Below are 57006 nucleotides of genomic sequence, written 5' to 3'. Positions count from 1 at the left end.
GTGAGCGGCAGCCTTTCGCTATCTATGCAACGACACAGGTTCTGGCGACGCTGAAGGCGAATTCGATTTTCAATGTCCTCGATCCGGCGCTCGTGCCGCGACGCATCTTGCCGCCGGCGCAAGAACTGTCGATCTGCGACGCAGACGGCCACGACACCGGGGTGGCTGTCGAGAGCTTTCCCGTGCCCGGGAAGATAGCCCTCTATCTCGAAGAAAGAGGCCAGCCGGATGCCAATTTCAGCTCCGATGCCGGCGACACGATCGGCGTCCGTATCGCCGGTGCCGGCAGTCGCGGCTCCGTCTTCTACATCCCCGGCTGCGCCCGCATCGATGCGACCCTGCGCACGCGTCTAGCCGATGCCGCATGCCTTCTGTTCGACGGCACGGTCTTCGCCGACGACGAGATGATTGCTGCCGGCGTCGGCCAAAAGACCGGTGCGCGCATGGGGCATCTGGCAATGTCGGGAGACGCAGGGTCGATCGCCGGCTTGGCCGATGTGAGGATCGGCCGCCGTGTCTTCGTCCACATCAACAACACCAATCCTGTTCTGGACGAGAATTCTGCCGAGCATGCAGCAGTCAAAGCGGCTGGCTGGGAAGTGGCCTGCGACGGGATGGAGATGGAACTTTGAGTGATTTCCACGACGCAGCCAGCAACGGCCTGTCCTCCAGAGAGCTCGAAGCCGTGCTGCGGCAGGTCGGTGCCGAGCGCTATCACAATCACCATCCTTTCCATCACAGGATGACCAGCGGTGCGCTGTCGAGGACCGAGATGCAGGCCTGGGCGCTGAATCGCTATTGCTATCAGGCGGTCATTCCGCGCAAGGATGCCATGATCCTCGCTCATGCCGAGGATCCGGCGTTTCGCGCCGCCTGGCGCAAACGCATCGAGGATCATGACGGCGAGGACGGCTGGAGCGGCGGTATTGCGCGCTGGTTGCACCTGGCGACCTCGCTCGGTCTCGATGCCGACGCGGTGAAGAGCGAGAGGCTGGCCCTGCCGGCGACACGTTTTGCGGTTGGCGCTTACCTCTCCTTTTGCACGAACCGGACCCTGCTGGAGGCGGTCGCGTCGTCGCTGACCGAGATGTTCTCGCCGCTCATCATCGGCGAGCGGGTACCCGCGATGCTGGCCAGATACGATTATATCACCGAGGACACGCTGGCCTATTTCACCCGACGGCCCGAACAGGCCTCGCGCGACGCCGACTTCGCCCTCGCCTATGTGCTCGAACGTGCCGACACGGCAGAACGCCAGCAGCAGGTGATCGATGCACTGGTGTTTAAATGCGATATACTCTGGGCCATGCTCGACGCGCTTCAACACGCCTATGGCGAGCCGGGCAATGTCCCGCCCGGCGCCTTCCGCCCGGAGGCAACCCAATGATGGCACTGCGCGAAAGAGCCATAGTGTCGCTGCAGTCGGTTCCATCGCTGCCGAAGCACGTGCGCATACAGTATGACCCCGTGCGCCAGGCGTTCGCCGTGCTGTCGCCCGAAAAGGTGTTCTGGCCAAACGACATCAGCCTCGACATATTGCGCCGCTGCGATGGGCGGTCCACGGTCGGCCACATCATTGCCGGCCTTGCCGCAGATTATGATGCCGAACAGGAGGCTGTGGCAGCCGATGTCATCGCCTTCCTGCAGGAATGGTCTGACAAGCTGCTGGTGAAGCTATGAGCGAGCCCCCTCTCCCCCCGATCGGCATGCTTGCGGAACTGACGCATCGCTGCCCGCTGCAATGCCCCTATTGCTCCAATCCGCTCGAATTGCTGAAGGCTAATTGCGAACTCGACACGCAGAGCTGGCTCGACTTGTTCTCGCAGGCGGCCGACCTTGGCGTTCTCCAGGTGCATCTGTCCGGCGGTGAACCGACGCTGCGTCGCGATCTCGAGCAATTGATCGCCGGGCTTTCGGCGCGCGGCGTCTACACCAACCTGATCACCGCCGGTGTCGGCATTGCGGATGGCCGCATCGAGGCATTTGCCGAAGCCGGGCTCGACCATCTGCAACTGAGCTTTCAAGGCGCACGGCCGGCGACCACCGAGCGCATCGGCAATCATAGGGGCAGCCACGAAAAGAAGCTGGAAACGGCACGCCGCACTCGCGCGGCCGGCTTGCCGCTTACCATCAACGCGCCGATCCATCGCCACAATATCGAGGAGGTACCGGAATTCATCGATCTGGCCCTTTCGCTGGGTGCGGAGCGTCTCGAGATCGCCAACGTACAGTACGCCGGCTGGGCGCTGACCAATCGCGATCAACTGATGCCCGAGCGTGCTGCCGTCGACCGCCAGGCGGAGATCGTCGCGGCGGCGCGCGAACGGCTCACCGGCATCATGAACATAGATTTCGTCACGCCGGATTATTTCGCCATCTATCCCAAGCCGTGCATGGGCGGCTGGGCGCGCGACGCCTTCATGGTGACGCCAGACGGCACCGTTCTGCCATGCCATGCCGCCCAGACCATACCGTCGCTCGGCTTCGAGCGTTTTGGATCACGCAGCCTGGCCGCGATCTGGACCGATTCCCCGGCATTTAATGCCTTTCGAGGCACGGACTGGATGCAGGAGCCCTGCCGCAACTGTGAGCGGCGCGAGATCGACTGGGGCGGCTGTCGCTGCCAGGCGATCGCAATCGCCGGCGATGCCGCCGCGACGGACCCGGCTTGCGCGAAATCGCCGATCCATGCGCGCATGGCAATGCTGATCGACGAGGCCCAGCGCGCTGCGACGGTTCCTTCGAACGACGAACCATTCGTCTACCGGCGCATCGGCGTCGTCACCGAGCCCGCCTGACTGCCGACTATTCCTACAGCCTACCCTCGTGAAAGCCGTTCGGCATGCCACGTCATATGGTCATGCATGAATGTCGAAATGAAAAGATAGGAGTGATCGTATTCGTCCTGCATGCGCAATTTCAACGGAATGCCTGCCTTGGAGCAGGCGTCTTCGAGCAGCCAAGGCCTGAGGCCCTCCTGGAGGAAACCGTCTGACGTTCCCTGATCGACCAGGAATTCCGGGAAACGGTGTCCATCCTCGATGAGCGAAGTGGCATCGTAGCGCCGCCACGACGCCTCATCCAGGCCGAGATATTTTTCGAAAGCCGGCTTCGACCAGCCGGCTGTGCTTGGCTGCACGATCGGCGCAAAGGCCGAGCAACTTCTGAAACGCGCGGGATTGTTCAGTGCGATCGTCAGCGCGCCATGCCCGCCCATCGAATGGCCGAAGATCGACTGGCGCGCCATATCGGCGGGAAATTCGCGCCCGATCACGGCTGGCAGCTCCTCGACGATATAGGAATACATGCGATAGTTCTTGGCATACGGCTCTTGCGTCGCGTCGAGGTAGAAACCGGCGCCGCTGCCGAACTGCCAATTGTCCTTTTCATCCGGAATGTCGGCACCACGCGGGCTGGTGTCGGGACAGACAACGATCAAGCCAAGTTCGGCGGCAATACGTCTGTATTCGCCTTTTTCCATTACATTCGCATGGGTGCAGCTGAGCCCGGAGAGGTACCACACCACGGGGCAACGGCTTTCCCGTGCCTGCGGAGGCACGAAAATGGCAAACGTCATTTCGCACGAGCAGCTCGTCGAAAGATGAGAGTAAACATGCTGGGCGCCGCCATGCGACTTGGCAGTCGAGACGAGTTTCGGGTGCTCTGGCATATATTCTTCTCCACCAATTTAACCGCCGACCGTAGGCTCTACGACATCAAGGGTGATCGCGGCAACCTTGGTGGGCCGGCTGGCGCGCGGGGCTCTTGATCGGAGCCGGGATGGCCTGCCTTCGCCGACCTTCTTGGCGCAGCAAGGCGCGAGAGGCCACTCGGTGGCGCAGCGTTGCCCAGCAAGCCATACGGGCCAGGCTGGGCGATTGTTGACGATGCTGGCTATAACAAGGACGCAGTCACTGCGCAGGCATCGGCGATGCTTCCGGGACGCCGAACTCTGCGCAAATGCACTTGCCCTGGCTTTCAATGGCGACAGCCGCTTCGACGCGGCTATGGCGGACGAGCACGCACGCGTCATCGCGTGGGCTCGCAGCAAGCGCGCCAGGGTACCGAGCAAGAACTTGTGAGCCGACGGCTATTCCCGACCGTCGAAAGCCACGGACAGGCCCAGGGCCTAGAAATAGCCGAGTATGGATTTTACCTCGAGATACTCCAACATGCCCTCGATCCCATATTCGCGTCCGTTTCCGGACTGCTTGAAACCGCCAAACGGGGCGTGCGGATCCCAGGCCGGGTAGTTGAGATGCACCTGACCGGAGCGGATCCGCGAGGCCACGTCCCTGACGGCGTCCACATCCTGGCCCTGCACATGGGCCCCCAGACCGTAGACCGTGTCGTTGGCGATGGTGACGGCCTCCTCGATTGTGTCGTAGGGGATGATGCAGAGAACTGGCCCGAAGACCTCTTCCTGGGCAATGCGCATGGTCGTGCGCACGTCGGAAAAGATGGTCGGCCTCACATAGAACCCGACGTTCAGATCGTGCGCACGGCCCGGTCCGCCGGTGAGGAGCCTGGCGCCCTCAGAAATGCCGACGCCGATCATGGTTTGGATGCGGTCGAATTGGGCACGGTTTGCGATTGCACCATGAGTTGTGGCTTCGCAAAGCGGATCGCCAATGACGATCTGGGCTGCGGCCCTTTTGGCGATTGCCTCGATCTCGGAGAGCAGCGCGCGTGGCACGATCATGCGCGTCGGGGCGCTGCATGATTGGCCGAGATTGCGGAAGGCGGCGGCTACGCCCAGAGAAACGGCGCGATCGAGATCTGCGTCCGGCAGGATCACGTTCGGCGACTTGCCGCCGAGCTCCTGCGCGACACGCTTGACCGTCGTCGCCGCTGCCTGGGCCACCGCAATGCCCGCGCGGGTGGACCCGGTAATGGAGATCATGTCGACATCCGGATGGGAAGCGAGACCCATACCCACGCCTGGACCATCACCTTGCAGGAGGTTGAAAACCCCGGCAGAGAAGCCGGCTTCCTCGATTGCCTCGGCGAACAGCAGGGCGTCCAAGGGAGAAAGCTCACTCGGCTTCAGCACGATCGTGCAGCCTGCAGCGAGCGCCGGCGAAACCTTGGCGGTGATCTGGTAAAGTGGCCAGTTCCACGGAGTGATCAAGGCGCAGACACCGATCGGTTCGTGGGTGACGGCGGTTTGCCCCCGTTGCTTGACGAAGCGAAAGTCTGTCAGCACATCGCGAGCGACCTTAACATGCGTGATCGCCAGCGGCACCTGGGCGCTGCGCGCATAGCCGATCGCCGCGCCCATTTCGAGGCTCAGGCATTGAGCCAGCAGTTCGCCGCGCGCCTCGAGCAGCGCTTGCAGGCGATCGAGCAGACCCGCGCGGTCTTCTGGCGTGGTCCGACTCCAGGAGGCGAATGCCCTGCGAGCCGCTGCAACGGCCGCGTCAACGTCCTCGCCATTTCCAAGCGGAAACCGGCTCACAACCTCTTCTGTGGCGGGATTGACGACGACGCCCGTCGCGGTGCCCCTCGGCTCAACCCATTGACCGTCGATGAAGAACTTGTCCAGGTGGCCGTTGCGGGCCAGGTGTTCGAGGGGCGTCATCACCCTACAAGGTCCTTCATGCGGTAATAGGCGCCAAGAATCGGCAGGAACCAGGGGCGCCCGAAATAACCGGGGATCGCTGGCCAGTCGAAATCCTTCCAGGGATTGAGCTCGGGGCGCCCGTCCATGACGTCGGCCATGATGGTGCCCATCAACGTCGACATCTGGGTCCCGTGTCCGCTATAGCCCATCGAGTAATAGATGCCATCGCGCTCTCCGGCGCGCGGCAGGCGATCGCGGGTCATATCGACCATGCCGCCCCAGCAGTAGTCGATGCTGGTGCCGGCCAGTTCCGGAAAGACCTCGACCATCGCCGCCTTGAGTATCCGGCCGCTTTTTTCGTCGGATTGAGGGTTGGACACGGCAAAGCGCGCCCTCCCGCCGAACAGAAGGCGATTGTCCGGCGTGAGCCGCCAGTAGACAACGAGATTGCGCGTGTCGACGACCATGCGCCCAGTCGGCATGAGACGCCTAAGGTGGTCGGGCGACAGCGGCTCGGTCACGATCAGAAATGCGCCGACCGGGATCATGCGCCGGCGGATCCAGCCGAGCGGGCCAACCTGGGAAATGCCGCTTGCCAACAGGACCTGCCGCGCGACGATCTTGCCCTTTGGCGTCGTTACCTCATGCACGCCTGAAACCTTGCGCATCGCCATGACGGGCGAGCGTTCATGGACCTCTGCGCCACGCCGGGCAGCGGCGGTCGCGAGGCCCCGGACGAACCGGCCGACATGCATGCCCGCGCTCTTGGGAAAGAGCAGCCCGCCATGGTAGCGGTTGGTGCCGACTTCGGTTCGCAGGTCCTCACGCGCAATCATCCTGGTGTCGGGATCGACATTGGCAGCCAGTAGTTCCTGGCTGCGCGCCAGCACGTCGTAGTGCTCGGGCTTGGCGGCAAGCTTGAGCTTGCCGACGCGGGAGAAGCTGCAGTCGATCTTCTCTTCCTGCACCAGCCGCTCGACCATATCGACGCCGGTGTCAAAAGCCTTGTAGAGCGCATTTGCGGCCGGCTTGCCGTGCTTGCCAGCCATGATTGCATAGTTCTGGGCAAAGCCGTTGTTGCACATGCCGCCATTGCGGCCGGACGCGGCATTGCCGATCGTTTCGGCCTCCAACATGGCAACCCGGGCGCCCTTTTTGGCAAGGGCCAGCGCGGCGGAGGAGCCGGTCAAGCCGCCGCCCACAATCGCCACGTCGTAGTGGCCTTCGAGCGGTCTGGACGACCCTTCATTGAACGGCTGAGACGTATCCAGCCAGTAAGAGGTAAACTTCATTTTCTTGACCACCAGTGTTGATTGAGTGGGGCGACATCCGAGCGTAGTCGCGCGCCTACCAGCCGCGCATCCGCTCCCAACGCGCTTCAATCTTGGGGCTGTCCCCGTTGACAACGCTGTAGAAATCATGCTGGGCGGCCATCGCACACGCATGGTTGGGCAGAATGCGGACCCGAGTCCCGAGCGGCAACTCGGGCATGGACTTTCCAGAGCCGGCACGAATGGCGAGAATACCGTGTTCCTGGCTGGCCTGGGCCACGATCACATCTTCAAGCACCCGCCCCTTTTCGTCGCAGACCACGCCGTAACCCTGGTCGATCTGCTGGTTTGCGGTTCCCCGGTCGCGCGAAAGCGCCATCCATCCAGCGTCAACCAGCACCCATCCCTTTTCCGGCTTGGACCCGATCACCGTGGCCAATACGGAAATCGCGATGTCGTCGAGTTCGCACACCCCAACGCCGTGCTGGACCAGGTCGAAGAACATGTAGACCCCGGCGCGCAGCTCCGTGACCCCCTCAAGATTGCTGGCGAAATGCGCTGTCGGCGTTGAGCCGACGCTGACGATCGGGCAGGCATGGCCATGGGCGCGCAGGATTTCAGCGGCGCGCACCGTGGCTGAACGCTCGTTCTCGCCTGCCTTGACCAGCGCATCGGGCGTGTTCAAGCCATAGGATTCGCCTGCATGGGCGAGAACGCCGACGAGTTTGGCACTGGCCGCGACGACACTGCCGGCCACGTCGAGCAACTTCGGGTCGTCTGGCCTCAAGCCACCGCGATGGTCATCGCAGTCCAGTTCGATGAAAACAGATGGGGTCATACCGGTGGCTTCGCGGACGCTGGCCAGGGCATCGGCCTGCCCGACCGAATCGAGCAACAGCTTCACATCAGCGCCGGTGCGGCGACAAAGCTCCATGGCCCGCTTGGCCGAGGCCGGCGAGATGCCGACCGCGTAGGTCATGTCTCGAAAGCCATGGCCCGCGAAATACTCCGCCTCGGCGATGGTCGAGACCGTGATCGGACCGCGTTCGCGATGGAACGCGTATCGGGCGACATCGATGCTCTTGGCCGTCTTCATATGCGGGCGCAGCACCACGCCAAGCTTCCTGGCGCGCTCAGCCAGAGCCTTGATGTTGTGCTCGAGCCGGCCACGGTCGAGAAGCAGCGTCGGGGTGACCAAGGCGTCGATCGTCCTAGCCGTCTCGCTCACCGCCATGCTTGCCGCCATCTATTCATAGCTGGTTTCCTAAGTGAACGACTGGTTTGCCAACGCATACATATGGGCTGGCCCCTCGGCGACGGGTCGTTGTCCTTTGACCATGGCGGTCGCAGTGCCGGACCGCTGCAGGCCAAGGCTCGCAAGCCAGTCGCCCAATCCATCCTCGGCATAGACGTCGATGCGAACGAATTGATTGTGAAGCTTCGAAAGCTGGGCCAGGATCAGAAGCCGCGCGTCGTGGTCGCTCTCGGCTGCACAAGGGCCGACGACATAGCCGCGGCCAAACCTCCTCGCGACAGCGTAGCCTGCAATCCGTCCCCTGCGCTCAATGACCAATGCGTTGCCCACATCGGCGAGCGCAGCCACCATCGGCAGCCGGGGCATGCCCGTGGCCCGTTCGTCGAAGGCCTGGATTGCCGCGAGGTCAGAGGCTGTCGCTTGACGGATGTCGTCGCGGGTACTCCGCGTCACGGCGACAGCCAGCGAGCCCTGGTGCTGAAGCACCGTGCCCCAGGCAGTGAAGCCGCGTCGCTTGTAGAGCGCCAGCCCCTCCTCGGTTGAGTTGAGCAGCAGGTTGCGACCGTGTGTCGCCTCAAGCAATCCATCAAAGAGCCGGGCGCCGTTGCCACCGCCTTGCGCGGACCCAGTAACTATGATCATCCCGGCCGAGGCATAGGACTGTCCGTAATACCAGGACATGGCCGTGCCAATCACCTGTCCTGCCCGCTCAAGGACCAGGCCATTGCCGACCATCAGGGCAAATTCCCAATCCTCCTGACGGTAGGGCCAGGCGATCTCCTGCGACAGCTTCAGTGCGCCCGGCAAATGGCGGGTTTCCAATTTCATCAGCTCGATCGGGGCGCTGACGACATCTCTGTCATGCTCAAAAGCCATAAGGTGCAACGCTGTCAGTTGATCCAGAATCGGATTGAAGTCGGATCTTAGAGTCGCGCCCGGCGGACAGATTTCGCTGCTGTTTTGCCCCTGCAAATCAGCGGTATTATTCGTTTTATGCAGTTCCTCGGCATGCCAAATCGTGCAAATCGGGCGAGGAATACCTGGCACCTTGAATCGCCGCTTCGTGGTTGCCCGCGATCGCCGATGCCCAGGAGGAATTTTGGATGATCTACATCAGCGAAGAGGAGACAGCCGACCTCGTCACGCATGAACTTGCTTTCGAGGCGGCGCGCGAGGCTCTCGTGGCGGCAGCATCGCGGCAGAGCTGGGTCTTTCCGGCCGTTCTCGGGCGCACACAGGAGGTGACCAATACCTTCTCAATCAAATCCGGTTCGTCGGGCGAGCTGACCGGCGTGAAAATTGGCTCCTTCTGGTCGGGCAACCCGACACGTGGCCTTCCCCGCCACAACTCGACCATCGTGCTGCTCGATCAGCATACAGGTCGGCTCGGCGCCGTAGTCGAGGCCGGGAAGGTCAACGCCTACAGGACGGCCGCCGCCGACGCGGTTGCGGCCGATCTTCTTGCGCGCAAGCAAGCCAAGGTTCTGGCGATCTTCGGGGCCGGCAACCAGGCGAGCTTCGAAGTGATGGCGCTGGCACGCATCCGCCCAATCGAAACCGTGCTGGTCGTGGCCCGGCCTTCGCCGCGGCGCGACGCTTTTGTCGATCAGATCGGCGAAAGGGGACTGAAGGCGCGCGCTGCCTTGCCGGAAGAAGCCGTGCGCACGGCCGACATCGTGGTGACGGCGACACCCGCACGCGAACCGCTGTTCGATGCCGCTTGGGTGGGACCCGGAACCCATATCGTCAGCATCGGGTCGGATGCTCCGGGTAAACGCGAATTGCCGAGCGAATTATTTCCGAAGGCACGTCTGTTTTGTGATCTGCTTTCCCAGTCCGTCCAGATCGGCGAGTTCCAATACGTGCGCGACGAAATCGACGCCGGCGTGCTCGCGGTAACACCAATCGGCGACGTTATTGAAAGGCGTGCGCTCGGCCGCCGCTTCGACAATGAGATCACGGTCTTCGACAGTTCCGGCATCTCCCTGCAGGACCTCTACATGGCCGACGCGCTGATCCGCGCAAAGGCGTCCCACCGCTGATCAGTTTCGCACCAGGCCCAGTCCCGACGGATTTTTCGACACTCTCCGGCAACAAGGTGACCTCGCGCGATCCTGCAGTCGTGTCAGCGGCGGGCGCGCCAAAGGGTTGCCCGCATGAACCACGGATCGCCCCGGATGTCGGCGACTAGCGTCTGGCGCGCCAGAAGGCGATACGGTCCTGCAACCGATAGCCCTGGATAATCGCCGGCATGAACCACGGATTGCCACGATAGAGCGGGACGGCCGAAGGCGGTCGAAAGTCGAACGCAGTGCGCGACTGCTCGCCATGCCCCATCAACTTGTGGGCCGCACGCATGCCAATCCAGGGCGCCCAGACCACGCCCGAACCGCAGAAGCCGGAGGCATAGACCACACCGCCCTTCTCGAAGATGCGGGGCAGCATGTCTCGGTTCATCGCCACGTTGCCGAACCAGCAATGCGAAAGGCGCACGTTCTCCAACTCCGGGAAAAGGTTCACCAGGCCCTTGCGAAGGAGAAGTTTCGGCGCCGCCGGATCGCCGACGCGGGAACTGTCACGGCCCCCCAGCAGGATACGTTTCCCGTCGGGCGAGGGACGATAATAGAAACCGAGTTGCCGGTTCTCGGTGATCGTCATCAGCTTCGGCATCAGCCGCGCCATGATATCGCGCGCAAGTTCTTCGGTCACGATGATCCGGCTGCGAACCGGAACCAGGCGGCGGCGCAGGAAGGGAGCGGCGCCGTCGGTATAGCCGTTGGTACAGACCAGAACCTGCCGTGCATCCACCGTCCCTGCCGAAGTCGCGACACGGAAGCCCGAACCGTTCCTCTCGATCGACTTGACCACTGTATGCGAATGAACCGTCAACCCGGATGCGAGCGCCACCCGCAGGAGCTCAGCATGGAATTTTGCGGGGTGCAGCCCGCCAATGTCCATCCGAACAGTCCCGCCGCGGTAGAAGTCGGTGCCGATATAATTTCGCTGCTCGGCATGCGCAACCGCGTAGGACTCGATCCCCAGTTTCTTCGCCAGCGTCTCGGCGCCCCGTGCCATCTTCTCATACTGTTCATATCCGAAAGCGCCTTTGAACTGGCCAACCAGTCGGAAGTCGCAGTCGAGCCCTTCGGTCTTGATGAAGTCGTAGAGGAATTCGCGTGCGACCTTGCCCTCGGCCTCGATCGCCATGGCCTTCTCTTCCCCAAAGCGCCGGGTGATCGTGGCATAGTCCGGCCGGATGGTCCCGCTCGTAATCCCGCCGTTGCGGGTGGAAGCACCCTCGCCCGGATTCATCGCATCAAAGGCTGCGACCGAGCGTCCTTCGCGCGCCAGCGCAAGCCCGGCCGAAAGCCCGGCATAACCGGCGCCGACAATTGCCACGTCAAGGTTCTTTGCGACCGGCTGCCGCGGCAGCGGCATGACGGGCGCTGCTTCCCACCAGTAGGGTGTGTTCTTGTCGGCGATATGAGGCTCTTGCACGTGGCTGACTTCTCGCTGCATTGTAGGGGTAATCTACGGTCGGTGAAACTTCAGATGTGGTCGTCTCGGACGTCGAGCGCGTCTCGCAGCCCGTCACCAATGAAATTGAAACTGGTTACCGCGATGGTGATTGCAGCTCCGGGAATGATTGCCAGCCAAGGTGCGCTGCCCAGATATTGCTGGGCGCCATTGAGCATGTTGCCCCAGCTGGGCAGTGGCGGCTGGATCCCGTACCCGAGGAAACTGATGTAGGCTTCCATGAGAATGGCGCGCGCGACCGTCAAGGTGGAAGCGACGATAATCGGCCCCATGGCGTTGGGCAGTATCTCGCGAAACATGATGTGGGTGCCGCTCAATCCCAGCATGCGCCCGGCCAGGACGAACTCGCGTTCGCGTAACGAGCGGACCTCCGCTTCCACGATACGAGCAACCTCCATCCAACTGGTGAGGGCGATAATGACGGTGATCATCACAGGACTGGGCTTCAGTGCGGCAGCCAGCGCCAGCAGCAGAAAGATCGATGGGAATGACAGGAATCCATCGACCGTGCGCATCAGCGTGGCCCCGACCCAGCCGCCGCGATAGCCGGCAATTACGCCGACCAGGGTGCCGATGAGTGTCGACAAAACCATGGCAAAGAAACCCACCAGCAGCGAGATTCGTCCCGCCATCAAAAGCCTTGCCGCCACGTCGCGGCCAAGCGGATCGGTACCTAGAAAGTGGTAGCCCGTCAGCGGAGGGGCAAAGCGGGCCCGCAGATCGATATACAGTGAGTCATAAGGCAGGAGATGGGGGCCGAGGACGCAAGCGAGGCTCAGGAAGATGATCATCGCCAACCCGAGCAGCGCCAAGCGATGACGCATGAAACGACGTGCCGCGCGGTTGTTTCTCCATCGGCTTGGAGCTGCATTTGCGGTGAAAGCGGTCATATCGGCTGTCTCCTGTCGGGGAAGTTGCGCGCTCAAGCCAGACGAATGCGCGGATCGACAATAGCGACGACAATGTCGGCGATCAGGTTTCCAAGCAGAACGAGGATGGCGGAGAACATCAGCAGCCCCATCACAACCGGATAGTCGCTGTAACCAAGGCTATCGAGGAACAACCGTCCCATTCCTGGCCAGGTAAAGACGGTTTCGGTCACGAGCGCGCCAGTGAGGACACTGGGAAGCTGCATCCCGGCCAAGGTAATCATCGGCAAAAGTGCGTTGCCGACGACATGCTTCATCAGAATCCGGCGTTCACTCAACCCCTTGGCCCGAGCGGTCTTGACGAAGTCCTGGCTAATGGCGTCGAGAGTGGCCGTCCGCATGTAGCGGCTCCAGATCGCGACATGGACCAGCGACAGCACGATACTTGGCAGGATCAGATGGTGGAGGTAGCCCAGGATCGAGGCGTCGCCGATCTCGGACATATTACCCGCAGGCAGCCAACCCAACTTCAGGGAAAAGACGTAGATGCCGACGAGTCCGAACCAGAAGGTGGGGACAGACAACGCAACCATGGCCCCGACAGTTGCAAGATAATCGAACAGCGAGTAGCGTCGCGTGGCGCCTCGGATCCCAATCCAGGCGCCAATGGAGATCGCAATTGCGGTTGAGGACCCCATCAGCAGCAGCGTGGCAAAGAGATGGCTGCCGATCACCTCCAATACCGGCGCTCCGTCGCGGAAGGAGTGACCCCAGTCGCCCCGCACCAGCCGCCATGCCCAGTCCAGATATTGGATCCATATGGGTCGATCGAGGCCCAGCAGCCCCTTGAGACGCTCGATATCCTGCTGGGTCATTCCGGGATCGAGCCCGAATTGCGCCAGCGGGCCGCCGGGAAGGAGGTTCAGAATGCCGAAGCCGATGATCGAAACGATCACAAGCAGCACCAGGCTCTGCGAGAGGCGATTGAGCAGGAAGCCGCGCATTCGAGTCCCTCCATTGTGGGTTGATGATTTTAGTCTGTTGCCGCCGCCGCGGCGGAATCGGCGGGGCGGCGGCAACTGCGTGGATTAGGCCTTCCACTGCCAGGCTGCGGCATCCCACGACGCGGTGCGGGTGTTGGCGTTGGGCTCGAAGCCGTCCAACCCTTTCTTGCGCCCGAGGACGATTGTGTACGCGAACAGCGGCAGGAAGGGCAGATCATGGCGCACCACTTCCTGCACGCGATTATAGATCCCGCGTCGTTCTTCCGGATCGAAGCTGCGAGCGCCCTTTTCGAGCAGGGCATCGACCTCAGGGTTGGAATATTGCCCGGTGTTCGAACCGTGTCCGCCTTGAGCGGCGATTGCCTTCGTATGGAGCCGGTTTGTGGCGTCGGGGTCCGCTGCAATCAGATAGGTGACGCCCACCATTGCGGTGTCGAATTGCGACTTCAGCCAGAACTCGCCCCACATAACTGCAGCCGGCAAATTCGAGATCGTCATCTCGACGCCGATCTCGGCAAACGTCTGCTGCAGGAACTGCTGCGTCTGCTCGCGGAGGTTGTTGCCAGAAGTTGTCGAGTTGGAGAAGGACAGTCGCACCCCATCCTTGGCGCGGATTCCATCCGGCCCCGGCGCCCAGCCGGCCTCATCAAGGATTTGGCGCGCCCGGTCCAGATTGAACTCCTGAACCGGCAGGTTCGGGTCGTAGTAGTAGGACTCCTTCGGCATGAAGGTCTCGGTGAGAGTGCCCACGCCGTAATAGATCGTGTCGACGATCGCTTTCCTATCCAAGGCGGCGTAGAGCGCCTGGCGCACTGCCAACTCCTTGAACTGCGGGCGGCCCAAATTGAGGTAGATCGACTCCAGGGATGACCCGGTCTCAAGTGTCACCACGCGGTCTGCTAGTTCGCGGGCTTCAGTATAATGGTCGGCGGTGATGTACGACTGATCGACCAGGTCCACGTCGCCGCTCTTGAACTGCGTGTAGAGCACCGTCATGTCGGGGATGTATTTGAAGATGAGCTGCTCGACATAGGGGCCTTCGCCCGCGTACTCAGGATTGGCGACGAGCTCGATGTGATCACCTGCGACGCGCTGGCTCCATTTGAATGCGCCGGTGCCGACCGGCGCCTGGTTGAAGGCGGCTGTATTCGGATCGGCCTCTTTCTCCAGAATGTGCTTGGGCACGATGAACGTTTCGGCCAAGAACGAAAGATAGGGCGCAAAAGCCTCCTTCATCCGCCATGTGATCTCGGTGGGCGAAACCACTGTGATGTCCTGCACGAGCGAATGGCCGCTCGTGCGCCAAGCGCGAAACTTCGGGTTCGTGATGAGTTCAAGGGTGAATTTCACGTCCTCGGCCGTGAAGGGCTCACCGTCGTGCCAGCGGGCATTGTCACGCAACCGGATGCGCCAGTTGAGACCGTCCTCCGAAATGCCGCCGTTCTTTTGGCTTGGCACCTCGGCTGCGAGGTTTGGATGTAGGCCACCTTGGGGATCCATGCGGACCAGCGCGTCGAAAACCGAGAAATGGACCGCGTCATCGACTTCGATATGCGCCATCAGTGGATTGAACACGGTCGGCTCTTGGGAGAGGCCGACGATGACGCGACCGGCCGGGCCTGCAGGAGGGGTCTTGGCAAAGGCGGGCTTGCCCAACAGATTGGGCGCGATGAGGCCTGCAGCCCCACCTATCGCCATCAGTCGCAGCGCTTCGCGCCTCGAGTAGTTGGACGTAGTCGATGAATTTTTGGTCATGGTAGTTCCTCTCTTGTTATTTCTTATGCGTTTGCTGCTACTGGACGGGCATTGCCCGGCCGCTCTCCTGGAATTGCCGCTACCAGTTGGCGCGTGTAGGTTGCTTGCGGGTTCAGGAATATTTGCGAGGGCGGTCCGCGCTCGACGATCCGGCCCTTCTGCATCACCGCGATTTCGTCGCAGATCTGGCTGGCGACGCGCAGGTCGTGCGTGATGAAGACCATCGACACGCCCGTCTCGCGCTGGATCTGGTCCAGAAGCTGCAGGATCTGCGCCTGGATCGACACGTCGAGTGCGGAGACCGCCTCGTCGGCAATCAACAGCTTCGGCTTGAACATCAGCGCACGAGCGATGCCGATGCGCTGGCGTTGCCCACCCGAGAACTCGTGCGGGTAGCGGCCAAAAGCGCCGGCATCGAGACCGACATGGGCCAGAAGTGCACGCGCTTCATCGCGCGCTTGAGCATAAGGCATCCCGTGCGCCACCGGACCTACCGTCATGATGTGGCCGACCGTCGAGCGTGGATTCAGAGAAGCGAAGGGATCCTGGAAGATCATCTGGATCCGCGGTCGAAGCGGGCGGAACTTCGCTTCGGAAAGCTTGGCTATGTCACAGCCCTCGAACAAGATCCCGCCGCCGTCACTGTCCAGCAGCTTGATCAGGAGCCGGCCCAGCGACGATTTCCCCGAACCGCTCTCGCCTACGACCCCTAGCGTGCGGCCGGGCGCCAGTTCGAACGACACCTCGTTGACCGCTGTCATAATTCGTTGCGCGCCGAACAGCGCGCTGCCGCCGCGATAGGTCTTCACCAGACCCTCAACCTTCAGGATCGGCTCCTTGCTGACAGCCTCCGGACGAGGGCGATCTTCGCCGGTCAAATGCGGTACGGCTGCAATCAGGCGCTGGGTATAAGGGTGCTTGGGCGACTTCAGCACCTGTTCGGCGCTGCCCTGTTCGACGACATTGCCCTTTTCCATCACCACGACGCTGTCGGCGATCTCGGCCACCACGCCGAAATCGTGGGTGATGAACATCACGCTCATGCCCTTGCGCCGCTGAATGTCCCGGATCAGTTGCAGGATCTGAGCCTGGGTGGTGACGTCGAGCGCGGTGGTTGGCTCATCCGCAATCAGCACCGTCGGCTCGAGCGCCAGGGCCATGGCGATCATGACGCGCTGCCGCTGCCCGCCCGAAAGCCGGAAAGGGTACTGGTGATACATGAGTTCGGGATCTGGCAGGCCTACTTCAGTGAGCAGCTCGATAGCGCGGTTTCGACAGATTTGTGGCGTGCCGAAGCCATGCGCGGCCATGACCTCGTCAATCTGCGCGCCCACCGTCATCAGGGGATTGAGCGCCGAGAGCGGGTCCTGAAAGATCATCGACACGACCCGTCCACGCAGGTTGCGCAGCTTGTCGGGCGACATGCCGATGATGTTCATCCCCTCCAGCTGGATTATTCCCGATGAGAGGCGGATCACCTTGGGCAGTAGCCCCATGATCGCGTTCGCCGTGACCGACTTACCCGATCCGGACTCGCCTATGATGCAAAGTATCTGGCCGCGTTTCAGATCGAAGGAAATGTCCTTGACAGCATGGGTCCGTTCCATGCCTTGCGGCAAATTCACCGTGAGGTCGCGCACCGAAAGCGCCACATCGTGGGGGGCTACAGCCTGGATGCTTGCGACCATCGAGATCACCTCCCCTTTCAACCGAGCGCGTTCACCCTGTTACGGACCGCTTCATCGCCCTTTGAGCAGAAGCGCCTCACCGTAGCGGCCGTAGTCTGGCCTTCTCGGCGCTTCGCGCGCTGAGGCTGCGAGAGACGGGTTCTGCTCATCCTGGCGGCTCCCTTATGAAATCCGGTCCGTGTACCGGACTCTGTTCCCTTTTTCTTGGAGAACTCTCCGAAGGGGCAAGCCCTGCCTGTCGGATGTCCTCTGGAGCCTGCCTGCCATAAGGAAGGGTTGCTCCGTTCTTCCAGCCAGTTTGACTGTTCTGTTTCCGCAGAGTCTTCGAAACTTGGCCCTCGCGCGGCAGGAACTTCTGAAAAGAACATCCAGTTCGGCATTTCACTCTGTTCCCGTTTCGGCGCGGAAACCGGGATCAGGCAACCATATCCTTCATCCGGCAATACGCGCCCAAGAGGGATAGGACCAAGGCTTTCCGGTGTACATCGGCACATGTGCAGGCCATGCCGCCGAGCGGATTGGTGACCGTGCGGCCCATCGCAATGTCGGCAAAGGCGCTGCCGATCAAGGTCGACAACTGCGCCGTGTGCCGCCCATACCGCAGATGACGCAACTGCATGAAGTGTACTCCTGCTTGGCTCGCAGCGAGCTTTTCGCGCAATAATTGCCTGTCCTGGAGGCTGCTAAACGCAGGAAATTCCGTCCAGGCACAAACTCCGCAGCCTGCCTCTGCGGGCGGCAGGTTAGGATGCTTCAAATTACCGGAGTCCCATCCATGCCCGCGCCGCTCATGCACATCGACTGCAGCCCTTCCCTCCCTCGCGAGGCGGACGTCGTCGTTATCGGCGGCGGCGTGGTGGGCGTGTTCAGCGCATACTATCTGGCGCGCCGCGGCCTCAAGGTCGCCCTGGTCGAGAAGGGGCGCATCGCGGCCGAGCAGTCCAGCCGCAACTGGGGCTGGTGCCGCCAGCAGAACCGCGATGCGCGCGAGCTGCCGATGGCGACCAAGAGTCTCGACCTCTGGGAGAAGGTGGCACAAGAGACTGGCGAGGATACTGGATTTCGCCGTTGCGGTCTCCTCTATCTCTCTCAGGACGAAAATGAGCTGGCAGGCTGGGCGAAGTGGCGCGAATTTGCGAGAACGGTCGGGATCACCACGCACATGCTGAGCGCGGAAGAAGCCACCGAACGGGGCAAAGCGACGGGCCGCAAATGGAAAGGTGGCGTGTTCTCGCCAACTGACGGAACGGCGGACCCTTCCAAGGCAGTGCCGGTTGCGGCGCGCGGCATCATGGCAGCGGGCGGCACCGTACATCAGCATTGCGCGGCGCGCGGGCTGGAGCTAAGCGCCGGCCGGGTGAGCGCTGTGGTGACCGAAGCGGGCACCATCCAGACAAAGACTGTTGTCATGGCCGGGGGCGCGTGGGCTTCTTCCTTCTGCAACCAGCTTGGTGTGCGTTTCCCGCAAGCTGCCGTGCGTTCGTCCATTCTGGCCGTGGCACCCGGCGCAAACAGCCTGCCGGATGCGCTGCATACCACGCGCGTCTCTCTGACGCGGCGTAGCAACGGTGGATACGCGCTGGCGATCAGCGGGCGGGCGCGTGTCGATCCAACGCCGCAGCAGTTCAGGTTCGGCCGCGAGTTTGTACCTATGTTCGCCCGCCGCTGGCGCAATCTCGCCCCGGGCGCCTTAGAGGGCTGGCGTCAAGGCCATGAAAGTCTGCGCAAATGGGCCCTCGACGACATCACGCCAATGGAACGGAACCGCATTCTCGACCCGAAGCCCGACATGGGACAGATTCGGCTGACATATCGAAGAGCCTGCGAATTGATCCCCGAACTCCAACGCGTCGCGATCTCCGATGTGTGGGCGGGTTATATCGACAGTACACCCGATGGCATTCCCGCAGTCGGCGAAGTGGAGGGGATTCCGGGCTTCATCCTGGCGGCGGGATTCAGCGGTCACGGCTTCGGGATTGGCCCCGGCGCGGGGCATATGATCGCCGACATCATTACAGGCAGCGAGCCTATCGTCGATCCGCGTCCTTATAGGCCCGAGCGCCTGAAGACTGCTGCGTGGGGCAAGGTCGCTGAATTCTGAGAAGACCGTCTTGCCAACATACAATCGATCGCACACGAGATTGAGGTCACCAGGCAACCAAAAAACAGGGAAGTGACGATGCGCGAATATGAGATTGCCGCCATTCCTGCCGACGGGATCGGCCCAGAGGTGATTGCCGCAGGTCTCCAGGCGCTTGAGGCGCTGCAGCAGCGCTGCGGCGACTTCAAGCTCCGCGTCCAGCACTTCGACTGGGGCTCAGACTATTACAAGGCCCATGGTCGGATGATGCCCGAAGATGGGGTGGCGCAACTGAAGCGCTTCGACGCCATCTTCTTTGGCGCGGTGGGCGCCCCCGATCTGCCTGACGACATCACGCTCTGGGGCCTCCGGCTGCCGATCTGCCAAGGCTTTGATCAGTACGCCAACGTGCGGCCGACAAGGATATTGCCCGGGATTGTTTCGCCGCTGGCGGGCGTTGGCCCTGGCGATCTGGATTGGGTGATCGTGCGGGAGAATTCCGAGGGCGAGTATTCGGGCCACGGCGGCCGCGCCCATCGCGGACTCCCCGAGGAAGTCGGAACCGAGGTCGCGATCTTCACGCGCGTCGGCGTCACCCGCATCATGCGCTATGCATTCCGGCTGGCGCAGTCACGGCCGCGAAAGCTCCTGACAGTTGTTACGAAATCCAACGCGCAGCGTCACGGCATGGTAATGTGGGACGAAATCGCAGCCGAGGTGGCGCGGGAATTCCCGGACGTCGCGTGGGACAAGATGCTAGTCGATGCTATGACAGTGCGTATGACGTTGAAACCTCGGAGCCTCGATACGATCGTCGCCACCAATCTTCACGCCGACATATTGTCGGACCTTGCAGGCGCGCTCGCGGGCAGTCTCGGCGTTGCACCGACCGCCAACATTGATCCCGAGCGGCGCTATCCCTCGATGTTCGAGCCAATTCACGGCTCGGCATTCGACATCGCTGGCAAAGGTATTGCCAACCCGGTCGCCACCTTGTGGACCGCTGCCCAGATGCTCGAACATCTGGGCGAGAGCGCAGCTGCCGTGCGGTTGATGAGCGCTGTGGAAGCGGTGACGAGTGAAGGCGTGCTGACGCCGACGTAGGAGGGACAGCGACCACGCAGGAGGTGACGGACGCCGTCTGTCGGGCGATCCGCGGTTCGAACGTGTGACAGGTTTCCAATGAAGCTCGACAGGATCGACATCAAGATCTTATCCCAACTGCAAAAGAACGGGCGGGTCACGAATGTCGAGCTTGCCGACCTAGTCAACCTTTCGCCGAGCCCTTGCCTGATGCGGGTGAAGAAGCTTCAGGCGGAAGGCTTCATCACCGGCTATTCCGCCCAGATCGATGTGTCCAAGCTCGGACAGACTCTAACGATCTTCACCGAAGTCACGCTCAAGCACCATCAACAGAACGACTTCGCGAGATTTCTCACCGCAATTCAGAAAGTCGATTCTGTCATCGAATGCCATCTGGTTTCAGGCGGCTACGACTATCTTGTGAAGTTTGTCACAGCGGGCATCAGCGAGTACCAGACGATCATGGAGCGCATGATCGAATTGGATATCGGAATCGACAAATATTTCAGCTTCGTCGTGCTGAAGTCACCGATCGTGAAATCCCATTTGCCTCTCGACATCATTTTCGACAAATGAGAAAGCTGCTCCGGCTCGGTCCTCAAGCGGCGGCGCTCGTGCCAAGCTCCATCTTGTTGCGCGCGCGGCATTTGTCGAATGACGTGTCACGATTCGGCGGAGGCCGTCATTGCCACTCGCCTGAACGGCGCTTAGCCTAAAACTTCGACTGCATCTGGACATTTCCAGCGAACGCCTGTTTTCGCCTTGTCCTCGTCAAATGGCTTGAATATATCATACGATGATATATAGGCAGGTAGCACGCACAGCTTGCGGAGTTGCGACAATCTCGCCTCGGGTCACCAAAGGCAACAGGCGAAAAGATGAACAAGATCAACACTTTGATCCACCGAAGAGCTGACGATCGCCGGAAGACCGCGCGAGCCTGTGTATCGCGTATTCTCCGGAACGCCAAAGCCCGCGGCGTCGATATCTCCGTTGTCGGATCCCTCGCGAAAAACCGTTTCCGCGTCCACTCGGACGTAGATCTGCTGGTGCACGGACGCACTGATCCCGCGCGCCGGGCCATGGTAGAGCGCTTGGTCGCAGACCAGCTTCGGGGAACGAACATTCCTTGTGACCTGATCTTTGCCTCAGACGTTTCGTCCGAACGAGTGCAGGAATTGCTTAATGACAGCGTTTAAGCATCCGGCATTCGCAAAACTGTCGCCAAAAATCGACCGCGCTGCGAAGGAACTGCAGCAAATCGAGGAATATCTGGCGGCTCATCGGAGTGAGCTGTCACGCGGCGAATGGGGCGCGGTCGCAGCAGTTTCGCTGGGAGTCCACAATGTCTACAATGGCATCGAGGACATCCTGCTCAGCCTCTCCAACGACATAGACGGCCTCGTTCCCCAAGGGCCTACGATGCACCAGGACGTCCTCGATCAGATGTCGGCGGAAATTGCAGGCATCCGGCCGGCTGTGCTCGACCCCGAGCTTTGTCAGTCCTTGAGTGAGCTAAAGGGATTCCGTTACCTGGTGAGGCATCGGTACGGTTTTGACCTGAAAACAGACAAGGTGCAGGAAAGCCTCGACAGGGTAAAAGAGGCATTTCCGTCTTTCGTCGAGGCCATTGTTTACTTGGAAAGCACCCTTACTGAGGAAAACACGCACGACAGTGATGGCGGCGGCGACGGCTCAGGCGGCGGGGCATCTGGTGGTCCCTGAACCAATGGCTCAGTCGTGCGCGCCGGAAGAGGTTCTGCGGGCGTTGACCCCTGAGAATTGTCGGCTGGTGGCGCTGATCCATCGGTATCGACCGCAAAGCATCACGGAACTGTGCAGGTTGGCGGCGCGTCCGCAGCCGAACGTATCCCGCTCCTTGGCGGCCCTTGAGCGAGCGGGAATTGTCTCAATGGCGGGCTCCAGGCCGAAGAGACCCGAACTCGCCGTGCAACGAGTCACGATCGACCTCGCTGAGCTTCAGAATGGCCGATGCGAGGTCGACGATTCGTGGAGACAAATCGCCGGACCATCATCTTTGCTGCGCGATGGATGACAGGGGCAAAAGTCGATCAGTGGGATGCGAAACCGCCGCTGACCAGGTTTGGCAAGTATTGGACGTGAAGCCTCGGTGACGCCGAGCCGATCGCCAAGCTAGTCCCAAAAGGAGGGCCGGAGGTTTTAGCGGTTTTCATTTGGCCAGGAAGATATCACGACAGGTGCGTCCTGCCTGTAAGCGGGTTTCGCCGGAAATCTGGGGCCGGGCCACATGGCGTTGAATGTCGTTCTCGGAGCCGTTCGTATAGCGGAGAAAGAAGCGTCTGGGCCGATACTTAGGCGGGGGAAACATGCGAAAGACCCGGACGGCGTGAGTTTAGCCTTGGTCGATACAATGCGGCCGCTGATCAGCCCTTCATCGCTGCCCGCACATCCTTATCTTCGAGGGTTTGGTCCAGCGTCATCCGGGTGCGTTCGAGGATTCCATCAATATCGTCGTCCGTGCAGCAGAGCGGCGGCGCATAGCCGAGAATGCCGCTGTTGAAGGCGCGGATGACAAGGCCGTTCGCCCACGCGCGCTCGAAGATGCGGCGCCCCGGATCGGCCGCCGTGGGCAGCGGCGTTTTGCGCTCCTTGTCGACGACCAACTCGATTGCTGCCAGCATACCGCGACCGCGGACGTCGCCAACCAGCGGGTGGTCGGCGAGCGAGCGAAGGCCTTCCATCAAGCGCTTGCCCGCCTTCCGCCCATTCTCGAGCAAGCCATCTTCATAAAGACGCAGGCATTCGAGCCCGACCGCCGCGCTAACGGGATGGGCCGAATAAGTATAGCCATGGCCGACAGCCGCTTTGCCGGCTCCGTCCGCGATCGTATTGTACACCTGGTCCGACATAAAAACGGCGCCCATCGGCACGTAGCCCGAGGTCAGTCCCTTCGCCGTGGTCATGAAATCCGGCACGACCTCGTCTTCCTCACACGCGAAGAGCGGGCCGGTACGGCCAAAGGCAGTGATGACTTCGTCGGCAACGAACAGAATGGCGTGTTCCTTGCACACGGCGTGCAGAGCCTTCAGCCAACCTGTCGGTGGAACGAGGACACCGCCCGAACCCTGGATGGGTTCGGCGTAGAAGGCTGCAACGCGGCCCGCGCCGAGTTCCGCGATTTTGGACCGCAGCGCCGCGACCGATGCATCGATGATCGACTGCGGGTCAGAACCGACCGGATTGCGATAGGCGTAGTGCGAGGGAATCTTGTGCTGCCAGTCGTAAGGCACGCCGAAACCCGCATGGAAGGCCGGGATCGCGGTCAGACCTGACCCTGCCGTCGAGGATCCATGGTAGCCATACTCGACCGAGATGAACTGGTCCTTTTGCGGCGTACCCTTGGCATGGTAGTAATAGCGAATAAATCGGATCGTACTGTCCACTGCGTCGGAACCGCCAAGCGTGAAATAGACATGGTTCAAATCGCCGGGCGCCAGTTCGGCAAGCCTGGCAGCAAAGCGAATTGCAGGCTCGGATCCCAGCCCGAAATATCCCGTCGCATAGGGAAGCTCTCTTAGCTGCTTTGCGGCCGCCTCAACGACGCTTTCCTGGCCGTATCCGATGTTGACACACCATAGACCGGCGAACCCGTCCAGCAGGGTTTTCCCACTTGCATCGGTCACGGTTGCGCCTTTGGCGGATTTGAGCACCCGTACGCCCGTCTCCTCGTGGCTCCGATAGCATGAAAACGGGTGAACCAGATGTGCGCGATCGAGTTCGATCAGTGAGTGTGCCAGCATTTCTTCCTCCGATTCAGCGCAGTGCCTGACTGACGAGAGCATAAGTCCGGTGTGGTGTGGTTTCGTCCTTCAGCTCGTTTTCCAGCGTGATCTGCTGCGCGGTCATGGTTCATTCCGGGCCTGAATTCTCTAAGTCCAAGATAGGCTGCCGCGGGCAGCAGTTCCTCCCGACCAGAACCTGAGCGATAGGCGTTTTGACTTTCCTTTGCCGCTGGCACCGCATCTTATGCCACGCACGGCTGAGAGATCGCGCGCCCGCCGAAGCTCGAAACGAACTCAGGCGCAACTCTCTGCCAAAGCTCTCACGCACTACAAAACAATCTGCTTCAGGACGCATCGAATGCGGCGACTAGTCTTCTCCGGTTCTCATTATGATCCTTGCTGTTAAAGGCACGCAGTGCCGACAGGATTGGAAGGATCGACGCCCATGACCCAGTTCAGACCGAAATACATCACCTTCGACTGCTATGGCACGCTGACCAACTTCGACATGTCCGGCGCGGCGAGACGCGTATATGGTGCGCAGCTCTCCCCAGCTGGGATGGCGCAGTTCATCAGGGATTTCTCGGCCTATCGCCTCGACGAGGTTCTTGGCGCCTGGAAGCCGTACAGCGAGGTCGTGCACAATTCCGTGGAACGGACCTGCAAGCGCAACGGCGTCGCATTCCGGCCCGAGGATGCCCAGCGCATCTATGCGGAAGTGCCGACATGGGGTCCGCACCCGGATGTGCCGGTGGGCCTGGCCAAGGTCGCCAAGGAGATTCCGCTGGTGATCCTGTCGAACTCCATGAAGAGCCTGATCATGTCGAACGTGGAGAAACTCGGCGCACCCTTTCACATGGTCATCACGGCCGAAGAGACGGGCGCCTACAAGCCGCAGATGAAGGGCTTCGAATATATGTTCGACAAACTAGGCTGCGGCCCGGAGGACATTACGCACGTGTCGTCCTCATTTCGCTACGATCTCATGACCGCCTATGATCTCGGTATCAAGAGCAAGATCTGGGTGAACCGCGGCCACGAGCCTGCGAACCCCTTCTACGAATATACCGAGATCAAGGATATCGGCGGTCTGGCCGGCGCCGTCGGACTGGAGCCCGTTCGGGAATTCGCCTGAACGTTTGTTTGCTGGCGCAGTCGCCAGACCGAGTCGCTCCCAAAACGAATAGCCACTGGTCGCAATAGAGAAAGGGGCGGTTTTCACCGCCCCTTTCTTGTGGTTCCAACGCTTTAGGGCTGCAAGTGTTTCCACCTGCGTGCAAGATAACTAGTTAAGCCCGCCAACATGAAGCGCCTTGACCTCGAGATATTCCTCGATGCCGAGCTGCGATCCTTCGCGCCCCACTCCCGACTGCTTGACACCGCCGAAAGGCGCAACCTCGGTCGAGATCATGCCTGTGTTGAGCCCGACCATGCCGAACTCCAGCGCCTCGGCAACACGCCATGAGCGCTTGAGGTTGTCGGTGTAGAAGTAGGCGGCAAGGCCGAACGGCGTACCGTTCGCAATGGCGATGGCCTCTTCCTCCGTCTCGAAGCGAAAAAGCGGCGCCACCGGACCGAACGTCTCTTCCGATGCCAGGAGCATCCCCGTAGTAGCTTCTCCCAGCACGACGGGCCGTGCATATTGCTTACCCTCCGGCATCGTCTCGCTTTGGGCGATGATCTGCGCACCTTTCGCCTGTGCATCCGCGATGTGACGCTCGATCTTGTCGATCGCGGCCGCGTTGATCATCGGGCCGATCTCAGTGCCCTCGTCGGTCCCTGCGCCAACCTTCATCCGCGTGACGCGCTGGCTCAGCTTTTCGGCGAAAGCATCGTAAACGCCTTCCTGCACGAGAATCCGATTCGCGCAGACGCAGGTTTGACCGCCATTGCGGAACTTGGATGCGATCACCCCTTCAACTGCCTTATCCAGATCGGCGTCGTCAAAGACGATAAAGGGTGCGTTGCCGCCAAGCTCCAGGCTCAGCCGCTTGATGCTATCGGCCGCGCCACGCATGAGCAGCGCACCGACGCGGGTCGAACCGGTGAACGAGATCTTGCGCACCGTCTCGTTGGCCATCAGTTCGTTGCCGATTTCGACGGGCATGCCGGTCACAATATTGATCACGCCGGCAGGGATACCTGCCCGTTCCGCCAGAACGCCGAGCGCCAGCGCCGAGAATGGCGTAAATTCCGACGGCTTGATGACAACCGTACAACCTGCGGCCAGCGCCGGTGCTACTTTGCGTGCGATCATCGCGTTGGGGAAATTCCACGGCGTGATGATGGCGCAGACGCCGACGGGTTCTTTCAGCACCAGAATGCGGCGATCGGCCGTGGGTGACGGAATGGTCGAGCCACCGATCCGGCGCGCCTCCTCCGCAAACCATTTCACAAAAGATGCGCCGTAGCGGATTTCCGCCACCGCCTCGGCCAGCGGCTTGCCTTGTTCCAGCGTCAGCAGGAGCGCGAGATCCTGTTCGTGCTGGCGGATGAGGTCGTGCCAGCGCTCCAGAAATCCTGCACGCTCGGCATGGGTCCTTTTCCTCCAGCCTTTGAAGGCCTCGGCCGCGGCGCCGATTGCGGCTCTCGTCTCGTTCTCCCCCATTGCGGGAACGGTGCCGAGAACACTTTGGCTGGCAGGGTCAATGACATCGACCACGCCTTTGGTTTCGCCATCCCGCCAGACACCGCCAATCAGCGCCTGCTGGCGGAAAAGGTCGGAGTCGTTGAACATGCCAATCTTCGTCATCGCATTCATGGTCTTTCCTCTGCTCTTTCAGCTCAATCCTGCCAGCACGGCCTGCGTGATTGTTTCAGTCCTGTCCTTGCCCGCGATCGTGCCAATCCCCCGCGCGGTTGCGGACTCGATTGCCGACATCACTTCGGCCGCAGCCTGCCCCTCGCCCAGATGCTCGAGCATCATCGCACCGGACCAGATCGCGGCGATCGGATTGGCGACACCGAGATGCGCGATGTCGGGCGCCGAACCATGGACCGGCTCGAACATGGAAGGCCCGCTGCGATCGGGATTGATATTGGCGGAGGCGGCGTAACCCAGCCCGCCCTGAATGGCCGCTCCAATATCCGTGAGGATGTCGCCGAAAAGGTTCGATGCGACGATTACGTCGAGGCTGTCCGGCGCCAGGACCATACGGGCGGCAATGGCGTCGATGTGGTAGTGCGAGACCTCCACATCGGCATAGTCTTTCGCCACCTCGCGCGTGACCTCATCCCAGAAAACCATGGAGTGTTTTTGCGCGTTGGATTTGGTGACAGATGCGAGCTTCTTGCGACGCGCCCGCGCCTGTTCGAAACCGAAACGGATGATCCGTTCGACACCCGTACGCGTAAAGATCGCAGTCTCAACCGCGACCTCATCGGCCGTGCCAGAATGAACGCGCCCACCGGCGCCGGAATATTCGCCTTCCGTATTCTCGCGGATGCACAGGATATCGAAAGCATCGGAGCGGAGGGGCCCCTGAACGCCCGGCAACAGCCGGTGCGGTCGTATGTTGGCGTACTGCGTGAACCCTTTCCGGATCGGCAGGAGCAGTCCGTGAAGCGATACTGAGTCGGGCACTTCCGCGGACCAGCCCACAGCGCCGAGATAGATCGCATCGAATTTTCGAAGTGTCTCGATGCCGTCTGACGGCATCATTGCACCGGTCTCCAGGTAGTAGGCGCACGACCACGGGAATCTTGTGTCATCAAGGGCGAAACCGCCCTGCTTAGCCGCCGCCTGCAGCACCTGCCATGCCGCCTGCGTGACGTCCTTGCCGATGCCGTCGCCGGGGATCAGCGCTATCTTGTAGGTCTTCATTGATGGAGGTCCTCATTCGCACTGGCGTCACCGGAACAGTAGTCGACCGCCCGCCGCATTTTCCGTCGAGGTTGAGCTCTCCGACGGCGTCGAATCGCGTCAGGCGGAACCTGGAAAGCCGATTGTTCTGGAACCGCCGCGCGCTATTCGGCCGGACCTTGAGCACTGAACTCAGTCATAAACGCAGACGTAGATTTTGCGCACGGTCTCGATAGTGCGCCAGACGCCGACGAAACCAGGCTTCATCACGAAACTGTCGCCGGCGCGGTAGGTCTTGGTCTCACCGCCCTTCTCCTCGATTTCGACGAGACCCGAAACGATGTGGCAGAACTCGTAGATCGTGCCCTTGATCGAATGCGTCTCGCCGGGCGTCGCCTCCCAGACACCGGTGAGCACCTTTTCTCCCTTCGAGGCATCCTGCGCCCAGGTCTTGAAGGATGGATTGCCGGAAATGAGCCGCTCCGGAGCCGGTAGTGCCTCCTTCGGCGCGAAGTCTGGAACTGTGTCGATCGTGATCAGAAGTGACATGTGATGTTTCCTGGTTAGTAGCCGAGTGTCCGATCGACGAGGCCGATCAGTTCTTCTCCGGCGCGGTGGCGCCGGATGTTGTCAACGACGGATTGTGCCGCCGTATGCGGTTGCGTCACCGAGGCGATGTGCGGCGTTATCATCACCTTCGGATGCGACCACAGCGGATGGTCTTCCGGGAGCGGTTCTGGATCGGTGACATCAAGCATCGCCGCAGATACGTGACCGGTGTCGAGCGCGTTGATCAGCGCGGCCTGGTCCAGTTGCGGACCCCTGCCGACATGCAGCAGCTGCGCCCCGACGGGCAGTAAGTCGAAGAACTCTGCATCGAGCATGCCGTGCGTTTGTTCCGTGAGCGGAAGCAGGCAGACGAGAATATCCGTTTGCTTCAAAAAGCCCGCGAGTTGGTCCGTGCCGTGAAAACAGGCGACGTCCTCTATCCGCTTTTCGCTGCGGCTCCACCCGGCAAGCGGAAACTGGAAGGGCTTCAAGCGCTCGATAGCCGCCTGGGCCAGCATGCCAAGGCCGAGGAAGCCAACCCGGCGTTCGGCCGCCTGTCGAGCGGCAATCGGTTGCCAGAGGCATCTTTTCTGCTGCTCAAGATAGGCGGGCATCTCGCGGTGGAGAGTCAACACGCCGAGCGCGATGTATTCCTGCATCATGCGTATGATGCCGTCCTCGACCATGCGCACAAGCTTCACATGGCTTGGCACCACGTCCTGCTCGAACTGGTCGACGCCCGCTCCGATGGAAAACAGCACTTCCAGATTGCGGTAGCGCGAGATCTCGTCCGGCACCGTCCAGGTGATGAGATAGCGCACCTTCTCCGGCTCCATCTCGTCGCCGGAATGGACGAATTCCAGATCCGGGAGCTGGCGCGCGAAGATCTCGCGGAAGACCGCAGCACGCGCCGCATCGGAATTGAAAAGAAACGCCATGGTGACCGCCCTTCCTTCAGGCCGCAAGACGCGCGCCGAGCCCCTCGATCATCTTCCGGCAAGCGGCGAGTTCACCGATCTCGATATATTCGTCGGAACGATGGGCACGGCCGATGTCGCCGGGTCCGCAAACGACCGCATCGATGCCGGCCTGCTGATAAAGTCCGGCCTCCGTGCCGTAACTCACAGCTGTCAGCGGCTCCTGCCCCGTCAGCTCCGTCAGAACGGCCGCTAGCTCGCTCCCGTTGGCGGGCGCAAGAGCGGGATAGGTACTCAACTCATGCCACGCCACATCGAAGCCGCTGTCTCGCAGAGCGAAAAGCCGGGCCTTGACCGGCTCAAGCAGGGAGGCTGGAGAAACGCCGGGCACGGCACGCGCCTCGATATCGGCTGTGCAGTGGCCAGCGATGATGTTGACCGCCTGTCCACCGGCGATGACGCCCACCTGCAAGGAAGAATAAGGGGGCTCGAAATTGTCATCGAGCGGCCCGTCGGCGAGGGATCGGCCGTAGGCCACGGCGTGCGTGATGACGCCGGCCATGGCATGCACGGCATTGAGTCCGAGATCGGGGCGTGAGGAATGGCCGGATCGCCCGATCACCTCGAGCCGCGCGGCGGCCTTCCCCTTGTGCGCGCGCACAGGCTGCATCCGGCTCGGCTCGCCGACAATCGCGCCAAGCGGCCTCTCGCATAAGCTCGGCAACGCGGCTAGGAGATGCGGCACGCCACGGCACCCCGCCTCTTCGTCATATGAGAATGCGAGATGAACTGGCTGCCGCAGGTTCATCGCCGCAAGTCCTGGGAGCGCCGCCAATGCGCAGGCGAGGAAGCCCTTCATGTCGGAGGTGCCGCGGCCGTAAAGCCTGCCGCCCTCGCGGCGCAGAACGAACGGGTCCGAGCTCCATTCCGGCTCGCCGGCCGGGACGACATCCATATGCCCGGAGATGATGTAGCCCCGACCCTGGCGCGGGCCGATCGTGAGGAAAAGGTTGGACCGGTCGCCCTCGGGACCGGGGAGAACCGTCACCTCGGCTCCGGCTGCCTGACAGTAGTCGCGGATCCAATCGACGATCGCGCCGTTTGGCGTGCCCACAACAGAGGGAAATGCAACCAGGGTCGCGAGGATTTCTTCCACGTTCATGGCGGTCCGCTCTGCTTGCACACTATCACCGGGTGCAACCAGCCTATCCGCAGGCAGCAGTGTTCCCTGCCGAATTGCATCGTGCTTTGGCCGAAGATTGCGAAAAAGCACCTCGAACCAGCGAAACCTGCTGGCTTTCCCGTATAATGCTGCGGCAAAAGAGGTATGTCGCGACATGGCGATCGATGACAGGATCAACACCGCTTGCCTTGCGCATTCGTTGAAGGAGCGGATCGATTGAGATGCAGAGATCAGTACGCCTGAAATCCTTCGAACTGGTCGCGCGGGACATTGATGATGTCGACGTCAAGCTACTGCACGCGCTGTCGATCTCAGTCCGCTGGCCTCATCGGCCGAAGGATTGGGACTTTCTGCGCCGTGCCGGCCGCGGCATTGTTGCCGTTGATGGTATTGGACGCGTTTTCGGGAGCGCGATGTGGTTTCCCCACGGGGGCGACTTTGCCACCATTGGCCTGGTGATCACAACGCCACGCACACAAGCGCAAGGAGGCGGCCGATGGCTCATGGACCTAGTCCTTGAGCAGTGCGGCGATCGCAATTTGGCACTCAACGCGACCCATGCTGCCTACCCCCTCTACGTTTCACTCGGCTTCACGACCGAGGCGATCGTATACCAGCGCCAGGGGGAGGTCCCACAAACACTCCCGACTATGCCGGCCTTGAACGGGGAATTGCAGGCGCTGTCGAGCGACAGGCTTAAGGACATCACGCCGCTGGATACGCGCGCGTTAGGGATAAACCGCGAGAGGCTGCTCGCGTTGCTCGCAGCGGATGCCTCAATCTGCACTTTGAGCCGCGGCGGCGAAATCGTCGGCTATTCCATGTGTCGCGAGTTCGGACGTGGCCATGTGATCGGCCCCATGGTCGCGCGCAGCGATCTCGACGCGGTCCACCTCACAGCCGTGCATCTGAAGGAACTGGCAGGACGATTCGCCCGCGTCGACACCCGCGAGAAGGATGGCGTGTTTGCCGCGTTTCTCCAGCAGAGCGGCCTCGGCATTGCCGAGACCGTTACGACCATGTCCAAAGGGCGCCGCTTCCTGAACCGCCGAGACAATGGGCCTTGGGTCTATGGATTGGCCGGCCACGCCTTGAGCTGAATGCAAGCATACTGTCGCCTTCAACCAGCGGTCAGAGAATCAGGTCGATCAGTGCGCGCGTCGATCAACCGGCATAATGCGGTTGCCGTCACGCGGCCGGAACGGCTGCCGCTTCGAATCTGCTCCTAATCCCGGATTCGGCTTCCGCTGCCGACATAATGGCCGTCCGGCGCCCATCCGCCACGCCATCCACGATGACATGGCCGATGCCGCGCGAGCACGGCTCGATGCGCGCGTTGAGGTGATAAATGTCCCGCAGCAGATCGGATGTGATGACGTCCGGCGATGACCCGCATGCGACCAGCCGGCCGTCCGCGATGACCATTGTCTGATCGCTGAAGCGCAGGGCGTGATTGAGGTCGTGCAGGGCGATCAGCACGACCATGCCTCGCGCCTGAGCAAGTTGCCGCATGAGACCGAGCACTTCCACCTGCCGCGATAGATCGAGTGCTGATGTCGGTTCGTCCATCAGCAGGAAATCGGCGATTGTCGGCTCTCACCGCGCCATTCTTGATCTGACATCCGTACCGCAGACAGAATCCGATTGCTCGCAGCGGCCTCTAAAGACGCGACAGCACAGGGCGAAAGACCACCGCGGAAAGACTTAGAAAAGAAGCTGTACGGATTGTCCCCGCGCCGAGAGCAGTTTGACGGCCCTCCGGCCAACGAGACGAAAGTCTCCCCGCCAACCAGCCGCAGTCAAAAGCGATCACGCCGTCCGCGAAATCGCCGCCGGCATCGAGGACTGGCAGCCCTGCCTCAACTGCCGGCCGGCTGACGACAACATTCGCGGTGTTCAGCAACGCCCGGATCGCCGCGGCAATATCTTCGCGCTCTGTCTGGTACTGCCGGGCCAGAACCCAGGCGAACTCGCACAAGGCCTGCAAGCTCACCGCCACGATGTCCGCTTTGGCCAGCAGGTCGACGGCAATGGCCGCCTGCCCCTCATCATCGGCGACAGAGGCGCGCAGCAGCACATTCGTGTCGGCCGTAACCCTCATTCCTCGCCGGACCCGGCCACAGCGCCCGCTTCCGCTATCGCCTCGTTGATCTCCTCGATGCTGAGCACCCGGCCGTTCGTCTTGCCTCTGAGGAACCCGTGGAGGTCCCGGAACGACCCCTTCGACCGTGCAGCCCTCAATTCCGCCCGACCGTCGGGCAGCAGATCAAGCTCGATCTTCTCGCCCGGTTTGATGCCCAGATGTTGCAGCACGTCCTTGCGGAACGTCACCTGTCCCTTTGTCGTCACTGTCAACGTTGTCATCTTAAACATTCCTGTTCATCGCGATAAGACAATGCAAATCTGCATTATTATCAATGCAGATGGGTCGGGGCCAAGCTTGGCGTCCATGCGGCGACTGAATCGCGACCAGCGCTCTGCCAGAGTGAAGTCGCCAAACATCACCTGGAGGTCAGCATGCAAGCCAACACCACGGCCGCTATCCGCGTCGATCTTGCCGCAATGTTTGTCTCGTTAGAACTGTCTCGTTCAAAATCGCTCGTCACTTCGCTTCGGCTGGTGTCGGGAATGGCGCGACCGCCGCCGGGAAGCGAGGGAAGGCAGCGTCAAGTTCGAGCCAGAGATTAATAAGAACGAAGCCATCGCCGCATAGGCGTCTGCCTGCGTGGGTATGGACGGACTCACTCGTGCGCAATATGAATTATGAATGGAGATGAGGCCTGCCGTGGCGCTCACGCGTCGCTGAGGCAGGTGACGCTCGTTCAATGACGCTGCGCAGGGCGGGTTGGCCTTCTGGTCTAACGCCGCCCGCAGAAGTGTCGATATCAGGGGATCTGGTCAATGACCGACAACAAGCCAGACGTTACCAAGGATTGGCAAGCGACGCAGGGCCAGAAGTCCTCCGCCACGCGTCTTCGCCTTTTCGCCGCACTCTCGTGGGTCGTCGCCATTGGCGGCGAGATCTACGGAATTATGCTGCTTCGCCAGAACAAGTTCGACCAGGGACACCTGCCGCTGGTCATCGGCCTTCTGGTCGGCATCGCGATTTTCGCAATCGCCGGCAACTTGCTATGGAAGGCGGCCAACAGGCACGATCCGGCTCGTGCATCCGACGCGGCCAGGTTCTTCTTCCAAAACCAGCTCGGCGCAATTATCACACTGATTGCCTTCCTCCCGCTGGTTTTCCTGATTCTCACCGACAAGAACATGGATCCGCGGACCAAGAAGGTTGCCGGCGGCGTCGGCGCTGCGCTGGCCGTGCTCGCGACGGTCATGGGGATCAGTTTAAAACCCCCGTCGGTCGAACAATACACCCAGGATATGAACGCATGCGCAGCGCAGATCAAGTCGGGGCAGCCCACCACCGCCTGTTCGCCCGATGTCGCCGCTCAGGCGCAGGCGATCGCGACGGACACCGCCGCCGTGGCGGCGGCGACGCGGGACGCGAGCCACCCCGCCGGTCAGGATGTCGTTTACTGGATCGCGCCCGAAAACGGAGCCGCGAAGTCCACCGAGCCGCATGTTTTCCACCTCTGCGCAGGCGTGAGCCCGCTGAAGGACAAGACTGTGAATAGTGGCTCCGTGACGGAGGCCTACGCACAGAACGCCATCCGCATCACGAAGCAGATCGATATGGAACAGAAGCAGTGCGGGTTCACCGCCACAACCAGCACCAACTGAACCCGTCTGCACTCGATCGGGTCCAGCCGTTGGTCTTGTCGAGAAGGATGGCGCGTAAGCGCAGGCTCAGTATTGACTCGCTGAAGCAACGCCAAATGCCGGGATCGCCCGGCTGGCCAGTATTGTCCAACTGCAAACTTATCCGCGGCGAGCAATGACCTGGCGTCTTACGCACGGCAGCTTCCGGCCTGAGCGCTTCGAATGGAGAATGACGTTAATGAAGCGCATTGCCGCCCGGCAGCATTATGGGCCGGAAGCGAACCGGGAACTTCTGGCGCCCAAAAAACGATAGCGGATATTTCACCTGGTGGGCCGCATCGACCAGAAGCGGATTGGGCAAGCGTTCCATGGCATGTAGCGTCGGGTGTCGCGCACCTGCTGGACCCCTGTTGATGACTGACCGATGCTGGCTTGGAGGCTGGGGAGTGGGGAGTCTCGGGGCGAACGACTATTTCATTCCGCCGAGGGCATTCGGCAGCGGCAAGGCCGGCCTTCAAAGTCCTTTGGCCGGGAAGTTGGTACGGATAGTCGGAATCAGGCAACACCCCTGTTTTCCGAGCTGGATTTTGAAGCCGTGAATGAGCGGCTATGATGAACGCGCCGAGTGCAAGTAAGGTCACGAAGGCCCCTACAATAAGCTTTAGAGGAGACTACGTCGATGACGAACGTGCGCGCCCTTGTCCTTGAACGCCAACACGAACTCAAGCTGCGTGACATCGATCTGCCACAGACCGTCGGCCCGGGCGAAGTTCGCATCAAGATCCATACGGTGGGCATCTGCGGCTCCGACGTGCACTACTATACGCATGGCCGCATCGGCCCGTTCGTGGTCGAAGCGCCGATGGTCTTGGGCCATGAAGCCGCCGGCACCGTCGTCGAAACGGGGGAAGGCGTCGAGCATCTGAAGGTCGGCGACCGCGTCTGCATGGAGCCGGGTATCCCCGATCTCAATTCGCGGGCGAGCCGGCTCGGCCTCTACAACATCGATCCAGCGGTCAGGTTCTGGGCAACGCCGCCGATCCATGGCGTGCTGACGCCCTATGTCGTCCACCCCGCCAACTACACTTTCAAACTGCCCGACAATGTCAGCTTCGCCGAAGGCGCCATGGTGGAGCCCTTCGCCGTCGGAATGCAGGCGGCTGCCAAAGCAAAGATCGCGCCGGGCGACACGGCGGTGGTGATTGGCGCAGGGCCGATCGGCACGATGGTGGCGATCGCAGCGCTCGCCGGCGGCTGCGCCCGCGCCGTTGTTGCAGATCTCGCCCAACCCAAGCTCGACATCGCCGGCGGCTATCAAGGCGTGATCCCGATCAACGTCCGCGACAAGAACCTGGCGGCGGAAATAAAGCGCCTGACCGATGGCTGGGGCGCCGACGTGGTGTTTGAATGCTCGGGCTCGTCCAAGGCATGGGAGACCCTGCTCGATCTGCCGCGGCCCGGTGGCGCGGTAGTGGTGGTCGGCCTTCCGGTGGCGCCGATCGCATTCGATGTCGCCACCGCCTCGACCAAGGAAGTCCGCATCGAGACTGTGTTCCGATATGCCCACCAATATGAGCGGGCAATCGCGCTGATGGGGTCGGGCCGGGTCGACCTAAAGCCACTCATTTCGGCGACCTTCCCCTTCGAAGATTCCATCACCGCCTTCGACCGAGCAGTCGAAGCTCGGCCGGCGGACGTAAAGCTGCAGATCCTGTTGCCGGATTAAGGGGAGTTCCAAAAAGCCCCCGGGTTGTCCTCCCGATCTCCTGCTTTCGTAGCCTTCCTTGGGCTGCCAAAATTGGCGGCGGCCCTGAGCGCTTTTGATGCTGGTCCACGGCATTTGCCGGCGGCGCTCCCTCCAAAAACAACCCCGTACCCGGCGATCACGGCATCCTCTGGGACCACGACCAAAAACCCCTGAGCCTGATGGAACCGACACTTGACAAATCGGCGGCCGTCCGACACGTTCTTAACAAAAGGCACAACAAACTTACAAAAGTTCAAGTTGGCACAATCTGGCCGACAGGGAGAAGGCCGATGCGTTTGTGTGACCGAGCGGAGATTTGCGCGTGAGCACGGTAACCGTGACCCGCGAAACGCCCAGATGGGCCCTGCCCCGGTTCATGACGGCCGAGCATCCTTTCCCCTGGCTCGCGCCGATCACGGTGATGCTTCTCGTTTTCGGCATCTATCCCCTCGCCTATTCGGTCTGGCTGTCGTTTCACAAACGCAATGTCGTCTCCCGACAGCTCGACTTCGCCGGGCTCCACCAATGGACGCGCGCCTTCTCGGATGCGCGTATGTGGCATTCGCTGGAAACCACGCTGATCTACACCTTCGTCGCGCTTGCGGTTCAGCTTGCGCTCGGCATCCTCATCGCGCTCCTGCTTGACACCGATCGCAAAGGTTACGGGGTGCTGCGGGCGCTGATGACACTGCCGCTGGTGGTGCCGCCGGCGGTGACCGGAATGATGTTCCTGCTGATGCAGGACGGTTCTTTCGGTGTCCTGTCGTTCTACCTCTATGCCCTCGACCTGATCTCGCCGGCACAGCCGATCCTGACGCAGCCCGGAACCGCATTGGCGGCGATCCTGCTGGCAGACATATGGCAGTGGACGCCGTTCATGGTGCTCATCATCCTGGCAGGGCTCAGGGCGCTGCCGAAGGAGCCTTTCGAGGCAGCCGCGATCGACGGCGCCAACGGCATCCAGACGTTCTTGCGCCTCACATTGCCGATGCTGCGCAAGATGATAGCGGTCGCGGTGCTGATCCGCGGCGTCGATCTCTTTCGCATCTACGACTACGTCTACATCATCACCGCCGGCGGGCCTGGCACGGCCACCGAGACGCTTTCATTCTACGCTGGCCGTATCTACTTCACCGGAGACTTTCCCTATGCCGCGACCCTGTCGCTGATCGTGCTCGTCGTCTTGATCGTCGTGTCGAACCTCTTCGTCAGGCTGTTCAAGGTGAGGTTCTGATGGAGTCGTCGCGCGCCCAAACGATCGCCCGTGACGTGCTCGCAGTCCTGGTGGTGGCGATCTTCATGTTCCCGATCGCGTGGTGGGCCCTGTCGTCCATCAAACCCTATTCGGCGATCTTCGACCGCAGCGGACCGGTCTACGTCGGATTCACACCGACGCCGGACAATTACCGCGTGACGTTGCTTGGCGTCTCACGCGTCGACATCGGCATGGAACAGGGCGGCGAGGCGGCCGGGGTCATCAAGGGTGGCGCCAGTTCCTATGATTCCCGTCAGTCGTTGCTCGACAGCGCCATCATAGCCGTCGGATCGACGGCGCTGACGCTGCTGCTGGCCACGCTGGCCGCCTATTGCCTGTCGCGAATGCAGTTCAGCGGCCAGCAGTCCTTCCTGTTCTGGATTCTCTCGCAACGTTTCATGCCGCCAATCGCGATCGTCATTCCGATCGTTTTCATGTTCCGCGATCTCGGCTTGCGCGATACTTATACGGGGCTCATCCTCGTTCACAGTTTGATCAACCTGCCGCTGGCGGTTCTGCTTTTGAAGTCGTTCTTCGACGATGTTCCGCGCGAGGTTGATGAGGCGGCGCTGATTGACGGCGCGACGCGCTGGCAGACGTTCCGACGCGTGGTCCTTCCCATGGTCAAGGGCGGCATCGCTGCGACGGCCGTGCTGTGTTTCATCTTTTCGTGGACCGAGTTCCTGCTCTCACTGTTCCTGACGACGTCGATCCGCACTGTGCCGGTGAAGATCTCGACCTTTGTCACCTCGACCGCGACCGAGTGGGGCTACATCACGGCGCTCGGCACGTCCGCGATCATACCCAGCTTCATCTTTATCCTGCTGGTTCAACGGCATCTGGTCCGCGGCCTCACCCTCGGATCGCTGAAGGAGTGAGGCGCAGACGAGAAGAACGACGACAAAAACGCAATGGAGGAACGATCATGAGCTTCAGTGAACACGACAAGAAGACATTCGTCGCCGATACCTGCAATGACTTTACGGCGCGCCGGATAACCAAACGCGACTTCATGAGGAAGATGGCGCTCGCTGGTGTCGGCTTTTCCGCCTTCGGATCAGCCATGCTAGGTGGCGGCCGCACCAGTCGGGGGATGCTGGGCCTCGGGGTTGAGGAAGCCCGCGCCCAGGACGCCGATATGCTGAAGTGGCTGGCCGACGTCGGCAAACCATATGCCGGCACCAAAATCCGCTACACCTCGGAAGCGACGCCGCCAACGATCGTTGCCAACCAGCTTGTCGCGGGTGAATTCACCAAGGCAACCGGCATTGAGGTGGAAGTCGAGATCGTGCCGCTGGAGCAGGTTCTCGCCAAGGCGACGCAAGACGTACAGGGCCAGCTTGGCACCTACGACGTCTACTATCTCGACCAGTCCTGGATGGCGACGTTTGCCCAGGATGTCGTCGATCCTCGCGAGTATTATGACCAGAACAAAGACCTGGCGATGCCCAACTTCGACTGGGACGATTTCTCCAAGCCGCTGGTCGACGGCATCGCCATGTACAACGGCAAACAGTGCGGAATTCCATTCGATATTCCGATCTTCATCCTGATGTACCGCAAGGATCTTTTCGACAAACACAACATTGCCCTGCCGACAGACCTCGACGCCTACCTCAAGGCCGTGCAGGCGCTCACAGAGGCAGAAAAAAGCAACGGCATCTTCGGCACAGCATGCCAGGCGAAGTCCGGCCATTATTCGCTGGAATGCGACTGGACCTTCGCATTGTGGGGCCATGGCGGTTCGATCTTCAACAAAGACAAGAAGTTTGTCGGCAATGACGAACGCGGCGTGGCCGGACTGCAATTCTATCAGGAGCTGGTCAAGAACTCGCCGCCGTCGGCGACGACGTGGACCTGGGACGGTCAGGGGCAGGCGTTGACACAGGGTCAGGCCGCCATGGCAATCACCTGGGGCGAGGATTTCCCCGGCTTCGACGCCAACGATTCCAAGGTCAAAGGCCTGTTCGAGGCCCTGCCCGCGCCGAAGGAAGTTCCTGGCCGTCGCGCCGCTGCCGATTGCGGCTTCAACGAAATCCCGGCCGTCGGCCACCAGGGTGGCTCGACGATTTCGCTGTCGCAATATTCCAAGAACAAGGAAGCGGCATGGCTGTTCATGCAGTGGGTCTGCTCGAAGGATGTGATGGCGCGGGTATCGACGCTCGGCGGCGGCGCCTCGCCGATGCGCAATTCCTCTTTTACAGATCCTCGGGTCAAGGCGAAGGCCGTTGTCGGCCCCGGAACGACACGCCATTTCGACGCGATCAAATACACTATCGACAACCAGATGGGATCTGAGCCGGACATGCCGATCTGGGCGGATCTGTCGAACAACGACATTCCGGTTGAGCTCGGCAAGTTGCTTACGGGCCAAGACTATGGCGGCGATGCCAAGGCTTGCCTGGATGCCATTGCCGGCATTGTCGACGGCAAAGTCAAGGACGCCGATCTTTAGCGGCTAATCAGTGATTTGGGGGCGGAGGCGGTTTCGACCGCCCTCGCCCGTTGGCAACGTGGCGGCAATGGTTCCTGATCTCGTCATCGGCATTGATTCCTCGACCTCGGCAACCAAGGCGATCGCCTGGGACCGCAATGGTCTGGCCGTGGCTGAAGGTCGTGCACCCCTTGCAATATCCAACCCGCGTTCGGGCTATTTCGAGCAGGATCCGGCCGAATGGTGGGCCTCGACGGTCACGGCGCTTCGTGGTGTCGCGGCAACAGTTTCGCCGGCACGCATTGCCGCCCTTGCGATTGCCAACCAGCGCGAAAGCTTCGGACTTTTCGACGAGCAAGGCGAAGCGGTCGGGCCGGCGACGCTCTGGCTCGATGAGCGCGCCCGTGGGAAAGCACGTCGCTTCGGCGAGAGTTTCGGCGCGGCACGCGTCCACGCAATATCCGGCAAGCCGCTGGACGTCATTCCTTGCCTCTACCGCATGATCTGGTTTCGCGAGCAAGAGCCCGAGATTTTTGCCCGCGTGGAGCGGATGGCCGAAGTCCACGGCTATCTGGCCTTTCGCTTGAGCGGCCGGTGGGTGACGTCCACCGCATCCGCCGACCCGATGGGCATACTCGATATGCGGGCTATGGACTGGTCGAACGATATACTGGAGGCAGCGGGCGTCGCCCGGCGCATGATGCCAGACCTGGCGCGGCCCGGCACCGTTCTAGGCCAACTAACTTCGGAAGCGGCCATTTCGACGGGCCTGCGCGAGGGCACGCCGATCATCGCCGGCGGCGGCGACGGTCAATGCGCCGGCACGGGCGCAGGTGTGTTGCAGCCGCGATGCGCTTACATCAACCTCGGCACGGCGGTCGTCTCCGGCAGCTTCGGCACGGACTACGTCCACGACCAGGCCTTCCGCACCGAAACGGCGGTCGCCGATGATGGCTACATCTACGAGACGTGCCTTCGCGCCGGCACTTTTCTTGTCGACTGGATGGCGCGCGAAATGCTTGGCGTCGATCTGCATGGCGCAAATGATGCCTTGGAGACGCTCGAGGCCGAAGCCGCTGCCAGCCCGATCGGCGCAGGCGGCATAATGCTCCTGCCCTACTGGCAGGGCGTCATGGACCCACACTGGGATAGTGCGGCCCGTGGTGTGATTGCCGGGCTTTCGGGCTCGAGCCGCCGCGGCGACATCTATCGCGCCGTGCTGGAAGGCATAGCGCTGCATCAGGCCGCGACAAGTCAGCGGGCGGCTGCGGCTGCCGCCCAGACCATCGACCAGTTCATAGCGATCGGCGGAGGAGCGAAGTCCGACCTGTGGATGCAGATTCTGGCGGATGCACTCGATCGTCCCGTAAAACGTTCGACGACTGTCGAAGCCTCCTCGCTAGGCGCGGCGATGGCGGCGGCAAAGGGGGTGGGCTGGTTTTCCACCATCGCCGAAGCGTCGCTCGCAATGGCCAGCGAGCCGGCCAAAACCTTCGAACCGAACACGAAACGGGCCGCGCTCTACGCCGAACTTCTTGCGATCCATGCTGATCTTTGGCCAACGCTTGCAGCCTGGAACCAACGCCTCGCGGCCTTCATGGAGGCCGATCATGGCTGAAACGACCAACTGGAACGCGTTGATCGAGGACGTTGTCGCTGGACGCTGGACAGATCCCAAGACAGGCGCGGCCGCGGTCCTGCCGTTCCAGACGATCGAATTGCTGGAGACGACGGAAGGCCGCGAGGCGGATCTCGTTGCGCCGCTGAAGCTAGGCAGCCGCATCGCCGTGGTCTCCGATATCAACACCGTCGATGTGATGGGCAGGCGCGTCGCGAAGGCGCTGCGTGCCATCGCCGACATCGACGAAATCGTGCTGCCTGACGGCCTCGACTGCGATGAGGCAATGATCCAGATGGTCAGGGAGAAGACGCGTCACGCCGACGGCGTCGTGGCCGTCGGATCCGGCGTTCTCAATGACGGCTGCAAGCATGCAACCTTTCTCGACGAGCGGCCCTATGCCGTCTTCGGCACGGCCGCCTCGATGAATGGCTACGGCGCCTCGACAGCGTCGGTGACCTTGGCCTCCGGGCTCAAGATCTCGCTGCCTTCACACGCGCCCCGGGGCATCTTCCTGGACCTTGGCGTGTCGGCCGCAGCGCCCGCCTGGCTCAGCGCCGCCGGGCTTGGCGACAGCCTCTGCCGCTCCACGGCCCAGATCGACTGGTGGGCTTCGCATCGGCTGTTCGACACTTACTATTCCGAGGTGCCCTACCAGCTGCAGGCGGGCGATGAGGAGCCGATGCTGGCCCATGCGCCTGGCCTTGCCAGGCATGACGTCACCGCTGTCGGGCATCTCCAGCGCGTCCTGACGCTGTGCTCGATGGGCGTGTGCTTTGCCGGCGTTTCCCATCCCGGGTCCATGGGAGAGCACCAGATTTCCCATTGGGTCGACATGTTCGCGCAAGACCATCATCCCGGCACCACGCACGGCCAGCAGGTCGGGGTTGCCTCGCTGGTCATGGCGCGGCTGCAAGCGCGGCTGCTGGACAGGGAAAAGCCGCCGCAGGTGAAGCCGACCGCCATCGACGAGGCGGCGATGCTGGCCCGTTATGGCGCGCAACTTGGACCACTTTGCATTGCCGAGATGAAGAAGACGGCACTCGACGCCAGCCAGTCGGAAATCTTCAACCGCAGGCTTGCGGAAATCTGGCCGGCGCTGCGCCAGGAGGTTCGGCCCATGGCAATGCCGGTCGCCCGCATGGAGGCAGCACTCAAGGCTGCGGGAGGGCCGGTCACCGGCGCGGAACTAGGCCTGCCGCGCGCGCTTTGGCACGACGCCATTCGCTATTCGCGAGAAATCCGCGGCCGATGGTCCTTTGTCAACCTGGCCGCCGATGCGGGACTCTTGGAAGAGTTTCTGGAGAGCGAATGGTGAGAGCGCATCCGATCGCCAATCGCTCGCATGGCGAAAATGCGATCCAACCGGCAAGGGCAATCGAAGGGTAGCAATTTATGGCGTCTGTCACCATCAGCAACATAAAGAAGGACTATGGCGCCCTCTCCATTATCGATGGACTCGATCTCTCGATCGAGGATGGCCAGTTCGTCGTTCTGTTGGGGCCCTCCGGCTGCGGCAAGTCCACTTTGTTGCGCATGATAGCCGGTCTCGAGCCCATCACGTCCGGTGAGATCGCCATAGGCGACAGGGTCGTCAACATGCTCCATCCCAAAGACCGCAACATCGCGATGGTCTTCCAGAATTACGCGCTTTACGCGCACATGACCGTCTTCGACAACATGGCCTTTTCCATGCAGTTGAAGAACCGCCCAACCGAAGAAATCAAACAGAAGGTCGGGTGGGCGGCATCGATTCTCAACCTGACACCCTATCTGGAACGGTATCCCCGCCAGCTTTCGGGCGGCCAGCGGCAGCGCGTCGCCATGGGTCGCGCCATCGTGCGGGACCCAACTGTGTTCCTGTTCGACGAGCCCCTGTCCAATCTCGATGCCAAGCTGCGCGTGCAGATGCGCACCGAAATCAAGGAACTCCACCAGCGGCTGAAGACCACCACAGTCTATGTCACGCATGACCAGATCGAGGCCATGACCATGGCCGATGTCATCGTCATCATGCGCGACGGCCACATCGAGCAGATCGGGCGCCCGCTCGATGTCTACGATCGCCCGGCAAATCTCTTCGTCGCCTCCTTCATCGGCTCGCCCGCAATGAACATGTTCCATGGCGAGGTGGCTGCCGAGCGCGACGTCTGGGTGGTGCGGACCGACGAGCTATCGCTCCCGCTGCCGCCAGGGGCTGCGGTCCGGCCCGGCCAAAAGGTGATCTACGGCATTCGCCCCGAACATCTTCGACCAGTGGCCGACGGGCGCGGCATTCCGGCGAGGATTACGGTTGTCGAGCCGACTGGCCCCGAAATCCACATCTTTGCCAGCATGGGCAACATCGCGATCTGCTCGGTGCTGCATGACCGCATGGAGCTCGCTCCAGGAGCTGTGATCCATCTGGAGCCGGCGCCTGAGCGAATCCACCTGTTCGACCAAGGTAGCGGCGAGCGGCTGGACAAGGGAAGAAGTTGAATGGCGCGGATCCTCATCCTCGGCGCCGGCGTCATGGGCTCTGCCATGACGCTTCCGGCCGCTCACGCTGGTAACCGCATCACTCTTGTCGGGACCCATCTCGATGAGGAGATCGTCGGCTCCGTGGCCAGCACAAGTCATCACCCACGCCTCAACATCACTCTGCCTGATGTGGTAACCGCCTGTTCCTGGACCGAATTCGGGGCGGCGATGAACGATGGACCCGATCTGCTTGTACTCGGCGTCTCGTCGGCCGGCATTCCTTGGGCGATCGACCGCATTGCAGAAAGCATCAAGTCGCCCGTGCCGATACTGATGATTACGAAAGGACTTGCAGCAAGCGACGAAGGCGTGGAAATCCTGCCACATCTACTTGCCCGCGAGATCGAGCAACGCACTGGCTTGTCTGTCCCGGTCATGGCCGTCGGCGGACCGTGCATTGCCGGCGAACTGGCGGCGCAGCGCGACACCTCTGTGATCATGGCCGGGCACGATCCCGACCAGGTCGCCGCGGCGTCCCGCATTCTGCGCGCGCCTTTCTATCATGCGCGATCGTCATCCGATCTCGTCGGCGTCGAGATCTGCGCTGCGTTCAAGAATTTCTACACACTCGCCGTTGGGGCTCCCGTCGGGCTGCTCGAGCGCGACGGCAAGGCGCCCAATGGCGCGCTCATGCACAACCTAGCCTCGTCGCTTTTCTCGCAGTCCCTCGCCGAGATGGCGATTCTGGTCGAAGCTCTGGGTGGAAAGGTCGAAACAGTGCTGGGGCTGGCCGGCTCCGGCGATCTTTATGTGACCTGCCAGGCGGGCCGTAACGGTCGCATGGGGCGCCTGCTCGGCCGCGGCCTGCCCTATTCGGTGGCGAAGCGCGAACATATGAGTTCGGACACGGTCGAGGGCGCGCAACTGGCGCTGGACCTTGGTCCGACTTTGAAGAATATGATGGCCCGGGGTGTACTTCCCCACGATCGCCTGCCGCTGACGAGGGCCATCATCGACGCAATTTGCCATGATGCTCCGCTGGTTTTGTCCTTCGACCGCTATCATCGAGGCTAGCGGAGCCGGGAGACTCGATTGATGCCTCATATCGATGAGCACATGGCTCCGCCGAACCCGCTCGGGACCCGCTGCCGCGGAGTGGACAGGATGATCTGATGGAGAAACCAGCACGAAAGAAACGCGACGGCCGCCAAGCCGTCACGAGTTCCGTCACGGCCGATCGCGAGGAAGGGCTGCTCGTGCGCGCCGCCTGGCTTGCTTATGTCGGTGACCTGACGCAGGCGCAAATCGCCAAGGCTCTTGGCCTGACACGCCTTCGCGTCAACCGGATGCTGGCGCATGCCCGTCAGCGGGGGATCGTTCAGATTCGCATCAATTCCAAGGTGGCGAACTGCATCGAGCTGGAGAACCGGCTGCGGGACGCCTATGGCGTTTCCGACCCAATCGTGGTTCCGACACCGCCCGATCCTACCCTGGTGCCACAGGTGATCGCAGCCGCTGCCGGTGAAGCCCTGTCGCATAGAATCCGTGACGGGATATCGGTGGGCGTGGGATGGGGACGGACGCTCCAGCTTAGTCTGCGGTCAGTGACCGTACGCCCCGTCAAAGGCATGTCGGTCGTTTCCCTGCTTGGCGGGCTCACGCGTGGATCGGCGATCAACATCTATGAAATCGCCTCGCGGCTCGCGGCGCTTTTCGATGCGGAATGCTTCTACATCGCAGCACCGGTATTCACGGATACGGAGGCCACGCGCGATCTGCTTATGCGCCAGTCTATTCTGGAAGACGCCTTCACCCATGCCCGCGACGTTGACGCCGCTTTCGTTTCGGTGGGCGCGGTGCACAAGGACGCCACCATCTTTCGGATCGGACTGGTAGGAGACGATGATCTCAGATCGCTCCGCGAAGCCGGAGCCGTCGGCGATATTTGCGGCCACTGGATCGGCGCCGACGGACAACTCGTCGATCACCCGCTAAACAGCCGTGTCATCGGCCTCGCCCCCGAACATCTGCGCGACGTCGACACTGTGATCTTGCCCTCCGGCGGCCTCGACAAGGTTCCGGTGCTGCGCGCCGTGTTGCGTCTGGGAGTCGTCGATGTGCTGATCACCGACGAGAAAACCGCTGAGGCGATCCTTGCGGAAGGCGCAGACTGATCTCTACCAGCAGAGCGGCTCGCAAGTGATCGCTTCTCCGCGTCACAGAACCTCGTGGATTTCCTCGATCGAAGTCTCGCCGATGCGCTTGTCGAGAACGATCTCGCCGCGCGCCATCGCCACGACCCGGTCACAGCATTCGAAAACATGATGCATGTTGTGGCTGATGAAGACGCTGGTGATGTTCTGGGCCTTGAGGGCGCGAACGAAGCCGATCACCTTTCGCGTCTCCTTGACCGAGAGATGATTGGTCGGCTCGTCGAGGATCATGACTTTCGACTTGAAGTGCATGGCCCGGGCGATCGCCACGCCTTGGCGCTGGCCGCCCGACAGTTCGCCGACCAGCGCATCGGGCGACCTCAGATGCAGATCGACGTCGGCGATCGCCTTGACGCTTTCGTCACGCATGCGCTTCTGATCCAGGATGCCGATGCCGAAAACCGAGCCCTTCACCGGCTCGCGTCCGATGAAAACGTTGCGGGCGATGGTCATGGTCGGGACCATTGAATTGTACTGGTAGATCGTCTCGATGCCCCGATCCATGGCGTCGCGCGGGTTCGAGAATCGGACCGGTTCACCTTCGATCCTGATCTCGCCGCCATCGGGCTTTTGGGTGCCTGACAGGATGTTGATCAGCGTCGATTTGCCGGCGCCGTTGTCGCCGACAAGGCCCAGCGCCTCGTCTGGATAAATGTCCAGAGTGACGTTCTTCAAGGCGTGGACGCCGGAATACCATTTCTGGAGTCCCTTGATCGCGATGATGGGTGCCGCCATGATCAGGTCTCCACCTTCATTGCCCTGCCCCGCTTTCGAAGCCAGGCGTTCACGACGACCGCGAAGATAGTCAGGAAGCCGATTGCCATCTTGAACCAGTTGGCGTCAACCTGGCTCAGCACCAGTCCGTTGTCGATGACGCGGATCAGGGCAGCCCCGATGATGCCGCCGAAGATGGTGCCAATGCCGCCAGTCAGCGAGGCGCCACCGATGACGGCAGCCGACACAGCTTGCAACTCCAGCCCCTCGCCGATCGAAGGCAGCGGCGCGCCGAGCCGCATCACCTGAATGGTGCCGGCAAAGCCGGCGAGCACCGAACAGATCATGAAGCAGGCGACCTTCACCCGGGCCGTCGGGATCCCCATCGATTGCGCGGCGGGCAGAAAGCCGCCGGTGGCGCGCACCCAGTTGCCGAAATTCGTGCGCGACAGAAGCACCGTCGCCAGGATTGCCACGGCGAGAAACCAGAAGAACGACATGCGAAAGAGGTCGCCCGGCCCCACATAGATCGTAAACAGCCATTTGGGCAGAGCGTTGGCCGGGATGACAGGAGGGAAGCCACCGGAGATTACCACCGTCAGCGAACGCGCGATGAACAGCATGCCAAGCGTGGTGATGAAACTTGGTATCGCGAAACGAATCGTTATGAACCCGTTGAAGAAGCCAATCAGGGCGGCGATGGCGAGCCCGGCGGCAAAAGCCGGCGCCAAAGGCCGGTGTCGAAATACACCGTGGTGTCCGGGTGGGCAGACAGATAGGCGCCAACACGATCGGCGACGACGGCGCCATCTGTGCCGGTGTCGAGCCGTTCAATGACCACTTCGCGTCCGGCATTCGCGGCCTTGTATTCCTCAAGGAACTTCATGACGCCGGCAGCGCGCTGTTCCGACCAGTTCTGACCGGGCGCGGAGACGCCGACGAGCGCCCTGATCTTGCCTTCCTTGGGGAAGAACTCGGACATCTTCTTGCCGAGTTCGTAGCCGGCGGGAATGAAGCCCTGGCCGATGAAAGCCTGGCGGGCATTGCCGGCTGCACCCTCGGTGTCGTCGACGTTGGACGCGATGACCGTGACGCCGGCAGCGCGCGCGTCGGCGATGATCTGGTCGAAGGCATTGTTGTCGACGATCGAGGTGATCAGCGCGTCCGGTTTTGCCGCGAGTGCCGCCTGCATGTTGGCCGATTGTTGCTCGATCGAGCCTTCGGTCTGCGTGAAGACCATCTGGCAATTGGCCTGGATCTTGGCGCAGGCGTCGTCAAACCCCTTCTTCACCGCCTGCCAGAACGGGTTCGACGCCGACGAATGATGCGTGAAGACGATGTTCATCGGCTCCTGTGCGCGTGAGCCGATTGCCGAGCCTCCAGCCAGTACTGCTGCCAAGGCTGCCGAGATAAGTAGCTTCTTCATGGTTCTCCTCCTCCGTAGAAAGCTGCTTCAGGTTGTTTCAGAGAGTAGATGCGTCGCTCACCCGTCGAAGCGCCGTGAAGGCGCGATCGATCTCCGGGTTCAGTTCCATGCCGAGGCCCGGTCCGGGAGGCACGGTGATCATGCCGTTCTTCACCTGCGGCAAAGCGGTCACAAGGTCGCGGTACCAGGTCTTGTAAAAGGCCCTGACACTCTCCTGGACAAGCGCGTTCGGCGCATTCAGCGACAGGTGGGTCGATGCGCCGAGCACCACTGGACCGGTGCAGTCGTGTGGCGCGACCGGCAGATGCCATGCTTCAGCCATGGCAGCGATCTTGCGCGCCTCCGAGAGCCCGCCGCACCAGCTGATATCAAGCATGATGACACCGGCCGCTCCAGTTTCGAGAAGGTCGCGGAAGGCCCACCGGGAACCGAGCGTTTCAGAAGCCGATATCGGCGCCAGCGAAGCCTCGGCATAGCGTTTCAGGCTGGACAGGCTGTCCATCCTGATCGGATCTTCGTGCCAGAAGGTCTTGTAGGGGGCAAGCTCGCGAGCGATCTGCATGGCCGGCAGCAGCTGCCACATTGAATGGAATTCAACCATGATGTCCATCTTGTCGCCGACCGCATTGCGGATTTTCTCGAATGGCGCCAGCGCGGAATTCAAGTCGGGCTGCGATATGTACTGGCCGCGCGTTTTCTCGGCGGCCATGTCGAAGGGCCAGATCTTCATGGCCGTGATGCCTTCCTCCAATAACGAATGCGCCAGTTCGTCGGCGCGGTGAAGGAAGCCGTTCAGATCATCATAGGCGTCGCCGGGCTTATCGAGCCCGTAGTTGGCCGTCGTCTGCCCGGTGGCCTTCTTGATGTATTCGGTTCCGGCACAGGTGTTGTAGGTCCTGATCTCGTGCCTGGTGAACCCGCCGAGGAGTTGTGCGATCGGCTGACCGGTCGCCTTTCCGAACAGATCCCAAAGCGCGATGTCGAAAGCGGAATTGCCCCTGACTTCCGCGCCCGTCGATCGGAAACCGAGATAGCCGACGAGGTCGGCGGCAAGCAGGTCGATCTGCAAGGGGTCGCGCCCGATCACGCACGGCGCGACATATTCGTGCAGATAGGTCTCGACGGTTTCAGCCATGAAGAAGGTCTCGCCGAGTCCGACGAGGCCTTCGTCCGTGTGAACCAGGACCCAGAGAAGGTTCGGCCGCTCCTTGAGCCGCAGCGTTTCCAGTTTCGTGATCTTCATTGCGCCCCTGCTCCTCAGGCGATGCCGGCCGCCAGCAGGGCCTTGACGCTCTCGTCAAAATGCCTCGCCATCAGGTCACGCGCCGACTGGGGATCACCGGTCTCGATTGCTTCGGCGAGGTCGATATGGATCTGGATCATCGCCAACTGCTCGGCATCCGAAGGGCGGCTCCGCCAGCCGATCGGCCAGGTCTGGCGCGATACGCGCTCGAACGCGCCGACGATGAGGCTGAAAACCGGATTCTTCGCAGCCTTGGCGATTTCGAGGTGAAAGGCGAGATCGTGCTCCATGACCTGTTCCGGCCGCTGGAAATTCTCGCGCATGGCGAGCGCGTGCGTCCTGATCCTTTCCACTTCGTCGGCTGTTCTGCGCAAGGCCGCCAGCATGGCGGTGCGGGTCTCAATCGTGCGGCGCACGTCGTAGATTTGCTGCACCGTGATCTGCTCGGTGTGGACGCCATGCTCGATCACCAGTGACATGGCGCCATAATCCAGCTCGGCGACGGTAGCCCGTCTGCCCGCCCTCAGGTCGATAAGCCGCATGGCGGCGAGCGAGCTGAAGGCCTCGCGAACCACGGTACGCGAGACGCTCAATTGTCTCGAAAGCGCGGCCTCGCTGGGCAGCCGGTCGCCGGGCCCGAGCTCATGCGCGCGGATATGGCGCGTGATCTCGCCGATCGTGTTGCTGACCAGACTCGCTGCGTCGGAATGTTTTGCGGATACGGCCGTGCTCACGCAATCTCCAGTTCAGGAGTGGGCAAACCTGTATGGCAGGTTTTCCAGATATGTTGATAGTACATAGGAAAGCTGTATGTCAATCGAGCCGTCGCCGGGAGACCGTCGGCATCGTCGCCGGGAGACCAGTGACCCGACGCTTGCATGACCGCTGCGGTTGACGCGACCGATGCCGGTCGGCCGGGTGCGGGAGCCTGCGTGAACGAACAGCGATCATCGCACTTGGGTAGGGCAGACATTCTCGTCGTGAACCCCGGCGGGCGGCCGACCATGCCGCCCGAAAATATCTCGGCGGACGATTCACTGATATTTCGATCGACGCACCCCATATGACCGGAAAGAGTGTCACTTGAGGACTTGCCTATGCTGATTTCGCGTTGGGGACGGTTTGCAGTTTTGTTTGCGGGGTTGTTCCTGGCATTTTCCATGGTCGCGGTGGATCACGCCGACGCGCGCCGTGGCGGCAGCTTCGGCAGTCGCGGCATGCGCACTTTCCAGCCGGTCCCGCCGACCAGAGTTGCGCCGCAACCGGCCGCACCGGTCGAGCGCTCGATGACGCCCAATGCGGCAACGAACAATGCGGCCCGTCAGCCGCAGGCATTCCAGCGCCCGGGCTTCTTCAACGGCCTCGGCGGATCGATGATGCGTGGGCTGCTTCTCGGCGGTTTGATCGGCGTTCTTCTGGGCCATGGGTTCGGCGGCTTGGCCGGCATGTTGGGTCTTTTGCTGCAAGTACTGCTGTTCGGCGGCGCGATCATGCTGGCGATTCGCTTTTTCCGCTCGCAGGCGGCGCAAAGCCCAGCGCCCGCTATGGCGGGTGTCTCGCGCGCTACAGCGAGCTTTGGGCGCAACGCAGCAGCCCGGCCCGAGCCAAGCAACGCCACAGCGTTCCCCATTCGGGCTATTGGGTCAGGATATGGCGGAACGAGCCAAGGCAATCCTTCCCAAGCCAGTGCTTCCGATGAGATCACACTCACCCAAACCGACCTCGACACGTTCCAGCAACGGCTGACGGAAGTTCAGGAGGCGTTCGGGCGTGAGGACCATGCTGCATTGCGCCGGTTGGTGACGTCCGAGATGGTGTCCTATCTGTCCGAGGAACTTGCCGACAATGCCAAAAAGGGCGTCAGGAACGATGTATCGGACGTCGGCCTGGTGGAGGCCGATATTGCGGAAAGTTGGCGGGAGGGTGATCGCGACTACGCGACGGCTGCTTTGCGCTATGAGTCTCGCGACGTGACCCGCGACCGCATCAGCGGCAAGATTGTCGAGGGCCAGGCCGATCAGCCGACGGAGACAACCGAACTGTGGACCTTTACGCGGCAGGACGGCGGTGACTGGAAGCTTGCCGCAATACAGCAGCCTGGCTGATGTGCTTGCCTTCATTGAGATGTCTGCGCAGAGGTTGTTCAGGTTTCGCGCTACCACTCGAAGGCCAGCGCCCTTTTCGCGCGCTTGATCAATCCGTCACGGACTGATGTGGTAGCCCACCAGGGCGCGCCGGCATCGCCTTGGGCCGGTCGGTCAATCGAGTCTTTAGCACATCGATGAGGCTGATTGTGATGGCGATCACCGCAGGTCCGAGGACAAGGCCGGATGCTCCGAACAAGACGATGCCGCCGACCGCGCCGATAAAGGCCACCACCGTGTGGAGGCGCAACCGGTTCCCGACAAGCATCGGATAGAGCAGATTGTCGATGCCACCGACGATGACGCCGCCCCAGACGGTCAATATCGCCGCGCTGGCCCAAGCCCCCTCCAATGCGAGATAGACCGCTGCGGGCACCCAGATCACAAACGCCCCGAGCACAGGCACGATGGCAAGAAGTCCCATGACAAGGCCCCAAAAGACCGGGGTGGGCAGGCCGAGCCACCAGAATATCAGGCCACCCAATGTCCCCTGGACGGCGGCAACGAACACGGTGCCGAGTAGTGTTGCATGGACGGTCTCCGCAAAGCGGGACAAGATGTAGGCTGTCTCCGGCGCGCGCAGGGGCGAAAGGCCCGCGACGGCTTGCAGGCCATGTTGGCGGTCGCGCAGAAAATAGAACAGAAGATAAAATGTCAGGCCGAACATCGCGACTTGATAGATGGAGCCACGCAATAGCGATGTGCTTTGTCCCGTCAGCCATTGCACGAATGCGGCGACTGAACCGGCCGGATCGAATTGGTTCTCGATCCATTGGGCAATGGCCGAAAGCGTGGGATAGCCAGACATGAAGCCGTCTGCGTCCCAACCGCGGATGACCTCCTCCAGATAAGTCGCTCCGTTTACCGCCTCGCGAACGAGCTGTTGTGCGACGAGCGCCAGCGGCAGGCCGACAGCGATCGCCGCGAAGCTTACCGATATCAGCGCTGCCAGGTTTCGATTTCCGACCCGTCTCTCAACCCACCGATGAGCCGGAGACAGAATGATTGCCAGGACGAGCGCCCAGGTCAATGCCGGCAAAAAAGGCCACGCCAGCAGATAGCAGACATATAGACCGATCGCCGTCGCTGCCAGGACGCCGAGCAATTTCAATTGTTTTACATCCGGCATCTGTTTCAGATCGGGCATCTCTCGCCGTCTCGCAAGCCCAGCGAGCCTAATGGTTTTCCCGAAGAAAAGGCAGGTCGGTTGCCGTACCCGGTCAGGCTGCCGCTGAGCCGCTTCGAGTGACCTTCGGGGGATTTTGACGGCATGCAAATCGAACCTGATATCGCTCGCCTGCGCTTTGACGGCCTTTCAGCCCGTCTTTGACAGGCAGATGGGGCTTGAACAAAAGCGACGACAGGAAAACGCTTCAGAACTCCCAAGGAGATGTCAGAACGAGTCCTGCCGTCTCGAAGTCAGTCAGATTGCGCGTGGCGAGGCGGCCACCGTTTACTCGAGCGATCGCCGCGATCATGCCATCGGGTGCCGACATGCCGCGTCCCTGGCGAGCAGCAGCACCCAAAATTTCCCCATAAACCAGCGCAGCCTCTTCTGTCAGACCGGAGATGCGAAACGCCGGCGCCAGTCCGCCAACCCTTGCTCCAGCCGTTCGGCACGTTGATCCGGGTCTTATCTTCTGGATGCGGAAGGCGATCTCGGCAATCGTCACGGTTGGAAGCGCGAGTTCGGCATCGTATCGGATCAGCCAGGCAATGACTGCCTCGTCTGGGGTCCTTTCAACGTTTCGGAAACGACGTTGGTATCGACAAAGATCAAAGCTCGACGCCTCGATTCGGCCGGCGACTCTCACGGATCACCGCCTCAAGGTCGATGTCTGTGCCGGATTGCGCTGAAAGCCGCGGATAGAAGGCAGAAGCAGGCTCACGACCGGCCTCGCGGACCTCGTAAGATTCGAGGGCGCGCTCGACCACCTCCGCAATCGAGCGGTTTTCACGGCGGGCAAGCCGGTGTGCAAGATCACGCGCTTTAGCGCTGCGGACTGAGAGTTGTGGCTCGGCCATATCAGACTCCTTGGCACCCATCGTATAGGCTCCTGCTAGCAAGATGGCTTCTGATGGCTTGATGTCAAAATCGATCTTGCAGGGCGTGTTGCGGCTTCGCTTGACAGCTTGCGTCCGAGCCCGATGGACTTGGCCAGTGCCGAGCGACAAACGGCGTAGACGCATTTTCCGAACCAATCGAGCGGGCCAACCTTGCTCTGGGGCGCGCGCTGTCGGCTCGCGCTCCTGCTTCAACGATGTCGCCGAGGCGCGTGGTCCGGCCCGTCATCCAAACCTGCCAGCGAATAGCTCGTGCTTCGCCCGCCGGCTTCATCTCTCACGAGTATCCCTTGCGCCAGGAGATCATTGATATCCCGCAAGGCCGTGTCAGGTGAGGTCTTGGTCAGCACTGCCCATTTCGAGGAGGTGAGCTTGCCTTCGAAGCCGTCCAGGAGCCGATTGACGACTTTGCGCTGGCGTTCGCTTAGAGGTCGTTGGACCATCTCCTCCCAAAAACGGGCCTTTCGCAGCACATTGGCCAAAATCTCCTCGGCCCCGCTGAAGGCGCGGTCGAGACAGCTTAGAAACCATTGCAGCCAAGGGGTGATGTCGAGATTGCCCTTCTGCGTCCGTTCGAGGATGGCGTAGTAGTCCTTCCGCTCCGCCCGGATTTGCGCGGACATGCTATAGAACCGCTGAGCGCTGCCCTCCGATCGCGCCAACATCATGTCGGCGATCGCGCGGGCGATACGGCCGTTGCCATCCTCGAAGGGATGGATGGTGACGAACCATAGATGGGCGACCCCCGCCTTCAGAACGGGATCAAGCGGCGCGTAACCGTTGAACCAGTCGATGAACGCGGCCATTTCAAGCTCAAGCCGGGCCGCTGCTGGAGCTTCATAGTGGACTTTCTCCCGACCGATGGGACCTGAGACGACCTGCATCGGACCAGAGGCTTCATGCCGCCACGCACCGACGATAATCTTCGTCATGCCGCTGCGACCCGTCGGAAACAGGGCCGCATGCCAGGCGAACAACCGCTCATCCGTAAGTAGCGCCTGATAGTTCTGAGTTGCGTCGAGCATCATCTCGACCACGCCCTCGACATCGCGGTCGACCGGCGCCAGTGCGCCAATATCCATGCCCAGTCGGCGGGCGATGGAAGACCGCACCTGTTCCTTGTCGAGAATTTCACCCTCTATTTCGCTGGATTTGAGAACGTCCTCCGTTAGGGTCTGAAGCACCGCCTCGGCCCGCAATTCGAAGCCTAGCGCCTCCATCCGCCCCAGCAGCCGGCCCTGCCGATGGCGCACCGTCGCCAGTTGATCGGCAAGGTCCTGACTGCGCCACTTGAACTGCGGCCAGTTTTCAAGCTCGTAGATATAGGTCGCCATTCTCCGCACTCTTTGCGTCGAATATGGGCCTCAATCGTCGTATATGCAAGATCATTTGCCGCAATTTCTGCGGTGAATAGACCAGCTAAACACCGCATGGTCACGGCTTATGATTCCCCATTATCAGCTTGTTCTCTCAAAGACCTCCCGTTTGGCGCTATATCTCGTCAGGTTATGAGGCATTTTGCGATTAGGCAGTGAGAATGGCACTGGTCCAGTACTCCGACAATGGCTTCTTCGCTCCGCGCACGATTGCCGACGCCTTTCGCACGACGAGCGACGAAGTCGGCCGAACTGCCGGGCTGGGCAAGGATGCCGTCCAGCACAAGCAGCGGGTCCGGTCGGACAAGACCCACGGCCGATGTGGTCCACAAGGTCGAGCCGTGCCACCCTTCGCAAGATCGCCCGCCTTGCCGCTACGAATTGAGAGCTGTGGCTCGGCCATATCGGATTCCTTCAAGCATTACTTAAACCCACTGGACCCAAGGCGGTCGCCCTCAGTCCGCAGTAGACCTGCCCAAGCTCCACCCGTCCGAAGAGTCCGTGCGTTGCGGCCGCCCTAACGCCCGATGTGAGCGCCGCATCTACCGCTCGCGATTTCGCCTACCACGCTCCCGACGACCAGCTCCTGCGCTCATCGCTCCATCTGGCACGCGGAAAAGCTTGCTGAAACCGCTCGACCGCCATTCTATAAAGACGACTGACAAGGCCTCCCTTTGCCGGCATGATGCAAGCATCAACATCTGAGCGTTCCATGCTCAAATCGCCAAGAGTTGTTGAGAACTTCGGATGACCCGTATCGCAACCTTTAACGTCAACGGCGTGAACGGTCGCCTGCCCTTGCTCATCAAGTGGCTGGGTCAGACCGACTATGACATCGTGTGCCTTCAGGAATTGAAGACTTCGGATGAGAAATTTCCCGCGGAAGCCGTCAGGAACGCCGGTTATGGCGCGATCTGGCACGGGCAAAAGTCCTACAACGGCGTAGCTATACTCGCACGGGGAAAGGAGCCCCTGGAGCGTCGACGCGGCCTGCCGGGTGACCCTGACGATACTCACAGCCGGTATATCGAGGCAGAGGTGGATGGGATCGTCGTGGGGTGCATCTACCTGCCCAACGGCAATCCAGCGCCCGGCCCGAAATTCGACTATAAGCTCCGCTGGTTCGACCGTCTGATCAGCTACGGCCAGCTATTGCTCAAGGAGGGGATCACAAGCGTTCTGTGCGGCGACTACAACGTCGTGCCAACGCCGATCGATGCCGTGGTGCCGAGACGTTGGACGGGCGACGCAGTCTACTTTCCGGAGAGCAGGGAGGCCTACGCCGAAATGCTAGACAATGGCTGGATTGATGCCGTCCGCTGCATTCATCCGGAGAAGGGCATCTACACGTACTGGAACTTCTCCTACCGGGGCGGCTATGATCGGAGCTCCGGCCTGCGGATGGATCATCTCCTCGTCAGCCCATCACTTTCGAACAGGTTACGTGACGCGGGCGTGGACGCTGACTTGCGAGGCTGGGACAAGCCGAGTGATCATGTGCCCGCCTGGATACAGATCGACCTGTCGGCAACGAATTGAGTCATCCATTGTTCGGCGGGCGTCTTCGCCCACTGCTAACAGATGCCTTATGGGAAGTTCGTCCCCTGTCCTTGATGCTCACGCTGCCTTTCTGGCGGCCGCCCTAAACGGACGGTCAATGGTGAACGCATCTGGACGGATGGCTGCCTCAACCTGGCTCCAGGTCACGGGACGGGCGATTGGGAAGCCGGGTCGCGCTCGTGGGGAGAAGGCGCCGACAGCCGTGTTGCCGCGCCCATTGCGAAGGTAGTCGATGAAGATGCGGCCCTTTCGGGCTGCCGGCGCGGCGGAGAGCAGATAGCGATCAGGATGAGCTTCAGCGAGGCGCTTGGCGAACGATCGGGCAAGGAGCCGGGCATTGTCATGCGTGATCTTCGTCTCAAGTGGGGCCATCAGGTGAATGCCCTTGCCGCCCGTCACCTTCGGCCAGCTCTCCAGACCTTCCGCTTCCATGGTGTCGCGAAGTGCCAGCGCGGTCTCGATGACTTCATCCCACCCGACCTCCTCGCCCGGATCAAGGTCCAGAACGATGCGGTCGGTATGCTCGATGTCGTCAACGGTGGCATTCCAAGGATGCAGCTCTACCGCATCCATCTCGACCAGCCCCAGCAAGCCGGCAAGGTCGTCCACCCACACGCGCAAACCTTCGCCACCCTCGCGCTTTTGAACGCGCAACTGATGCACTGTTGCTGGGATCGTCGGCAGCGCGCCTTTGTGGTAGAAGGTTGCCCCG

51 protein-coding genes and 4 pseudogenes (2 of these 55 cut by a window edge) are annotated in these 57006 nt (G+C 61.5%); 25 read left to right on the top strand and 30 right to left on the bottom strand.

Features of this window, described 5'->3' with window-relative positions; translation table 11 throughout:
* The 4 genes in view from pqqB to pqqE are tightly spaced (each overlapping or abutting the next) and all read left to right on the top strand, a layout consistent with a single transcriptional unit that may run on beyond the window.
* Positions 1–632, top strand: the 3' portion of a protein-coding gene (pqqB, locus tag NKI24_RS16220; RefSeq protein ID WP_352746623.1) for a pyrroloquinoline quinone biosynthesis protein PqqB. Its footprint begins 307 nt before the window's first position; 632 of the gene's 939 nt are visible here — the last part of the coding sequence; its start codon lies beyond the left edge, outside the window; its stop codon occupies positions 630–632.
* Positions 629–1387 (top strand): pyrroloquinoline-quinone synthase PqqC, encoded by a 759-nt coding sequence (gene pqqC, locus NKI24_RS16215; RefSeq protein WP_352746620.1) that lies wholly within the window; start codon positions 629–631, stop codon positions 1385–1387. The genes pqqB and pqqC overlap by 4 nt, the downstream gene beginning before the upstream one ends.
* The gene (gene pqqD / locus NKI24_RS16210) at positions 1384–1680 is read left to right on the top strand and encodes a pyrroloquinoline quinone biosynthesis peptide chaperone PqqD (RefSeq protein ID WP_352450661.1); all 297 of its coding nucleotides are present in this window, start codon (positions 1384–1386) and stop codon (positions 1678–1680) included. Before pqqC ends, pqqD begins: the two co-directional genes overlap by 4 nt.
* Positions 1677–2798, top strand: coding sequence for a pyrroloquinoline quinone biosynthesis protein PqqE (gene pqqE / locus NKI24_RS16205; RefSeq protein WP_352746618.1), 1122 nt, complete (start codon positions 1677–1679; stop codon positions 2796–2798). The genes pqqD and pqqE overlap by 4 nt, the downstream gene beginning before the upstream one ends.
* 20 nt (positions 2799–2818) lie before the next feature.
* Here pqqE and fghA read toward each other — a convergent pair whose 3' ends face one another.
* From fghA to NKI24_RS16180, 5 genes are all read right to left on the bottom strand, one after another.
* Complete coding sequence (gene fghA / locus NKI24_RS16200) at positions 2819–3670, bottom strand: S-formylglutathione hydrolase (RefSeq protein ID WP_352746615.1); 852 nt, start codon at positions 3668–3670, stop codon at positions 2819–2821.
* 459 nt (positions 3671–4129) lie between these two features.
* Positions 4130–5584 carry an aldehyde dehydrogenase family protein gene (locus tag NKI24_RS16195; RefSeq protein ID WP_352746612.1) on the bottom strand — a complete coding sequence of 485 codons (1455 nt, stop codon included), beginning with the start codon at positions 5582–5584 and terminating at the stop codon, positions 4130–4132.
* Positions 5581–6855, bottom strand: coding sequence for an NAD(P)/FAD-dependent oxidoreductase (locus NKI24_RS16190; protein WP_352450657.1), 1275 nt, complete (start codon positions 6853–6855; stop codon positions 5581–5583). Before NKI24_RS16190 ends, NKI24_RS16195 begins: the two co-directional genes overlap by 4 nt.
* A 55-nt stretch (positions 6856–6910) precedes the next feature.
* Complete coding sequence (locus NKI24_RS16185; protein WP_352746609.1) at positions 6911–8068, bottom strand: alanine racemase; 1158 nt, start codon at positions 8066–8068, stop codon at positions 6911–6913.
* A gap of 30 nt (positions 8069–8098) precedes the next feature.
* Positions 8099–9136: a GNAT family N-acetyltransferase gene (locus NKI24_RS16180; protein WP_352450655.1), complete on the bottom strand. Its 1038-nt coding sequence runs from the start codon at positions 9134–9136 to the stop codon at positions 8099–8101.
* A 56-nt stretch (positions 9137–9192) separates the two neighbouring features.
* On the opposite strand from NKI24_RS16180, the gene NKI24_RS16175 reads away from it, so the two are divergent.
* Complete coding sequence (locus NKI24_RS16175; protein ID WP_352450654.1) at positions 9193–10131, top strand: ornithine cyclodeaminase family protein; 939 nt, start codon at positions 9193–9195, stop codon at positions 10129–10131.
* A gap of 145 nt (positions 10132–10276) precedes the next feature.
* On the opposite strand, the gene NKI24_RS16170 is transcribed toward NKI24_RS16175, so the two are convergent.
* The 6 genes from NKI24_RS16170 to NKI24_RS16145 all read right to left on the bottom strand — a co-directional run bounded on the left by NKI24_RS16170 (position 10277) and on the right by NKI24_RS16145 (position 17603).
* Positions 10277–11608, bottom strand: coding sequence for an NAD(P)/FAD-dependent oxidoreductase (locus NKI24_RS16170; protein ID WP_502901464.1), 1332 nt, complete (start codon positions 11606–11608; stop codon positions 10277–10279).
* A 29-nt stretch (positions 11609–11637) separates the two neighbouring features.
* Positions 11638–12516: an ABC transporter permease gene (locus tag NKI24_RS16165; protein WP_023678809.1), complete on the bottom strand. Its 879-nt coding sequence runs from the start codon at positions 12514–12516 to the stop codon at positions 11638–11640.
* A 32-nt stretch (positions 12517–12548) separates the two neighbouring features.
* Positions 12549–13499 carry an ABC transporter permease gene (locus NKI24_RS16160; RefSeq protein WP_023678808.1) on the bottom strand — a complete coding sequence of 317 codons (951 nt, stop codon included), beginning with the start codon at positions 13497–13499 and terminating at the stop codon, positions 12549–12551.
* 84 nt (positions 13500–13583) lie between these two features.
* Positions 13584–15254, bottom strand: a complete 1671-nt coding sequence (locus tag NKI24_RS16155) for a peptide ABC transporter substrate-binding protein (RefSeq protein ID WP_352450650.1) — start codon at positions 15252–15254, stop codon at positions 13584–13586.
* A gap of 23 nt (positions 15255–15277) precedes the next feature.
* Positions 15278–16942: an ABC transporter ATP-binding protein gene (locus tag NKI24_RS16150; protein WP_352746603.1), complete on the bottom strand. Its 1665-nt coding sequence runs from the start codon at positions 16940–16942 to the stop codon at positions 15278–15280.
* Positions 16943–17357: 415 nt separating this feature from the next.
* Positions 17358–17603: a hypothetical protein gene (locus tag NKI24_RS16145; RefSeq protein WP_352746600.1), complete on the bottom strand. Its 246-nt coding sequence runs from the start codon at positions 17601–17603 to the stop codon at positions 17358–17360.
* 114 nt (positions 17604–17717) lie between these two features.
* Between NKI24_RS16145 and NKI24_RS16140 the strand changes: the two genes are divergently transcribed.
* The 6 genes and pseudogenes from NKI24_RS16140 to NKI24_RS16115 all read left to right on the top strand — a co-directional run bounded on the left by NKI24_RS16140 (position 17718) and on the right by NKI24_RS16115 (position 22161).
* Entirely contained in the window at positions 17718–19043 is a 1326-nt protein-coding gene (locus tag NKI24_RS16140) for an NAD(P)/FAD-dependent oxidoreductase (RefSeq protein ID WP_352746597.1), read from the top strand.
* Between the two features lie 78 nt (positions 19044–19121).
* Positions 19122–20194, top strand: a pseudogene (locus NKI24_RS16135) (tartrate dehydrogenase).
* A 10-nt stretch (positions 20195–20204) separates the two neighbouring features.
* Positions 20205–20681, top strand: coding sequence for an Lrp/AsnC family transcriptional regulator (locus NKI24_RS16130; protein WP_023678802.1), 477 nt, complete (start codon positions 20205–20207; stop codon positions 20679–20681).
* A gap of 302 nt (positions 20682–20983) precedes the next feature.
* Positions 20984–21304 carry a nucleotidyltransferase domain-containing protein gene (locus NKI24_RS16125; protein ID WP_352450646.1) on the top strand — a complete coding sequence of 107 codons (321 nt, stop codon included), beginning with the start codon at positions 20984–20986 and terminating at the stop codon, positions 21302–21304.
* Positions 21291–21830, top strand: coding sequence for a ribonuclease toxin HepT-like protein (locus NKI24_RS16120; RefSeq protein ID WP_352450645.1), 540 nt, complete (start codon positions 21291–21293; stop codon positions 21828–21830). Before NKI24_RS16125 ends, NKI24_RS16120 begins: the two co-directional genes overlap by 14 nt.
* Positions 21784–22161 (top strand): HVO_A0114 family putative DNA-binding protein, encoded by a 378-nt coding sequence (locus NKI24_RS16115; protein ID WP_352450644.1) that lies wholly within the window; start codon positions 21784–21786, stop codon positions 22159–22161. The genes NKI24_RS16120 and NKI24_RS16115 overlap by 47 nt, the downstream gene beginning before the upstream one ends.
* Positions 22162–22510: 349 nt before the next feature.
* Here NKI24_RS16115 and NKI24_RS16110 read toward each other — a convergent pair whose 3' ends face one another.
* Positions 22511–23887, bottom strand: a complete 1377-nt coding sequence (locus NKI24_RS16110) for an aspartate aminotransferase family protein (protein ID WP_352746592.1) — start codon at positions 23885–23887, stop codon at positions 22511–22513.
* Positions 23888–24314: 427 nt separating this feature from the next.
* On the opposite strand from NKI24_RS16110, the gene NKI24_RS16105 reads away from it, so the two are divergent.
* Complete coding sequence (locus tag NKI24_RS16105; protein ID WP_352746589.1) at positions 24315–25004, top strand: haloacid dehalogenase type II; 690 nt, start codon at positions 24315–24317, stop codon at positions 25002–25004.
* A 150-nt stretch (positions 25005–25154) separates the two neighbouring features.
* On the opposite strand, the gene NKI24_RS16100 is transcribed toward NKI24_RS16105, so the two are convergent.
* The 5 genes from NKI24_RS16100 to argE all read right to left on the bottom strand — a co-directional run bounded on the left by NKI24_RS16100 (position 25155) and on the right by argE (position 30299).
* On the bottom strand, positions 25155–26630 hold the full coding sequence (locus NKI24_RS16100) for an NAD-dependent succinate-semialdehyde dehydrogenase (protein WP_352746586.1): 1476 nt from the start codon (positions 26628–26630) through the stop codon (positions 25155–25157).
* An 18-nt stretch (positions 26631–26648) separates the two neighbouring features.
* Positions 26649–27692 carry a tartrate dehydrogenase gene (locus NKI24_RS16095; RefSeq protein ID WP_352746583.1) on the bottom strand — a complete coding sequence of 348 codons (1044 nt, stop codon included), beginning with the start codon at positions 27690–27692 and terminating at the stop codon, positions 26649–26651.
* A gap of 171 nt (positions 27693–27863) precedes the next feature.
* Positions 27864–28220 (bottom strand): cupin domain-containing protein, encoded by a 357-nt coding sequence (locus NKI24_RS16090; RefSeq protein WP_023678793.1) that lies wholly within the window; start codon positions 28218–28220, stop codon positions 27864–27866.
* Between the two features lie 14 nt (positions 28221–28234).
* Positions 28235–29158: a 2-hydroxyacid dehydrogenase gene (locus tag NKI24_RS16085; protein WP_352450638.1), complete on the bottom strand. Its 924-nt coding sequence runs from the start codon at positions 29156–29158 to the stop codon at positions 28235–28237.
* A 16-nt stretch (positions 29159–29174) separates the two neighbouring features.
* Positions 29175–30299 carry an acetylornithine deacetylase gene (gene argE, locus NKI24_RS16080; RefSeq protein WP_352746579.1) on the bottom strand — a complete coding sequence of 375 codons (1125 nt, stop codon included), beginning with the start codon at positions 30297–30299 and terminating at the stop codon, positions 29175–29177.
* A 242-nt stretch (positions 30300–30541) separates the two neighbouring features.
* Between argE and NKI24_RS16075 the strand changes: the two genes are divergently transcribed.
* A complete protein-coding gene (locus NKI24_RS16075) occupies positions 30542–31420 on the top strand; it encodes a GNAT family N-acetyltransferase (RefSeq protein ID WP_352746577.1) in 879 nt (292 codons plus the stop codon).
* Between the two features lie 88 nt (positions 31421–31508).
* Here the strand turns inward: NKI24_RS16075 and NKI24_RS16070 are convergent.
* From NKI24_RS16070 to NKI24_RS16060, 3 genes and pseudogenes are all read right to left on the bottom strand, one after another.
* Positions 31509–31901, bottom strand: a pseudogene (locus NKI24_RS16070) (ATP-binding cassette domain-containing protein); the annotation flags it as partial.
* 79 nt (positions 31902–31980) lie between these two features.
* Positions 31981–32421: a type II toxin-antitoxin system VapC family toxin gene (locus NKI24_RS16065; protein ID WP_502901463.1), complete on the bottom strand. Its 441-nt coding sequence runs from the start codon at positions 32419–32421 to the stop codon at positions 31981–31983.
* On the bottom strand, positions 32418–32684 hold the full coding sequence (locus NKI24_RS16060; protein WP_352746574.1) for an AbrB/MazE/SpoVT family DNA-binding domain-containing protein: 267 nt from the start codon (positions 32682–32684) through the stop codon (positions 32418–32420). Before NKI24_RS16060 ends, NKI24_RS16065 begins: the two co-directional genes overlap by 4 nt.
* Positions 32685–33221: 537 nt before the next feature.
* Here NKI24_RS16060 and NKI24_RS16055 point away from each other — a divergent pair.
* The 10 genes from NKI24_RS16055 to NKI24_RS16010 all read left to right on the top strand — a co-directional run bounded on the left by NKI24_RS16055 (position 33222) and on the right by NKI24_RS16010 (position 45728).
* A complete protein-coding gene (locus tag NKI24_RS16055; RefSeq protein ID WP_352746572.1) occupies positions 33222–34061 on the top strand; it encodes a succinate dehydrogenase/fumarate reductase transmembrane subunit in 840 nt (279 codons plus the stop codon).
* Positions 34062–34719: 658 nt separating this feature from the next.
* Positions 34720–35766, top strand: coding sequence for an NAD(P)-dependent alcohol dehydrogenase (locus NKI24_RS16050; protein ID WP_352746570.1), 1047 nt, complete (start codon positions 34720–34722; stop codon positions 35764–35766).
* A gap of 343 nt (positions 35767–36109) precedes the next feature.
* Positions 36110–37021: a carbohydrate ABC transporter permease gene (locus tag NKI24_RS16045; protein ID WP_352746567.1), complete on the top strand. Its 912-nt coding sequence runs from the start codon at positions 36110–36112 to the stop codon at positions 37019–37021.
* A complete protein-coding gene (locus tag NKI24_RS16040; RefSeq protein ID WP_352746564.1) occupies positions 37021–37920 on the top strand; it encodes a carbohydrate ABC transporter permease in 900 nt (299 codons plus the stop codon). Before NKI24_RS16045 ends, NKI24_RS16040 begins: the two co-directional genes overlap by 1 nt.
* 47 nt (positions 37921–37967) lie before the next feature.
* Positions 37968–39497 carry an ABC transporter substrate-binding protein gene (locus NKI24_RS16035; protein WP_352746561.1) on the top strand — a complete coding sequence of 510 codons (1530 nt, stop codon included), beginning with the start codon at positions 37968–37970 and terminating at the stop codon, positions 39495–39497.
* A 67-nt stretch (positions 39498–39564) separates the two neighbouring features.
* Positions 39565–41094: a xylulokinase gene (locus tag NKI24_RS16030; RefSeq protein ID WP_352746559.1), complete on the top strand. Its 1530-nt coding sequence runs from the start codon at positions 39565–39567 to the stop codon at positions 41092–41094.
* On the top strand, positions 41087–42412 hold the full coding sequence (locus NKI24_RS16025; RefSeq protein ID WP_352746557.1) for an iron-containing alcohol dehydrogenase: 1326 nt from the start codon (positions 41087–41089) through the stop codon (positions 42410–42412). The genes NKI24_RS16030 and NKI24_RS16025 overlap by 8 nt, the downstream gene beginning before the upstream one ends.
* A gap of 77 nt (positions 42413–42489) precedes the next feature.
* A complete protein-coding gene (locus NKI24_RS16020) occupies positions 42490–43572 on the top strand; it encodes an ABC transporter ATP-binding protein (RefSeq protein ID WP_352746555.1) in 1083 nt (360 codons plus the stop codon).
* Positions 43573–44628 carry a hypothetical protein gene (locus tag NKI24_RS16015; protein ID WP_352746553.1) on the top strand — a complete coding sequence of 352 codons (1056 nt, stop codon included), beginning with the start codon at positions 43573–43575 and terminating at the stop codon, positions 44626–44628. It begins immediately after the preceding gene.
* A gap of 98 nt (positions 44629–44726) precedes the next feature.
* Complete coding sequence (locus tag NKI24_RS16010; protein WP_352746550.1) at positions 44727–45728, top strand: sugar-binding transcriptional regulator; 1002 nt, start codon at positions 44727–44729, stop codon at positions 45726–45728.
* A 42-nt stretch (positions 45729–45770) separates the two neighbouring features.
* On the opposite strand, the gene NKI24_RS16005 is transcribed toward NKI24_RS16010, so the two are convergent.
* The 5 genes and pseudogenes from NKI24_RS16005 to NKI24_RS15985 all read right to left on the bottom strand — a co-directional run bounded on the left by NKI24_RS16005 (position 45771) and on the right by NKI24_RS15985 (position 49884).
* A complete protein-coding gene (locus NKI24_RS16005) occupies positions 45771–46502 on the bottom strand; it encodes an ATP-binding cassette domain-containing protein (protein ID WP_254819755.1) in 732 nt (243 codons plus the stop codon).
* A 2-nt stretch (positions 46503–46504) separates the two neighbouring features.
* Positions 46505–47215 (bottom strand): annotated as a pseudogene (locus tag NKI24_RS16000) (ABC transporter permease); the annotation flags it as partial.
* Positions 47209–47907: pseudogene (locus tag NKI24_RS15995) on the bottom strand (substrate-binding domain-containing protein); the annotation flags it as partial. The pseudogenes NKI24_RS16000 and NKI24_RS15995, both read right to left, overlap by 7 nt.
* Positions 47908–47944: 37 nt before the next feature.
* Positions 47945–49150: a mandelate racemase/muconate lactonizing enzyme family protein gene (locus tag NKI24_RS15990; protein ID WP_352746547.1), complete on the bottom strand. Its 1206-nt coding sequence runs from the start codon at positions 49148–49150 to the stop codon at positions 47945–47947.
* A 14-nt stretch (positions 49151–49164) separates the two neighbouring features.
* Entirely contained in the window at positions 49165–49884 is a 720-nt protein-coding gene (locus tag NKI24_RS15985) for a FadR/GntR family transcriptional regulator (protein ID WP_352746544.1), read from the bottom strand.
* 363 nt (positions 49885–50247) lie between these two features.
* Between NKI24_RS15985 and NKI24_RS15980 the strand changes: the two genes are divergently transcribed.
* The gene (locus tag NKI24_RS15980; RefSeq protein ID WP_502901462.1) at positions 50248–51255 is read left to right on the top strand and encodes a Tim44 domain-containing protein; all 1008 of its coding nucleotides are present in this window, start codon (positions 50248–50250) and stop codon (positions 51253–51255) included.
* 88 nt (positions 51256–51343) lie between these two features.
* Here NKI24_RS15980 and NKI24_RS15975 read toward each other — a convergent pair whose 3' ends face one another.
* The 4 genes from NKI24_RS15975 to NKI24_RS15960 all read right to left on the bottom strand — a co-directional run bounded on the left by NKI24_RS15975 (position 51344) and on the right by NKI24_RS15960 (position 54692).
* On the bottom strand, positions 51344–52570 hold the full coding sequence (locus tag NKI24_RS15975; RefSeq protein ID WP_352746542.1) for an AI-2E family transporter: 1227 nt from the start codon (positions 52568–52570) through the stop codon (positions 51344–51346).
* 97 nt (positions 52571–52667) lie between these two features.
* Entirely contained in the window at positions 52668–53108 is a 441-nt protein-coding gene (locus NKI24_RS15970; protein ID WP_352746540.1) for a PIN domain-containing protein, read from the bottom strand.
* Positions 53071–53319, bottom strand: a complete 249-nt coding sequence (locus tag NKI24_RS15965; protein ID WP_352455498.1) for a plasmid stabilization protein — start codon at positions 53317–53319, stop codon at positions 53071–53073. The genes NKI24_RS15970 and NKI24_RS15965 overlap by 38 nt, the downstream gene beginning before the upstream one ends.
* Before the next feature lie 230 nt (positions 53320–53549).
* Entirely contained in the window at positions 53550–54692 is a 1143-nt protein-coding gene (locus NKI24_RS15960; protein WP_352746538.1) for a Fic family protein, read from the bottom strand.
* 789 nt (positions 54693–55481) lie between these two features.
* Between NKI24_RS15960 and xth the strand changes: the two genes are divergently transcribed.
* On the top strand, positions 55482–56273 hold the full coding sequence (xth, locus tag NKI24_RS15955) for an exodeoxyribonuclease III (RefSeq protein ID WP_352746536.1): 792 nt from the start codon (positions 55482–55484) through the stop codon (positions 56271–56273).
* A 78-nt stretch (positions 56274–56351) separates the two neighbouring features.
* Here xth and ligD read toward each other — a convergent pair whose 3' ends face one another.
* A protein-coding gene (gene ligD / locus NKI24_RS15950; protein WP_352746533.1) for a DNA ligase D crosses the window boundary here: on the bottom strand, positions 56352–57006 show its final stretch. It continues 1124 nt past the right edge of the window; only the last 655 of its 1779 coding nucleotides appear in the window; its start codon lies off the right edge, out of view — the gene reads right to left on this strand; it ends in the stop codon at positions 56352–56354.

It is taken from the genome of Mesorhizobium sp. M0701, assembly GCF_040320365.1.
Taxonomy (GTDB): domain Bacteria; phylum Pseudomonadota; class Alphaproteobacteria; order Rhizobiales; family Rhizobiaceae; genus Mesorhizobium.
The sequence above is the reverse complement of the archived record's forward strand: the minus strand, read 5'-3'. Positions and strand labels throughout refer to the sequence as shown.

Bases quoted from the DNA above. Each gene is read 5' to 3' on its own strand.
- pqqD (WP_352450661.1), top strand. From the start codon at position 1,384: ATGATGGCACTGCGCGAAAGAGCCATAGTGTCGCTGCAGTCGGTTCCA.
- pqqE (WP_352746618.1), top strand. From the start codon at position 1,677: ATGAGCGAGCCCCCTCTCCCCCCGATCGGCATGCTTGCGGAACTGACG.
- fghA (WP_352746615.1), bottom strand. From the start codon at position 3,670: ATGCCAGAGCACCCGAAACTCGTCTCGACTGCCAAGTCGCATGGCGGC.
- NKI24_RS16190 (WP_352450657.1), bottom strand. From the start codon at position 6,855: ATGAAGTTTACCTCTTACTGGCTGGATACGTCTCAGCCGTTCAATGAA.
- NKI24_RS16185 (WP_352746609.1), bottom strand. From the start codon at position 8,068: ATGGCGGTGAGCGAGACGGCTAGGACGATCGACGCCTTGGTCACCCCG.
- NKI24_RS16175 (WP_352450654.1), top strand. From the start codon at position 9,193: ATGATCTACATCAGCGAAGAGGAGACAGCCGACCTCGTCACGCATGAA.
- NKI24_RS16170 (WP_502901464.1), bottom strand. From the start codon at position 11,608: ATGCAGCGAGAAGTCAGCCACGTGCAAGAGCCTCATATCGCCGACAAG.
- NKI24_RS16165 (WP_023678809.1), bottom strand. From the start codon at position 12,516: ATGACCGCTTTCACCGCAAATGCAGCTCCAAGCCGATGGAGAAACAAC.
- NKI24_RS16160 (WP_023678808.1), bottom strand. From the start codon at position 13,499: ATGCGCGGCTTCCTGCTCAATCGCCTCTCGCAGAGCCTGGTGCTGCTT.
- NKI24_RS16155 (WP_352450650.1), bottom strand. From the start codon at position 15,254: ATGACCAAAAATTCATCGACTACGTCCAACTACTCGAGGCGCGAAGCG.
- NKI24_RS16150 (WP_352746603.1), bottom strand. From the start codon at position 16,942: ATGGTCGCAAGCATCCAGGCTGTAGCCCCCCACGATGTGGCGCTTTCG.
- NKI24_RS16140 (WP_352746597.1), top strand. From the start codon at position 17,718: ATGCCCGCGCCGCTCATGCACATCGACTGCAGCCCTTCCCTCCCTCGC.
- NKI24_RS16130 (WP_023678802.1), top strand. From the start codon at position 20,205: ATGAAGCTCGACAGGATCGACATCAAGATCTTATCCCAACTGCAAAAG.
- NKI24_RS16125 (WP_352450646.1), top strand. From the start codon at position 20,984: ATGAACAAGATCAACACTTTGATCCACCGAAGAGCTGACGATCGCCGG.
- NKI24_RS16120 (WP_352450645.1), top strand. From the start codon at position 21,291: ATGACAGCGTTTAAGCATCCGGCATTCGCAAAACTGTCGCCAAAAATC.
- NKI24_RS16115 (WP_352450644.1), top strand. From the start codon at position 21,784: ATGGCGGCGGCGACGGCTCAGGCGGCGGGGCATCTGGTGGTCCCTGAA.
- NKI24_RS16110 (WP_352746592.1), bottom strand. From the start codon at position 23,887: ATGCTGGCACACTCACTGATCGAACTCGATCGCGCACATCTGGTTCAC.
- NKI24_RS16105 (WP_352746589.1), top strand. From the start codon at position 24,315: ATGACCCAGTTCAGACCGAAATACATCACCTTCGACTGCTATGGCACG.
- NKI24_RS16100 (WP_352746586.1), bottom strand. From the start codon at position 26,630: ATGAATGCGATGACGAAGATTGGCATGTTCAACGACTCCGACCTTTTC.
- NKI24_RS16095 (WP_352746583.1), bottom strand. From the start codon at position 27,692: ATGAAGACCTACAAGATAGCGCTGATCCCCGGCGACGGCATCGGCAAG.
- NKI24_RS16090 (WP_023678793.1), bottom strand. From the start codon at position 28,220: ATGTCACTTCTGATCACGATCGACACAGTTCCAGACTTCGCGCCGAAG.
- NKI24_RS16085 (WP_352450638.1), bottom strand. From the start codon at position 29,158: ATGGCGTTTCTTTTCAATTCCGATGCGGCGCGTGCTGCGGTCTTCCGC.
- argE (WP_352746579.1), bottom strand. From the start codon at position 30,299: ATGAACGTGGAAGAAATCCTCGCGACCCTGGTTGCATTTCCCTCTGTT.
- NKI24_RS16075 (WP_352746577.1), top strand. From the start codon at position 30,542: ATGCAGAGATCAGTACGCCTGAAATCCTTCGAACTGGTCGCGCGGGAC.
- NKI24_RS16065 (WP_502901463.1), bottom strand. From the start codon at position 32,421: ATGAGGGTTACGGCCGACACGAATGTGCTGCTGCGCGCCTCTGTCGCC.
- NKI24_RS16060 (WP_352746574.1), bottom strand. From the start codon at position 32,684: ATGACAACGTTGACAGTGACGACAAAGGGACAGGTGACGTTCCGCAAG.
- NKI24_RS16055 (WP_352746572.1), top strand. From the start codon at position 33,222: ATGACCGACAACAAGCCAGACGTTACCAAGGATTGGCAAGCGACGCAG.
- NKI24_RS16050 (WP_352746570.1), top strand. From the start codon at position 34,720: ATGACGAACGTGCGCGCCCTTGTCCTTGAACGCCAACACGAACTCAAG.
- NKI24_RS16040 (WP_352746564.1), top strand. From the start codon at position 37,021: ATGGAGTCGTCGCGCGCCCAAACGATCGCCCGTGACGTGCTCGCAGTC.
- NKI24_RS16035 (WP_352746561.1), top strand. From the start codon at position 37,968: ATGAGCTTCAGTGAACACGACAAGAAGACATTCGTCGCCGATACCTGC.
- NKI24_RS16030 (WP_352746559.1), top strand. From the start codon at position 39,565: ATGGTTCCTGATCTCGTCATCGGCATTGATTCCTCGACCTCGGCAACC.
- NKI24_RS16025 (WP_352746557.1), top strand. From the start codon at position 41,087: ATGGCTGAAACGACCAACTGGAACGCGTTGATCGAGGACGTTGTCGCT.
- NKI24_RS16020 (WP_352746555.1), top strand. From the start codon at position 42,490: ATGGCGTCTGTCACCATCAGCAACATAAAGAAGGACTATGGCGCCCTC.
- NKI24_RS16015 (WP_352746553.1), top strand. From the start codon at position 43,573: ATGGCGCGGATCCTCATCCTCGGCGCCGGCGTCATGGGCTCTGCCATG.
- NKI24_RS16010 (WP_352746550.1), top strand. From the start codon at position 44,727: ATGGAGAAACCAGCACGAAAGAAACGCGACGGCCGCCAAGCCGTCACG.
- NKI24_RS16005 (WP_254819755.1), bottom strand. From the start codon at position 46,502: ATGGCGGCACCCATCATCGCGATCAAGGGACTCCAGAAATGGTATTCC.
- NKI24_RS15990 (WP_352746547.1), bottom strand. From the start codon at position 49,150: ATGAAGATCACGAAACTGGAAACGCTGCGGCTCAAGGAGCGGCCGAAC.
- NKI24_RS15980 (WP_502901462.1), top strand. From the start codon at position 50,248: ATGCTGATTTCGCGTTGGGGACGGTTTGCAGTTTTGTTTGCGGGGTTG.
- NKI24_RS15965 (WP_352455498.1), bottom strand. From the start codon at position 53,319: ATGGCCGAGCCACAACTCTCAGTCCGCAGCGCTAAAGCGCGTGATCTT.
- NKI24_RS15960 (WP_352746538.1), bottom strand. From the start codon at position 54,692: ATGGCGACCTATATCTACGAGCTTGAAAACTGGCCGCAGTTCAAGTGG.
- xth (WP_352746536.1), top strand. From the start codon at position 55,482: ATGACCCGTATCGCAACCTTTAACGTCAACGGCGTGAACGGTCGCCTG.